At 47.8% G+C, this 57,671-nt stretch carries 45 protein-coding genes and 1 tRNA gene (1 of these 46 running past the window's edge); 8 read left to right on the top strand and 38 right to left on the bottom strand.

The window, feature by feature from the left end:
• Together HPT30_RS05635 and HPT30_RS05630 are read left to right on the top strand one after the other, a co-directional pair.
• Window positions 1-403 carry the 3' portion of a response regulator transcription factor gene (locus HPT30_RS05635; RefSeq protein ID WP_175370459.1) on the top strand. 308 nt of this gene lie to the left of the window's left edge, so 403 of the gene's 711 nt are visible here — the last part of the coding sequence; the start codon falls outside the window, past its left edge; it ends in the stop codon at window positions 401-403.
• A 4-nt stretch (window positions 404-407) separates the two neighbouring features.
• The gene (locus HPT30_RS05630; protein ID WP_175370458.1) at window positions 408-1,790 is read left to right on the top strand and encodes a sensor histidine kinase; all 1,383 of its coding nucleotides are present in this window, start codon (window positions 408-410) and stop codon (window positions 1,788-1,790) included.
• 84 nt (window positions 1,791-1,874) lie between these two features.
• Here the strand turns inward: HPT30_RS05630 and HPT30_RS05625 are convergent, their stop codons facing one another.
• Window positions 1,875-2,324, bottom strand: coding sequence for a MerR family transcriptional regulator (locus HPT30_RS05625; RefSeq protein ID WP_246316944.1), 450 nt, complete (start codon window positions 2,322-2,324; stop codon window positions 1,875-1,877).
• 195 nt (window positions 2,325-2,519) lie between these two features.
• Here HPT30_RS05625 and HPT30_RS05620 point away from each other — a divergent pair, with 195 nt between their 5' ends.
• Window positions 2,520-3,440, top strand: a complete 921-nt coding sequence (locus HPT30_RS05620; protein ID WP_175370457.1) for an aldo/keto reductase — start codon at window positions 2,520-2,522, stop codon at window positions 3,438-3,440.
• 1,562 nt (window positions 3,441-5,002) lie between these two features.
• On the opposite strand, the gene HPT30_RS05615 is transcribed toward HPT30_RS05620, so the two are convergent.
• From HPT30_RS05615 to HPT30_RS05595, 5 genes are read right to left on the bottom strand one after another with little or no spacing between them, the layout of a single operon-like run.
• On the bottom strand, window positions 5,003-6,391 hold the full coding sequence (locus HPT30_RS05615; RefSeq protein ID WP_175370456.1) for a hypothetical protein: 1,389 nt from the start codon (window positions 6,389-6,391) through the stop codon (window positions 5,003-5,005).
• A 29-nt stretch (window positions 6,392-6,420) separates the two neighbouring features.
• Window positions 6,421-7,272, bottom strand: coding sequence for a carbohydrate ABC transporter permease (locus HPT30_RS05610; RefSeq protein WP_312876298.1), 852 nt, complete (start codon window positions 7,270-7,272; stop codon window positions 6,421-6,423).
• Window positions 7,250-8,308 carry a carbohydrate ABC transporter permease gene (locus HPT30_RS05605; protein ID WP_175370455.1) on the bottom strand — a complete coding sequence of 353 codons (1,059 nt, stop codon included), beginning with the start codon at window positions 8,306-8,308 and terminating at the stop codon, window positions 7,250-7,252. Before HPT30_RS05605 ends, HPT30_RS05610 begins: the two co-directional genes overlap by 23 nt.
• A gap of 13 nt (window positions 8,309-8,321) precedes the next feature.
• Window positions 8,322-9,584 carry an ABC transporter substrate-binding protein gene (locus HPT30_RS05600; RefSeq protein ID WP_175370454.1) on the bottom strand — a complete coding sequence of 421 codons (1,263 nt, stop codon included), beginning with the start codon at window positions 9,582-9,584 and terminating at the stop codon, window positions 8,322-8,324.
• A 19-nt stretch (window positions 9,585-9,603) separates the two neighbouring features.
• Window positions 9,604-10,650 carry a LacI family DNA-binding transcriptional regulator gene (locus HPT30_RS05595; RefSeq protein ID WP_175370453.1) on the bottom strand — a complete coding sequence of 349 codons (1,047 nt, stop codon included), beginning with the start codon at window positions 10,648-10,650 and terminating at the stop codon, window positions 9,604-9,606.
• A 317-nt stretch (window positions 10,651-10,967) separates the two neighbouring features.
• On the opposite strand from HPT30_RS05595, the gene HPT30_RS05590 reads away from it, so the two are divergent.
• Complete coding sequence (locus tag HPT30_RS05590; RefSeq protein ID WP_175370452.1) at window positions 10,968-12,746, top strand: glycoside hydrolase family 36 protein; 1,779 nt, start codon at window positions 10,968-10,970, stop codon at window positions 12,744-12,746.
• A 297-nt stretch (window positions 12,747-13,043) separates the two neighbouring features.
• On the opposite strand, the gene HPT30_RS05585 is transcribed toward HPT30_RS05590, so the two are convergent.
• The 13 genes from HPT30_RS05585 to HPT30_RS05525 all read right to left on the bottom strand — a co-directional run bounded on the left by HPT30_RS05585 (window position 13,044) and on the right by HPT30_RS05525 (window position 25,382).
• The gene (locus tag HPT30_RS05585) at window positions 13,044-13,652 is read right to left on the bottom strand and encodes a methyltransferase (protein ID WP_246316940.1); all 609 of its coding nucleotides are present in this window, start codon (window positions 13,650-13,652) and stop codon (window positions 13,044-13,046) included.
• Between the two features lie 751 nt (window positions 13,653-14,403).
• Window positions 14,404-15,027, bottom strand: a complete 624-nt coding sequence (locus tag HPT30_RS05580; RefSeq protein WP_175370450.1) for an FMN-dependent NADH-azoreductase — start codon at window positions 15,025-15,027, stop codon at window positions 14,404-14,406.
• A 126-nt stretch (window positions 15,028-15,153) separates the two neighbouring features.
• Window positions 15,154-15,609, bottom strand: coding sequence for a MarR family winged helix-turn-helix transcriptional regulator (locus tag HPT30_RS05575; RefSeq protein WP_246316939.1), 456 nt, complete (start codon window positions 15,607-15,609; stop codon window positions 15,154-15,156).
• 47 nt (window positions 15,610-15,656) lie between these two features.
• Entirely contained in the window at window positions 15,657-16,013 is a 357-nt protein-coding gene (locus tag HPT30_RS05570) for a DoxX family protein (protein WP_175370449.1), read from the bottom strand.
• Between the two features lie 177 nt (window positions 16,014-16,190).
• Window positions 16,191-17,240, bottom strand: a complete 1,050-nt coding sequence (locus tag HPT30_RS05565) for an LCP family protein (protein WP_175370448.1) — start codon at window positions 17,238-17,240, stop codon at window positions 16,191-16,193.
• Between the two features lie 65 nt (window positions 17,241-17,305).
• Window positions 17,306-18,442, bottom strand: coding sequence for an FtsW/RodA/SpoVE family cell cycle protein (locus HPT30_RS05560; RefSeq protein ID WP_175370447.1), 1,137 nt, complete (start codon window positions 18,440-18,442; stop codon window positions 17,306-17,308).
• 10 nt (window positions 18,443-18,452) lie between these two features.
• Window positions 18,453-19,583, bottom strand: coding sequence for a putative lipid II flippase FtsW (ftsW, locus tag HPT30_RS05555; protein ID WP_175370446.1), 1,131 nt, complete (start codon window positions 19,581-19,583; stop codon window positions 18,453-18,455).
• A gap of 43 nt (window positions 19,584-19,626) precedes the next feature.
• Window positions 19,627-20,160 (bottom strand): hypothetical protein, encoded by a 534-nt coding sequence (locus HPT30_RS05550; protein ID WP_175370445.1) that lies wholly within the window; start codon window positions 20,158-20,160, stop codon window positions 19,627-19,629.
• Window positions 20,161-20,253: 93 nt separating this feature from the next.
• Entirely contained in the window at window positions 20,254-21,630 is a 1,377-nt protein-coding gene (locus HPT30_RS05545) for a sensor histidine kinase (protein ID WP_175370444.1), read from the bottom strand.
• Window positions 21,631-21,634: 4 nt separating this feature from the next.
• On the bottom strand, window positions 21,635-22,339 hold the full coding sequence (locus HPT30_RS05540) for a response regulator transcription factor (RefSeq protein WP_175370443.1): 705 nt from the start codon (window positions 22,337-22,339) through the stop codon (window positions 21,635-21,637).
• Window positions 22,340-22,481: 142 nt separating this feature from the next.
• Entirely contained in the window at window positions 22,482-23,804 is a 1,323-nt protein-coding gene (locus HPT30_RS05535) for an LLM class flavin-dependent oxidoreductase (protein ID WP_175370442.1), read from the bottom strand.
• A gap of 60 nt (window positions 23,805-23,864) precedes the next feature.
• Window positions 23,865-25,100 (bottom strand): MFS transporter, encoded by a 1,236-nt coding sequence (locus tag HPT30_RS05530; protein ID WP_246316938.1) that lies wholly within the window; start codon window positions 25,098-25,100, stop codon window positions 23,865-23,867.
• Between the two features lie 198 nt (window positions 25,101-25,298).
• Window positions 25,299-25,382, bottom strand: a tRNA-Leu gene (locus HPT30_RS05525).
• Between the two features lie 246 nt (window positions 25,383-25,628).
• Here HPT30_RS05525 and HPT30_RS05520 point away from each other — a divergent pair.
• Window positions 25,629-26,387, top strand: a complete 759-nt coding sequence (locus HPT30_RS05520) for a class I SAM-dependent methyltransferase (RefSeq protein WP_175370441.1) — start codon at window positions 25,629-25,631, stop codon at window positions 26,385-26,387.
• Window positions 26,388-26,596: 209 nt separating this feature from the next.
• On the opposite strand, the gene HPT30_RS05515 is transcribed toward HPT30_RS05520, so the two are convergent.
• Window positions 26,597-27,787, bottom strand: a complete 1,191-nt coding sequence (locus tag HPT30_RS05515) for a CynX/NimT family MFS transporter (RefSeq protein WP_246316941.1) — start codon at window positions 27,785-27,787, stop codon at window positions 26,597-26,599.
• Between the two features lie 492 nt (window positions 27,788-28,279).
• Here HPT30_RS05515 and HPT30_RS05510 point away from each other — a divergent pair, with 492 nt between their 5' ends.
• Entirely contained in the window at window positions 28,280-29,995 is a 1,716-nt protein-coding gene (locus HPT30_RS05510; protein WP_175370439.1) for an ABC transporter ATP-binding protein, read from the top strand.
• A 239-nt stretch (window positions 29,996-30,234) separates the two neighbouring features.
• On the opposite strand, the gene HPT30_RS05505 is transcribed toward HPT30_RS05510, so the two are convergent.
• On the bottom strand, window positions 30,235-31,680 hold the full coding sequence (locus HPT30_RS05505; protein WP_175370438.1) for a DEAD/DEAH box helicase: 1,446 nt from the start codon (window positions 31,678-31,680) through the stop codon (window positions 30,235-30,237).
• Between the two features lie 30 nt (window positions 31,681-31,710).
• Complete coding sequence (locus HPT30_RS05500; RefSeq protein WP_175370437.1) at window positions 31,711-32,361, bottom strand: HD domain-containing protein; 651 nt, start codon at window positions 32,359-32,361, stop codon at window positions 31,711-31,713.
• A 445-nt stretch (window positions 32,362-32,806) separates the two neighbouring features.
• Between HPT30_RS05500 and HPT30_RS05495 the strand changes: the two genes are divergently transcribed.
• On the top strand, window positions 32,807-34,084 hold the full coding sequence (locus HPT30_RS05495; protein ID WP_175370436.1) for a histidine--tRNA ligase: 1,278 nt from the start codon (window positions 32,807-32,809) through the stop codon (window positions 34,082-34,084).
• Window positions 34,085-34,255: 171 nt separating this feature from the next.
• Here HPT30_RS05495 and HPT30_RS05490 read toward each other — a convergent pair whose 3' ends face one another.
• The 10 genes from HPT30_RS05490 to HPT30_RS05445 form a co-directional block, all read right to left on the bottom strand.
• The gene (locus HPT30_RS05490; protein WP_175370435.1) at window positions 34,256-35,884 is read right to left on the bottom strand and encodes a response regulator transcription factor; all 1,629 of its coding nucleotides are present in this window, start codon (window positions 35,882-35,884) and stop codon (window positions 34,256-34,258) included.
• Window positions 35,885-36,280: 396 nt separating this feature from the next.
• Complete coding sequence (locus HPT30_RS05485; RefSeq protein ID WP_175370434.1) at window positions 36,281-36,433, bottom strand: hypothetical protein; 153 nt, start codon at window positions 36,431-36,433, stop codon at window positions 36,281-36,283.
• A gap of 210 nt (window positions 36,434-36,643) precedes the next feature.
• Window positions 36,644-38,677 carry a methyl-accepting chemotaxis protein gene (locus tag HPT30_RS05480; protein WP_175370433.1) on the bottom strand — a complete coding sequence of 678 codons (2,034 nt, stop codon included), beginning with the start codon at window positions 38,675-38,677 and terminating at the stop codon, window positions 36,644-36,646.
• A gap of 251 nt (window positions 38,678-38,928) precedes the next feature.
• On the bottom strand, window positions 38,929-39,876 hold the full coding sequence (locus HPT30_RS05475; protein ID WP_175370432.1) for a radical SAM protein: 948 nt from the start codon (window positions 39,874-39,876) through the stop codon (window positions 38,929-38,931).
• Between the two features lie 283 nt (window positions 39,877-40,159).
• A complete protein-coding gene (locus tag HPT30_RS05470; protein WP_175370431.1) occupies window positions 40,160-41,011 on the bottom strand; it encodes an MBL fold metallo-hydrolase in 852 nt (283 codons plus the stop codon).
• A gap of 72 nt (window positions 41,012-41,083) precedes the next feature.
• On the bottom strand, window positions 41,084-42,334 hold the full coding sequence (locus HPT30_RS05465; RefSeq protein WP_175370430.1) for a stalk domain-containing protein: 1,251 nt from the start codon (window positions 42,332-42,334) through the stop codon (window positions 41,084-41,086).
• A 112-nt stretch (window positions 42,335-42,446) separates the two neighbouring features.
• Window positions 42,447-43,397 carry a nucleoside hydrolase gene (locus HPT30_RS05460; RefSeq protein ID WP_175370429.1) on the bottom strand — a complete coding sequence of 317 codons (951 nt, stop codon included), beginning with the start codon at window positions 43,395-43,397 and terminating at the stop codon, window positions 42,447-42,449.
• A gap of 30 nt (window positions 43,398-43,427) precedes the next feature.
• Window positions 43,428-44,609 carry a MalY/PatB family protein gene (locus HPT30_RS05455; RefSeq protein ID WP_175370428.1) on the bottom strand — a complete coding sequence of 394 codons (1,182 nt, stop codon included), beginning with the start codon at window positions 44,607-44,609 and terminating at the stop codon, window positions 43,428-43,430.
• Between the two features lie 119 nt (window positions 44,610-44,728).
• Entirely contained in the window at window positions 44,729-45,382 is a 654-nt protein-coding gene (locus tag HPT30_RS05450) for a deoxynucleoside kinase (protein WP_175370427.1), read from the bottom strand.
• Window positions 45,379-46,002, bottom strand: a complete 624-nt coding sequence (locus HPT30_RS05445; protein ID WP_175370426.1) for a deoxynucleoside kinase — start codon at window positions 46,000-46,002, stop codon at window positions 45,379-45,381. The genes HPT30_RS05450 and HPT30_RS05445 overlap by 4 nt, the downstream gene beginning before the upstream one ends.
• A gap of 256 nt (window positions 46,003-46,258) precedes the next feature.
• On the opposite strand from HPT30_RS05445, the gene HPT30_RS05440 reads away from it, so the two are divergent.
• Window positions 46,259-47,740 (top strand): stalk domain-containing protein, encoded by a 1,482-nt coding sequence (locus tag HPT30_RS05440; RefSeq protein ID WP_175370425.1) that lies wholly within the window; start codon window positions 46,259-46,261, stop codon window positions 47,738-47,740.
• A gap of 198 nt (window positions 47,741-47,938) precedes the next feature.
• Here HPT30_RS05440 and nspC read toward each other — a convergent pair whose 3' ends face one another.
• The 6 genes from nspC to HPT30_RS05410 all read right to left on the bottom strand — a co-directional run bounded on the left by nspC (window position 47,939) and on the right by HPT30_RS05410 (window position 57,071).
• A complete protein-coding gene (gene nspC / locus HPT30_RS05435; RefSeq protein WP_175370468.1) occupies window positions 47,939-49,075 on the bottom strand; it encodes a carboxynorspermidine decarboxylase in 1,137 nt (378 codons plus the stop codon).
• A 14-nt stretch (window positions 49,076-49,089) separates the two neighbouring features.
• Entirely contained in the window at window positions 49,090-50,289 is a 1,200-nt protein-coding gene (locus HPT30_RS05430; protein ID WP_175370424.1) for a saccharopine dehydrogenase family protein, read from the bottom strand.
• Between the two features lie 292 nt (window positions 50,290-50,581).
• A complete protein-coding gene (locus HPT30_RS05425; protein WP_175370423.1) occupies window positions 50,582-51,955 on the bottom strand; it encodes a DUF5808 domain-containing protein in 1,374 nt (457 codons plus the stop codon).
• Between the two features lie 10 nt (window positions 51,956-51,965).
• Window positions 51,966-52,361 carry a GntR family transcriptional regulator gene (locus HPT30_RS05420; protein ID WP_175370422.1) on the bottom strand — a complete coding sequence of 132 codons (396 nt, stop codon included), beginning with the start codon at window positions 52,359-52,361 and terminating at the stop codon, window positions 51,966-51,968.
• 491 nt (window positions 52,362-52,852) lie between these two features.
• Complete coding sequence (locus tag HPT30_RS05415) at window positions 52,853-56,431, bottom strand: M14 family metallopeptidase (protein ID WP_175370421.1); 3,579 nt, start codon at window positions 56,429-56,431, stop codon at window positions 52,853-52,855.
• 367 nt (window positions 56,432-56,798) lie between these two features.
• Window positions 56,799-57,071 carry a hypothetical protein gene (locus tag HPT30_RS05410; RefSeq protein WP_175370420.1) on the bottom strand — a complete coding sequence of 91 codons (273 nt, stop codon included), beginning with the start codon at window positions 57,069-57,071 and terminating at the stop codon, window positions 56,799-56,801.
• Window positions 57,072-57,671: the final 600 nt, after the last annotated feature.

The following is a 57,671-nucleotide window of genomic DNA, read 5'->3' as shown; positions in this document are numbered from 1 at the left end:
TTACATAGTCAAACCGTTTCTGCCCCGGGAATTGCTGCTCCGCCTGATTGCCGTGCTGCGACGGATCTATGCGCCGCCCAAGGAAGAAATGCGACCTGTCTTTACGCTGGGGAACCGGATTATTGATCTGGAAAGCGGCATGGTTAAAAGCGCCAGCGGAGAGCAGGCTCTGACTGCGAAGGAACATGCCCTGCTAACCAAGCTGCACGCCCAGCAGGGTGGCATCGTCACCAGTGACATGCTGTGCCAGGCCGCTTGGGGGGATGACTACTACGGCTACGAGAATACGTTGATGGTCCATATCCGCAGAATTCGCGAGAAGATTGAAGCAGACCCATCCGCGCCCACTTCCCTGTTGACTGTCAGAGGCCTGGGATACAAGCTGATGGTCAAGGGGGAATAACCTCATGGATGGCACTATCACCATCTTGAAGCGTTTTATCAGTACCACCATGCTGATCTCCATCCTGCTGCTCGTGCTGAATCTGCTTCTGCTTGGGCTATGGATCTTTAAAGGAATGAATGAGGGGAATTCGCCGAACACCGTAGTCCGGCAAGTGGCGGAAAATCTCAAGGTCTCCGGGCAATCTTACTCCCTGGCCCCTGAAGCGGCCCAACTGCTGGATCAGCACCGCGCATGGGCTATGCTGCTCGATCAGAGCGGCCAGTTGGTCTGGAGCCACAAACTTCCAGAAGAACTCCCCGCAAGCTACTCCATCACGGATGTAGCCAAGTTCTCACGAAGCTTCCTGATGGACTACCCTGTCTTTGTCTGGGAGGTTGGTGAAGGGCTGGTGGTGGCGGGATATCCGAAGCACAGCTTGGCGAAATACCAGAATATCTATCCTGTGGGGTGGGTAGAAGAGCTGCCGACGAAAACCGCGCTCCTTCTCATTGCCAACATCGTTCTGGTCCTGTTGCTGTCACTATTCATCGGTTCAAGACTGATCCGCTCTATTCGTCCACTAACCCGGGGAATTCAGGCCCTTGCAGATGATACAGAAGTACACGTGGAGCCTGTTGGCGTATTGAGAGAACTGGCCAAGCGCATTAATGGTGTATCCGAATTATTGAAGCAGAAGCGTTCCGCGCTGATCTCCAGGGACGAGGCACGATCCAATTGGATTGCCGGTATTTCCCATGATATACGTACCCCGCTATCGCTGGTGCTGGGCTATGCAAGCGTGCTTGAAGAGAACGCCGAACTTCCGGAGGAATCCAGGCATCAGGCAGGAATGATTACCCGGCAAGGCGAGAAGCTGCGCACACTGATCAGCGATCTGAACTTGGTTTCCATGCTGGAGTATGAGATGCAGCCGTTGCAAATAAAGTTGCTGCGCTTATCAGCGCTGGCACGGAATGCGGCCTCCGAGTACCTGAACAACGGTCTGGCGGAGCAGTTCGTGCTGGAGGTCGATATCGCCGATGAAGGCGTTCAGGTACAGGGCGATGAGAAATTGCTGCTGCGCGCAATTGCCAACCTGATCCAGAACTGCATTAACCATAACCCCGGCGGCTGCCGCATTGTTCTTCAGACCTTAACAGGCACGGATAAGAATATCGGCCGCCTCATTGTGGCAGACGATGGAAGAGGCATTCCGCCAGATAGGATACCAGACTTATTAGAGCTGCCCTACTCGGCCAAAAGACAACGCCCCCTCCAGGATGGCCACGGCCTGGGACTGCCCATGGTAGCCCGAATTGCCAAAGCCCACCACGGCAGATTGATTCTGAGCAGTGGATCAGATAGCGGGCTGACAGCCGAACTTGAACTGCCCCGTCACAAATAGAGTGTAAAAAAAACAGCTCCCGAGGAATACTCTCCAGTGTAAAAAAACAGCTCCCGAGGAATACTCTCCTCGGGAGCTATTTATTCAATTCGCTTCTTCCTCTGCCTGCTGCTGGGGCTGGGAGGACGTTTCATTTTCCAAGGAAGAGAAGTAGGCAATCTTGTGATCGATCTTTTTGGAAAACTGTTGGAAAAACTCAATTTTGCGGTCAATCTCCTGCTTGTGCTCCATCAGCAGCTTCCGCCGTTCCGGCAGAGTCCCGCCGCCTTCCTTGGACAAAGCAACAAACTGTTTGATTTCCGCGATCGGCATTCCTGTATCCTTCAAGCAACAAATCAGAGAGATCAAGTCAATATCTTCGTCGTGAAAGCAGCGGTTGCCATTCTCGTCTCTGGCGACCAGAGGCAATACGCCTTCTTTCTCATAGTAACGCAGGGTATATGGACTTAATCCGCTTTTTTGCGAGATGGTTTTGATACTGTATCCCATGGGTTGACTCCATTTCTGCCGCTTGCTCCGGCACCGCTTAATCATCAAAAGAAAAAACTCTACTACTATATAGGTTTCAAACACAATACTAGTGGTTAACGCTAAATTAGGTCGCTACAAGTTCGAAGGGTTGTACCGATGACCCAATGACAATAATATAACATAAAACTATTGCCTTCTAGTAACCTCTAAGGTTTACAATTTATCATGAAGCTATCAAATGAAGGAGTGAATGTTGAAATGGCAGCGAAAATTAATGTAGGCAACGGTACACTTGAAGTCTCCCAGATTTCCCTGGGCTGTATGCGGATTGCGGATTTGTCCCCGAAGGAAGCGGAGGCGCACATCCTTACCTCACTGGAAGTGGGTATTGATTTCTTTGACCATGCCGATATTTATGCCGGCGGCAAAGCTGAGGAAGTATTCGGAGATGTGCTCGTCAATAACCCTGGCTTGCGTGACAAAGTCCTGATCCAGAGCAAATGCGGCATCCGTAAAGGTTTGTTCGACTTTTCCAAGGAGCATATCCTGAGTTCCGTAGAAGGCAGCTTGAAGCGCCTGAAAACCGATTATTTGGATGTTCTGCTGCTGCATCGCCCGGACACCCTTTTCGAACCGGAAGAAGTAGCTGAAGCTTTCGATATTCTGGAGCAAAAAGGCCTGGTCAAACACTTCGGTGTCAGCAACCAGAAGCCGCTGCAAATTGAATTGCTCAAGAAAAATGTTAAGCAAAAGCTGCTGTTCAACCAACTGCAACTAAGCATTACCAATACAGGTATGATCGACACTGGCTTCAATGTCAATATGGCGAATCCAGCTTCCATCGACCATGACGGCAGCATTCTGGAATACAGCCGTCTGCATGACATGACCATTCAGCCATGGTCCCCGTTCCAATACGGCTTCTTCGAAGGTGTATTCCTGGGTAGCGACAAGTATCCTGAGCTGAATCAGGTCGTTAACCGTCTGGCTGACGAAAAAGGCGTGGCCGATACAGCTATTGCTATCGCCTGGCTGCTGAGACATCCGGCTAAAATGCAGCCGATTGTTGGCACGACCAACACTCAGCGTCTGCGCGATATCGCCAAAGCTACAGACATCACTCTGTCCAAAGAAGAATGGTACGAGATCTACCGCGCTGCTGGTAACGTGTTGCCATAAAAAATTGGGCAGCGCCTCTGCTGCACATTTTGCCGAAGGTATGTTTACGACTGCATGTTCATGAATGCGTGTTTACGACTGCGTGTTTACGACTGCATGTCTACGACTGCTCGTTCACGACTGCTCGTTCACGACTACACGTTCACGACTGCTCGTTCACGACTGCTCGTTCACGACTGCTCGTTCACGACTGCTAGTTCACGACTGCTCGTTCACGACTGCTCGTTCACGACTACACGTTCACGACTGTTCGTTCACGACTGCTCGTTCACGACTGCTCGTTCACGACTGCTCGTTCACGACTGCTCGTTCACGACTGCTCGTTCACGACTGCATGTCTGCTACTGTATGGTGACATTCTGGTCTCCCTGGCCTGCTTGGACCAGTAACATCCACATGTGTCCACGTACCAGCAAAAGCCTCAAATCCACATTCATGTGGCATTTGAGGCTTTTTTCTCACTGCTATACAGTTAATCCCAGACGCAGGAGTTCGGCAGTATCAGGAAGTTAGGTGCGATTAGAAAATAGAGGAAATTATGTACCTTAATTCATATAGCCAAATGAAACAAGAAACGAAGATGAGGAAACGGGGAAGTTTGAAACTGCAGGTGCAAAGCTCTCTTTCTATAGGTGAGTTAGCATTCGCTCAGAGACTATTTTTCGACAGATTTCAACCAATAGAGCGGTATAGTCCCCTTCACCAGTCGTCTTAACAGTGAAAAAGCAGACCCTCTCCCCAACTAACGGCATTTTTGTACCTTATTTTTCTTCAAAATAGGCGAAAGAGGGAAATAAGGGCATTATTGTATCTTATTTTTCGAAAAATCACACTCGATGGGGTATTCTGGAATATTTAAGGTACAAAATTGCACTTAATCCCCACTATTTCCTAGCCGCAGAGGAATTAAGGTACAAAAATGCCGTTAATTACACTTCTTATACAAGTTCTCTCTCCCATTGGTTATACTTGTTACTTTATTTCGTTCTATATAGTAGCAGTAATGCATGCTGATTCATCATTTTAGCCTGAAATGAGGCCTCCCGCTCCCCTCCCCCTCTTCACCCGCTCATGTAGAAAGGCTGGCTCAGAGAGCCAGCCTTAAATTATGTTCTAGTCAGTCTGCGACAGACCTGAGCTATATTCTCGCTTGTCTGAGACAGACCGAACTATGTTCTCGCTTGTCTGAGACAGACCCAAACTATGTTCTCGCAAACCTGGGCCAGCCTTGAGCTATGTTCTCACTAGTCTGTGACAGTCTGAGCTACGTTCTCACTAGTCTGCGACAGACCTGAGCTTTGTTCTCACTAGCCTAGGCCAGCCTTGAGCTTTGTTCTCGCTTGTCTGAGACAGACCGAACTATTTTCTCACTAGTCTGTGACAACCCCAAACTTGTTCTCGCAAACCTGGGCCAGCCTTGAGCTATGTCCTCTCTAGTCTGCGACAGACCCGAACTATGTTCTTGCTAGCCTTGACCAGCCCTGTACGAAGTGTATCTGACCAGCTAGCCGTGCTTTGAATCCAACCAGCTCTAACCCAGCACCTGTAGATTTGTATAAATATTAGCCTTGTGACTTAGCAGACACCACATGCGTCTCGCCTTCTGCGATGTCTACTGTAATATAGCTGACCTGTTCTCCGCCTACTGTGGTTTCCTGCTTTGCAGCTACGCCCTTACCGTTATAGTAGAGTGTATCCACATGACCAGGGAAAGCCGCTTTCCAGACAAAAGGCTTCCCGGCTTGCAGCGTCACCGCACTCTCGGTGTTGCCCTTATGTTTTACTGTAATCGTGCGGTCGAGGATGGGGACATCTCCCAGCTCTGCCCATTCTAGTGATTGCGCCAATCTAGGCAGGGTGCTGATTACGGATGCTCCGTCACCGGCAATCCCCATCAGTCCGGCAGCTACAGAACCAACCACACAATAGGACACTTCCGGGTAATCCCGGCGGTCCAGGGACGGGTCCACCAATTCCTTTAATTCCTTGAAGGCTTCTTCGTTCTCTCCGTACCGGTAGAAAATATCCGGCAGGTAGGTTTTACCTTCGACATTGGCCACACGGTTGATTTTGACATCCTCCAGCGCCTTGTTCAGCTTCTCCCGATTCCCGATGGAACCATAATAGAGCGGGAGGAAATTGCCCTCAGCATGGTAGACCTTCACGAATGACCGATCCTGCAGCATCGCACCATAGAAACGGTCTTTCCCTTCGTTCCACCAGTCCTTCTCATAACGCTGTTCCAGCTCATCCGCCTTATTATCATACTGCTGGGCAACTTCAGCTAGACCTCTGAGACGGGCCAACTGAGCGAACGACCGGTATCCCGCAACCTGTGATCCAATCATGTCCCCGCCAAGCAGCGGGTGAAGTCCAGCCTCGTTAAAGGTAGCCAGACCTCTACGGCCGTACTCAGGGTAATATTCTAAAATCCCGTCGCCGTCTTTGTCCCAAGTCTTTGTATATTCATTTAATGTTAGTTCGAAAAATTTCTGCAGCTGACTGTCATTCAAATAGCAGTCATCGCCTGTCCACTCATATTGACGCCAGCTGGTATGAATAATATCGAAGTTCGCCGGAAGATTGTACCAGAAATCAGCGTCATTCTCGTAATCCACCGGGGCAGGCACGTTGTCCTTGGTAATCTCCCAGTACGTACACCAGTCCCGTGATTCGGCAATGTTCTCGGCAAAACGCATGATCATATTTTTGGTATGATATCGAAGCCCCAGTACCGCAGCTCCAGTGCTATGATGCATTACATCACGGATACAAAATGCCTCGCGTTCAGGCAATGCAGCCTCGTACCACAGCCCGACGGCATCTTCACCGAAATGAGCGTATTCAAGTGCCTGGCGTTTGGCCCAGACAAAACCTTCATTCAGATCTTTATCGGAGGATTGAAAAGTTACTGCACCAGCTTTGGCTTTAATCTCTCTCTCATAGGTCATGCTAAGGTCACTCCTGTCCGTTGTCTATATTAGCTTTCCTTGGAACCTGAGAAGGTCAGACCTTCCATAAATGCTTTTTGCGCTGAGAAGAACAGTAGGATACATGGCAATGTAATGACGACAGCCGCAGCCATCAGCAGGTTGGTATCCGTGGCATAAGTACCTTGGAATCCGGCCAACCCCAGCGTAAGCGTCTTCCATTTATCACTATTGATATAAATCAGCGGTCCCATGAAGTTGTTCCAGGAGCCCATGAAGACCATAACACCGACAGCCATCAAGGCTGGCTTAGACAATGGAAGGAAGATCGTACGCCAGATTTTAAAATAACCACAACCGTCGATAATTGCTGCCTCTTCGAGACCAACAGGCAATCGGGAGTAGAATTGGCGCATTAAGAAAATATAGAACGCCGAGCCAAAGAAGGCAGGAACGATCAGCGGGTACAGTGTATCCAGCATACCCAGCTTTTTAAATAGAATAAATTGCGGAATCATTGTGACTTCACCAGGCAGCAGCATCGTCGATAGAACCAGCACGAACAGGAACCCGCTTCCTTTCACCTTAAACCGGGCGAAAGCGTAGCCGACAAGCGAACAGGAAAGAACCGTACCGATAATCGGCAAGATTGTTGTAATCACGGTGTTAAGCAGATATTGCGGGAACGGAAAGGCAGTCAGTGCCTTGGCATAGTTGCCCCAGCGCCAGTGTTCCGGCCAAATGCTCATCCCGGAGGCTGCAAGCTCCTCCAGACTCCGCAGTGAGGCAGAGACCATCCAGATAAAGGGATATAGAAATACTACGCTCCCGATTAAAAGCAGGAGATAGGCCAGCCAATGCACCTTTTTCTTGGTAGAATTACGCTCTTTTTTGACGGACACGACGCTTCCTCCCTCCGTTTTGCTCTGTTTCGTAGTACACCCATAAAGCACTGCTGCGGAAGACAATCGCGGTGAATATCAGGATAATCACGAAGAGTACCCAGGCCAGCGCTGATCCGTAGCCCATTTTGAACCACATAAAAGCATTTTGATACAGATAATAAGCATAGAACAGCAAGGAGTTATCCGGCCCCCCGTTGATCATGAAGCCTTGGGTAAAGGTCTGGAATGCCCCGATCATACTTGTTACCGCGTTGAAGAACAGGATCGGCGAAATCTGTGGCAGGGTCACGTGCCATACCTTTCTCGCAGCAGTGGCGCCGTCAATCTCGGCCGCTTCATACAAGCTTTGCGGAATATCCGACAAGCCAGCCAAATAGATGATCATGTTGCCACCGACCGTCCAGAGGCTCATAATAATGACCGCAGGCATCGACCAGTCCGGACTGGAGAACCAGCCGGGTCCTTCAATACCTACCAGACGCAGCAGTGAATTGACGAGGCCGACATTGGGATTGAAGATCCAGATGAACAGCACCATCTGTGCAACACCCTGAACCAGGGTAGGAAGATAATAAATCGTACGGAAAATATAAATGCCGCGCAGCTTCAGATTCATCAGAATCGCAATCGCAAACGACAGAATGACCTGCAGCGGTACACTTACCAGCGTGTAATAGAACGTTACGGATAACGATTTATAGAACAATGTATCTTTGAACAGCATTTTGTAATTGCCCAGTCCTATCCACTGCGGATCGCTGACAACTTCCCATTTGGTGAAGCTGATATAGAAGGAGAAAATCATCGGACCTACCGTAAACAGCAGGAAGCCGATCACCCAGACTGAGACGAACATGTAGAAGCTCGCCGTTTTGGTATGCATGATTCTCTTCTTCACAAGCAGCCTTGTAATGGCAAAAATAATAGCGAACACCAGCGCGATAACGGTCAGAAAAGGGAGAAGCGGCAGCAAAGCTGCCGGCATCCCGATTCCTTCATAGAAATTGTAGATCCCTTCTATTATTCCATTCATAAGTATGCTCCCGTTAGTTTTGTTGTAAAATATTGTTGATCTTCTCAGCTACCTGCGGGAATACTTCCTTGACATCCTTAGTGCCGATTCCGATCGGCGTCGTATCGTCGATGGCTTTCATCTCATTGTTAATCTCGTTGGTACTCTTCTGAGCTTCTTGTGTATGCTGCTTCTCGGCGGCAAGCACGAACGCTTGCATGTTCTTGTTAGGAGCAACAGCTTCGAATGCACTTGTAGCACTAGGGATAACCGGCACCCCGTAAGCATTTTTATTGCCACCGATGATTTTTTGTGCCTCTTCGTTTTGCGTCATATGGTTAATGAAAAGCTTGGCGGCTTCTGCATTCTTGCTATTCTTGCTGAGCGCCAATCCGTTAACTTCTTTGGAACCGCCGTTGCCAGGGAATGGCACGAGATCCCATTTAAAGTTCTGTACATCTGCCATTTGCGGCAGGTACCAAGGACCAAAGTCGGTAAACATGCCGATTCTTCCGCCCAGATACCAGTTCATCATGTTCTGACCCTGTTTCTCACTATCATTAGGTACGATGCCCTCTTGTTTGGTGGAGACAATATACTCGGCAGCTGCAATCGCTTCCGGTGAATCAAGTGTGGACTTACTCAGATCATCCGTGTAGAACTGGCCGCCGAACGAATAGATCCAGTTGCCGAGCCACAGCGGCTCCGAACCGAAAATTTTGCTCGCCCCTTCACCAGAAGTAAGCTTTTGGGAAATCTCCTTGAATTCTTCAGTAGTCATCGGCACGGTTTGACTTGGAAGCGGAATATTATTCTTCTGGAAAAGATCCACATTAATCGCCATTACCTTTGGTTTGATAATGAAAGGCTCTGCATACACCTTGCCATCGACACTCATTGAATCCACAAAGGATGGCGAGCTGAACAGCGACTTATCAATTTGTAATTCCTGGAAAGCGTTCGCAAAACCCGGTAAATCCCCTCCGGAGATCAACATGACATCGGGGGTGGTTCCTCCGGCAATCATCGTCTGTAGTTTGGTCAGATAGTCCTTTTGAATCCATTGACTTTCTACCTTGATATCAGGATAAGTCTTCTGGAAGTTGTCAATGGCTTGCTTGATCGCATCAGCTTCGCTCTGAGCGCCCCAGAAAGCAAACGTGATCTTCCCTTTGGCAGCCCCGCTGTTTCCGCCGGAATTCGCAGAGCCGCTATCGCTCTCTGAATTTCCGGAACAGGCAGATAAAGCGATTACAACAAGCAGAGATAAAACAATCAAAGACCACTTTTTCATCATGTATTCCCCCTAAGAATGTTTAACTAGTTGATGACCGAATTTCCGCACCACAGCTGCTTCTGATCATCAGCTTGGACGGCAGCACGATCTTTAACGGTACTTCTCTGCCCCCGATACGTTCGAGCAGCATTTTCACTGCGCTCTGTCCCATTTGCTCGGTATAGATCTTCACCGTGGTCAATGGCGGGTTGGCATAAGAGGCCATTTCAATATCATCAATGCCAACTAATGCGATATCTCTAGGTACCTTCAAGCCAGCTTCCTTCAGTGCTCTACCGGCGGCAATCGCCATAGGATCAGAACCGATCAGGAACGCTTCCGGCAAATTCTGCTTCTCAATCACTTCCTGCATGAGCTGATATCCGGTGGACATGGAGAAATCTTTGCCGATGTGGACATGCTCTGGCAGGTACAAATTCTTTTGCTTCATATATGCTTCAAAGCTGCTTTGCCGTTGGTCCACAGAATCCGTACCGGAGTTGGAACCAAAACGGTTAATGAAATCGCGAGAACTGATCAGACCGATCCTAGTATAGCCAAGTCCGGTAAGATGATCCAAAGCCGTTCGTGTAACTTTATCAAAATCAACCACAACGGAATCAAAGCGATTCTCATCCGGCGAGTAATCGACAAAAACGACATTCTGAATCCGGCTAAAGAATAGATTATAAGGATCAAACTCAAACTTCCCGATGACGATCAAACCATCTAATCCTGAAAGACTTTCATAAGAATCATGGTTCACCCAGCGGATCGTCCGCGTAATGTGCAGGCCCAATTGATTGAATTCCTTCTCAATTTGCAGTCTGATGGACAGATAATACGGGTCCTCCGATTCAAATTGTTCCGAACAGAAGGTCACTAGTCCAATCTTGTAATCCTTCAACTGTGCCGCCTGATTATTCTGACGTCGTTGACTTCCTTTATATTGCAGCTGTTCTGCAGCGGAAATAATCTTTCTTCTTGTCTCTTCCAATACCGAAAGGGAAGGATCTCCGTTCAGCACACGGGAAACTGTGGATGCAGATACACCAGCCAGACTTGCGATATCACGAATAGTTGCCACGACTAATCACCTTTTCACTTCATATTTGGGAAACACCCCTTATGTTCATTTTATAATTCCGCCAAGCTTTTGCCAATCAAAATGTATTTTGTTTACTAAACATTAGTGAACTAATGCGTGAATTCAATATAACAGAGATCAAAACGTTTGACAATACCTAATTGTCTCCGCTTACATATTACCATAGGCTCTGATAATACGGTTAATCTATTCAATAATGACTAATCCAAAGTTTTTGTTTACTATACGTTTCGTAAATAATATACTCTAAACAGTAAACATTAGCCCATTATCTATTTTTGCAAGCAGGAGGCATTATGAAAACTTTAATCAACAACACTTGTCCCACTATCACTGTCGTCAGCGACAGCCCCTCATTCAACAGTACAACTGAAATCGAGACGATCACTGAAAATCTGTTCCTGGTTCATATCAAGCTCAAGGCAGCTCAGAAAGAATATCCGCCAGTGTGTGCTGTAGAATGGTCCATTCCTGCCGTAGACGTTCATTCCTTATGGCATCCAGGAACAGATCGTAATAAAGCGTTTCAGGTGGATTGGGGCGACGGCTTCCAGTCGAAGAGCACTTCCCTGGCACCCGTGGCTTCCCTGTACAATCTGGATGGGCGTAACCGTATGACCTTCGCTTTTACCGATGCCTTGAACAACGTATCGATTAAAGCGGGGATCCATGAAGAAGACTCGACCTTCCTGTGCTCTGTTACGTTATTTGAGGAAGCCATGCCGAAGATAGATCAATATGAAGCCACTCTGCGGATCGACCTCAGAGATATCTCTTACAATAAAGCGTTGGAGGAAGTAACCGCTTGGTGGGAAACCCTTCCTGGCTACAAGCCTTCCGCGGTCCCTGATGTGGCTCTCCGTCCGATGTACTCCACTTGGTATTCCTATCACCAGGAGCTGACCGCAATCGAATTAGAGGAGCAGTCCAAGCTAGCCAAGGAACTTGGCTGTGACACTATCATTGTCGATGATGGATGGCAGACAGACGATAACAATCGGGGTTATGCCTTTACTGGTGACTGGGAAGTGTATGAGGGCAAGATTCCAGACATGAAGTCACATGTCGATACCGTTCATAAGCTCGGCCTGAAATACATGTTATGGTACTCCGTGCCATTCGTGGGCAAGTCCAGTAAAGTGTGGAGCCAGTTCGAGAACAAGCTCCTGCGGATTGACGAGAAGCTGAACGCGGGCGTGCTGGACCCACGATACCCCGATGTGCGGGAATATCTGATCAATACCTACGAACAAGCGATCATCGGGTGGGATATCGACGGTCTGAAGCTTGATTTCGTGGATAGCTTCAGATTGAGCCCGGATCAGCAGGAAGGTACAGCAGAAGGTCGGGATCATGAATCGGTGCCTGAAGCAGTGGATCGTTTACTCTCTGATGTCATGGAACGTCTAAGAGCTATCAAGCCGGATATTCTCATCGAATTCCGCCAGACCTATATCGGCCCGCTGATGCGAAAATACGGCAACATGTTCCGCGCAAATGATTGCCCTAACGATTCCATCCAGAACCGGGTTCGCACACTAGATCTGCGGCTCCTGTCCGGAAATACAGCTGTTCATTCCGATATGATCATGTTCAATCCCAATGAACCTGTAGAGAGCGCGGCAATGCAATTGGTCAATGTGATCTTCTCTGTACCGCAAATATCTTTACGACTTAACGAGATTGGCCAGGAATATTTGTCTATGCTGCGCTTCTGGCTGGCATTCAGCAGAGAGCACGGAGATGTCCTGCTGCGGGGCGAGTTGTCTCCGCAACAACCGGAGCTGTTGTACCCGCTCGTGACTGCACGCAAGGACGACACTCAGATCATCGCCATTTATGCTGATGTTATTGTGCCTGTAGAGCAGGACTTTACTCAATTATTTATCGTGAACGGCACCTATAGCGAACGGGTAGTAATCAGAAGCACCCTTTCCCCTGCTCGCTATGAGATCCAGGTCAAGGACTGCTGCGGACAAATTATCAGCTCGGAGATCGCGGAAATGGGTAGAGGCTTACTTGAAGTAGCAGTTCCTAAAGCGGGGCTGGTTAGCTTTAAGCGAGTGGACGCGTAGTAATAGTCTGAACAGACTGCCTTTCTGACTACTCAAAGAGGCTCCTACTCAAAGAGGCTTCTGCTCAAAGTGATCAAATATCAGACGTACCCCAAAAAACCGCTGGCTTCTTTTAATCCAGCGGTTTTTTATAGTGTTATCCTCTGCAGTAATGAGAAAAGGCATTACCATCTGTATCCTGTAAAGGAACGCCCGCTGATAATGCCTCTATCGAATGGATTCATTTCACATTAGAGCTTGAGCCGTAAGCTATTATCCCACTCTTAAGAAAGAACGAAGTACTGGCGGATCAGCTGTTTATGCAATTGCGCTTTTTCTGCGTAAAATGACAAAGCTGGCAGAGGAGTGATCAGGGTACACCTGCGGGATGCGCTCTACAATTTGAAAATCGCTGAACTGTGCGAGTCTGCTCAGTAAGTCCCGGTCTTTGATCGTATAAATGACCTGTTCATCCTCACCGGTATCGAGTTTGGAATAAATAACGACGACATCACGTGACGTATTAAGCACATGGGACAGTGTAGCCTGGAAATGGCTTTCATCAATAATATGGTAAAGTACATCCAAACAGACTGTCATATCGGCTTGCATCCCTTGTTGATCACCCGTCCAAGTCAGCGGATGGTACGTAGCAAAAGCTTTAGTCTGGTCATCGCCGTATTTTTCCTGACATATGCGTACGGATTCGGATGAAATATCAAGTCCAATGTATTGCGGATAGTTGATCAATCCCAGCTGATGCCCGTCGCCGCAGCCAAATTCAATCACCTCGTTGACGTTATAGCGCTCAATGTAGGCGTTGACAACCGCGGCTTTGAACTCTGCCAGCACCCCGTAAGATCCAGATCCCGAGTTTCCGCCTGTCTTATACGTTTGTTCCCAGTAGTTAATGTAATCAAAGGTCATTTGCATCCTCCGTTTGCTTAATTAGTTGTAAGCTCAGGTCCCAGTAATTCAAGAGCCCTTGTATGGAATTGGACCAATGGAAGGCGAGCCCCTTCTATAATGGGAGTTGTTAGAAGCATATGCGGGGATTGATGCAATGTGACATTAAAAAGCAAAAACCATATGCTTGCCGGTGAAATGACGCACCTGGGAGTGAGACGCGAGCCGGATGGCATTTATATACGCCTAACAAAAGAAAATAACAAAAGAGCGAAGATGAGCGAACGGGGAAGTTTGAAACTTTAGACGCAAAGGTTTCGCCTGAAAGCTTTCCATAAGAAAGCAAGCACCAGGACATAGACTGTCGACAGATTTGAACCACTAAAAGCGGTATAATCCCCTTCACCAGTCGTCTTAACAGTGAAAAAGAGGGGTCCCCCCAATTAACAGCATTTTTGTACCTTAATTTTCTTTAAAATAAGCAAATCAGGGAACTAGGGGCATTTTTGTATCTTATTTTTCGAAAAAGCGCGCTGGACGGGGTGTTCTGGAAGATTTAAGGTACAATATTGCACTTAATCTTCATTCCCCCTTAACTACGGAGAATTCAAGGTACGAAAATGCCGTTAATTACACGTCTACACTTCTTATGTAAGCTCCCCTTTTCTGGGCTGTGCTTGTTTTGTTTATTTTCCTGCCGATTGTCCTGGCCAACCTAGTAAATGAAACAAGCCCCCTGGCAAAAAGCCAGGGAGCTTGTTATGTCATTCTATTAGAATGTTGTAGCCACTTTAGCTACTTGCTCCAGTCCCTCAGCAATAATAGCTTCCGAACGATCTTGGATTTGGTTATGACCTTCAATAATAATCTCTTCAGCTTGAATTCCGAACATACCCAGTGCAGTCTTCACTGGCTTCACAGCAGATTCCAAAGCAGACATCGGCTCACTTGAATATACTCCGCCACGGGCATTCAGCAATACAACTTTCTTGTCGCCTGCCAGTCCAACCGGACCCTCGGAAGTATATTTGAATGTCTTCCCTGCTTGTGCAAGATAGGAAATATACGTGATGAGCGGTGCAGGTGCCATGAAATTCCAAAGTGGAAACGCAATGACAACTTTATCAGCAGCAAGGAATTGGTCCAAATAACCGTTCACTGTTGCAGTCAAGGATGCTTCTTCCGGCGTCAGCTCCCAGCCTTGGCTAATTTTATATAATCCAGTAATGGCAGTGTTGCCATAGTAGGGTAGGTTAGCTTCGTATAGATCCAGCTCTGTCACGGCATCCTGTGGATGTGACTCTTTGTACGCTCCCAAGAACGCTTCATACATTTTCACACTTACCGCTTGTTCTGCCGGACGATCATTTACCTTCACGAATAATACATTTGCCATTTTAATTTCTCTCCCTTTGTCTATTATATTTATAAAGTGCAGCTTCTAAAAATAAGCTTGTTTCTAATGACCTGTACTTCCTGCGCTCCTTGCAGGTACTGAATCACCTCCTTATCAGAATTTCCATCAGAACTTTAACTTGCTCTGAGCAGACAAGCCCAGCTTCTTTAACAATTCCGTCAGTTGATGCTTATCCTCATCCGTCAATACAGAGAACATATCGGCTATAGTCTGCGTATGTTTGGGGAAAATATCATCGAATAGAGCTTGTCCCTCATCTGTCAGCTTGATTATCACCAATCTGCGGTCCTCCGTGCTCACTTCCCTTTGAACAAGCCCCTTCTTTTCTAGCTTATCCACGACGTAGGTGACGCTCCCGCTTGGGATCGAGAATTTCTCGCCGATCTTTTGAATAGCATGGGGACCTTTATTGTATAGAAACTCCAGAATATGAAAGGCCCCGATATCCACTCCGTACCTGCTGATATCCTTCTTCATAAACTCGGATACAGATTGCGCGGATTTCATATATACCCTGAGCAAACGCAGGTCAAGCTGGTGTTGATCATTATCCAAATTCATTTCAATTACCACCTTCATTGACAACTAAAGGGGGATTTTCGAACGTTTTAGCCGATTAACGCCCCCCAATTTATAAATAATACCACAAGCCCGAGAATCAATAATACGAAAGGCATTCCCAGCTTGGAGGCAGGATCCTTCACGCGGACATGTGTAGCAACAGCCCCGATCATGGTCACCACAACGACTATTCCACCGATAGCCGCAAATTGCTCTTTCCAGATCCCGATAGCCATGAATACGCCCCCCGCCAGTTCAACCAGACCTGTGAAAATACGGAACGCTGCCGGAAGCCCGTAACGCTTGAATTCTTCCACCATCTGCTTCGAACCAAACTTCGTGAACCCGAACATAAGGAAGCCCAACGCCAGGATGGACTGCAATACAATCGATAAAATACTCATAAATAATATCCCCCATCACTTATAATATAATTATTTATCTTGAAGATATTTATAATAATATTAGGATAATTATCGTAAGTCAATTACTTTTTTTCACCAACGAAAAAAAGAAACCCAAAATCATCAAAATGATCGGGTTTCTCAACACGTTAAAGGCCGTAAAGCACCAACTTGATATCAATCCATCGTCCCCACTGTTTTCAGGTTGAAGGAACTGCTTGTACTAATGCCGGCTTCATCTCGCAGGGTAGCGAGCGCCGCTTGTAAATCCTCTTTTTTCACATAAACATAAGGGCTTTTCCAAAGGGTCTCCATATGTAATGAACGAATATGCTCCGGTTTGATCTTAGGGAAATTGAACACCCATTGCTGGAGCTCCTCTCCAGGAATATCTGACTTTACATTATTGCCGATAATGTCGAGCACTCTTCCCCATTGCGAAATCCCTTGAAAAGCACCCAGCTTGTCAACGATCTGCTTGATAACTTGCTGCTGCCGATCATTACGTGCAAAGTCGGAGGATTCGCCGGTGCCTTGATTCGATTTGCGATACCGGACAAAGTCCAGGACCTGTTTGCCATTTAGTTTCTGCAAACCTTTTTTCAAATCGATATTCGTCCCATCCGCAGTATCAATGTATTTCATATCCATGTCGACATCAATGTTCAGTCCGCCCAGCAGGTCTACCGTCTGCCTTAACACATCAAAATTCACCACGACCATATGGTCGATTGGAATGCTTAGTAGATCGCTAAAAAATTGCTTCGTATTAGGAATGGCCTGCGACTTATCTTTAATATAGTGGTAAGCATAATAGTAATTGGCTTTGCGGGAAGGCAAAGATTTCGGTTTAAGCAGTAAATCACGCGGCAGCGATAACAGACTGGTGGACCTGGTTTGCGGATTATAGCTGACGAGCATCAGCACATCCGTATTCATCACCCCGCCGCCCCCATCCCGGCTATCCACACCGGCGAGCAGAAAGATCATCGGCTCAATGTTCTCCTTTTTATTATCGCTATCGGTCTCCATTGGAAGTGCCAATGGTTGAACGACTGCCGCCGGAGCCGCCATGCGCTGAATGGCCGTGTCTGTCTTTTGATACAAGTACCCCACATACAGCCCCACTCCAACTAAGAGAGCAGCGATGACAAGACTTATACCCGTCACAACTTTGCGGGTCGTGCTCCACTTACTTTTACTCTTACTTTTGCTCTTTCTAGACATGATTCTCTCCACTCCACTTCGTTAGCGTTCAATACTGTATATCTCCAATGTCCATAACCTGCCTTCTACTTCTCAGATGGTTCAATGAAGATTTCATCCTTATGAACTTTAACACTTAGCACCAAACCAATCGCCAGGATATTACTGAGCAGTGAACTGCCTCCATAGCTGATGAATGGTAATGAAATGCCCGTCAGGGGCAGCAAACCGATATGCATTCCGATATTTACGGAAACCTGAAAGATTAACATGGCGATAAAACCGACAACCAAATAGGACCCTGCACGTTCTCTACTGTCCATAGCGATAAAAATCATCCGATACACGAGCAGCAAATAGAGGAGCAGCAGCACAGCAGAACCTATAAAACCATAATTCTCCCCGATCACGACATAAATTGAATCAGAATATGCATAAGGAATAAATCCTCTACGAACATAAACCCCCTCACTTCCGGACAAGCCTCCGGCTCCTATTGCTGTCATTGCATTTTTAACATGCCAAGATTTATCAGGATCACTGGTTGGATCTAGAAAGACTTGAATTCTGGACATTTGATGAGGCTTTACAATTTTCGATAACAATTCGAAGTCGGCATTAAATAACCATAATATAGTACCAATCGAAGCGATTACTGTGCCAAGAATCAGAATCATATAAATTGCCCGAATATTGCCAACCCAAAGCATGCTAAGTAGTATCCCTACAAAAACTAGCGCCGTACCCAAATCCGGTTGTTGCAAGATTAAGACGAACGGGAGAACAAAAATTCCGCAGACCGGTAATAAATCTTGAATGAAGCGGAGCTCTCTCCCCTCTCGTTTTCCGAGCACATGGGCAATTAGCAGCACTGTGGAGATTTTCGCCAACTCCGAGGGCTGAAGCTGAAAGCTTCCGAGACTAAGCCACCGGGAGGCACCATTAATGTGTTCTCCAACAAACTTGACCAACACGAGCATCCCTATACTCATTCCATAGAGAAGGTAAGCCAGCTTGCCCAATAGAACTTTGTAATCAATCAACGCGATCATTAACATCGGAATGCAAAATGCACCGAATAGATATAGATAATTAATTTGAAGTCCCGCTAGATGTGTATCTGCTGTTGCTCCATGAATAGCGAGGGTTCCAATGGAAACGAGACACGTCACAAGAATAAGTGTGGATAGATCCAGTTTTGCAAACTTGCTGGTGATAAACATATGACTACCTCTATTTTGTTGAATTTCTGGAGTTTTCTTGACGTCTTCTATGGTTATCTCGTGAAATGCTAAGAAGAATCCCGGTACTGGCCAAACATAGAATGAGCGATGATCCACCATAGCTAATAAAAGGGAGCGGTACTCCCGTAATCGGCAGACTGCCAATTACAGATCCAACATTCAGCAGGAATTGAATAAATACCATCATCACAATACCCATTCCCAGCATGAGACCGAATGGATCACTACTCCTTATTGCAGTAATAAACCCTCGCCAGATGAACAGAAAAAATACGACGAAGAGCATAAATGTACCGACAAACCCCAATTCTTCGCCAACCACAGCAAAGATAAAATCGGTATGAGCTTCCGGCAAATAAAACAGCTTCTGCACACCTTGGCCAATCCCGGTTCCAGTGAGGCCTCCATTGCCCAAAGCATATAATGACTGTGTAAGCTGATAGCCCGAGCCTTGCAGATCATCCAGCGGATTCAGAAAAGCGCTGATGCGATCAAGACGATAACTTTTACTAACCGCAAGATAAACAAACATAGGCACGAGAGCCATGCTAAGCAACAACATATGGCGGAGGTCAACATCACCGACCCAGAGGATCGTTACTGCAATAAAGAATAGAATCAACACGGTTCCGAAATCCGGTTGTCTCATGATCAGCAGCAGGATCGTGCCAATGACCAGGATAATCGGCAGTAAGCCATTCCGGAAATTGCGGATTCGCTCCCCTTTTCTGCTAATGATGGCCGACAAATATACGATAACGGTTAACTTACTAAACTCGGACGGCTGCAAATTAAAACCACCCAGAACAAACCATCGTCTTGCACCATTAATGTCCGCTCCTCCTATTAAGACGAGAACGAGCATGACTAAGGAAAACGTGAGCAGAATCGGCGAAGCCTTTTTCCATACAGAAAAAGGTATACACATAAAAATGAGCATCACAAATAATCCGGTGAGCGCAAATACGCCTTGTTTCATGACGTAGTGCCACGGACTATCATGTTTTATGAAAGCAGCAGGATAACTGGCGCTAAAAATCATAATCAAACCAAATCCGACCAGTAACAGCGTCAAGAAAAACAGGGAAAAATCGGGGCGACCTCTTATTTTAAGTTTCAAATCATAGATCACCTCCACCATGCCAGCACCATTCACGAAAGGATTACTTCAGATTGAGTTCCCCGTGATAAGCCTTCTTAGAAAATAGCTTTAACTTATCCTGACTTAACTTATAAACGTCCAGACCATTGCCAGCCTCACCCAATGACCAGCCTAGGGCAAGCTCGTTAAAGCCGTCATGATCTAAATCCAGAAATCCGGCATACTCCAGACCATATCCAAACCCCTGGATCTCTGAAACCACTTTCCATTCTTCGTTTTGTTGCTTGAAAAGTGCGGCTTTTAACGGCTTCCCCGCCTCTTTGTTGTCTTCATAGACAACGACAGCTTCATCAATTCCGTCTCCATCCATATCTCCGAAAGAGATATCATGACCCTCTTGTCCCTGTAAAGGGGCGACCAGTTGCGCCTTATCCGGCAACAGCTTGATCAGCTCCTGACTGGTATCATAGCGCTGTTTACTCGCTTCGGATAAGGGAGGCTTTATCATATCTATAGGTGTTGCCGGAACCCGGCATCCGCCAAGCAACCATAACGTTGTCAGCATGACACCTATTTTTATGAATTTGCTGGACATTGGGATCATCGACTCCTCGCTTATCCGCTCTTTACATATTTTATCTGCGGAAGGGATTAAAGTGGTTATGAAATAGTTAAATTTACGGATCACTTATACTGGAAGATCTATTTGAACCCGTGTTCCCTCTCCTGGCACACTGTCTATTCTCAATACGCCATGATGCAGCTTAATGATCTGATCCGATATGGACAGACCGAGTCCGCTGCCAGAAGCATGTGGATCACCTTTATAAAATTTGTGCAGTACATTCTCTAAATCAGCCTCTGCGATCCCTGAGCCGGTATCTTCTACCGTAATCACTACTTTTCCCGGAACGGTGTGGGCTTCAATCAGAATATGGCCTGAAGGTGGAGTGAATTTGAGTGAATTATCAATAAGATTAATCATGATTTGCTTGAGACGATTCTCATCTGCTTGAATGAATGGCAGGGGTTCCTTGACACTTACTTCGAGTGAGATACCTTGCCGGACCGCTCTTGGGGCCAGTTGCCTCCCGATATGCTGCAGCAATTCCGTCAGATCCACTGGTGCGGGGTGAATGGCTATTCTACCGTTATCCAGCTTGGAGAAATCGAGCAGCTCGTCCACCATATGGGTTAATCTGTCACTTTCTGATTCAATAATTTCAAGTCCATCTTGAAGCAGAGGCCGGTTCTCGCCCCCATTGGCCTTCAATGTGATGGCCCAGCCTTTTATGGAGGTTAATGGCGTGCGCAGTTCATGGGATACCGATGAGATAAAATCATTCTTAAGCTGTTCACTCTTGGAAATTCGACTCGCCATCATATTCAAAGTATCCGCCAAGGAACCCAGCTCATCCTGGTAGCGCTTGTGCACTCTTATGCTGAAATCCCCTTCAGTCATTTTATCTGCGGCTTGTTTAAGATCTTTGATGGATCTGGTAATAGTCCAAGATAGCAATAAACCAAGAATCGTCACAATCACAATTACGAGTAATCCGACACCGATTAGTAAAATTGTAATTTGATCCACTGTATGTATGGTCTCTGTTAAGGATGTGATGAACCTGACTTCCCCGACGATGACCTCATTTGCTTGTAACGGATAGGCGACAGCTAAAATGGACTCCCCGGTCACAGGGTCCTTCCCTCTCCAGGTGCCAGGCTGACCATGAATCGCTGACTGCACATCCGCAGTTATAACCTTATCGCCTTGAAGTCCATTCGAATCCTGCAAAAGCCGACCGGATGAACTAATAATCTGCACCTGCGCGTCGGAATGGTTAGCAAATCCTTTCAACAGGCGCTCCGATTCCTTCTCCAAATCTTCTTCGGCAAAATACTGCTGAAAAAAAGAAGCGGATAGCTCCGCTTGATTCATTAGGATTCGCTCTATATTGTGAAAATAATAATATCTCACGGATACATTAAGAAAAATCTCCAGTATGAGAACTGTCAGGCAAATGACTACCAGATAACTGCCTACTAATCTTTTCTGAATTCCCATCCCTTTAGCCGTCCTTCCTAAAACGATAACCTACTCCCCATACAGTCTCGATCCAATACGGATTAGAGTCGTCATCTTCGATCTTCTCCCGCAATTTGCGCACATGAACATCTACCGTTTTAGGATCGCCAATATAATCCTCACCCCATACGAGATTCATCAATTCATTCCTTGAGAGTGCAGTATCGGGATGTTCCAGGAACGTTCTGATCATTTGGAATTCCTTCGGCGTTAATTCAATTAAGACATCATGTTTAAAAACCTTATTGGCATTAAGGTCCATCCGGATCGGTCCGGCTTGCAGGACAAGCCTCTGCGGTTTTGCAACGGCTTCTGTACGGCGTAAGATGGCCTTGATACGTGCCACCAGCTCTAATGGATTAAAGGGCTTGACGATATAATCATCGGCACCGATTTCAAGTCCTTTGATTTTATCCAGATCCTGTCCACGTGCGGTTAAAAAAACAATAATGACCCCAGGGTCCTGCGCTCTTAGCTTCTGGCAGATTTCAAAGCCGTTACCATCCGGCAGCATAATATCCAGAACGATAACATCGGGATGATTCGTAGTGAAGCTCTGTAAAGCTTCTCCTTGATTTGCCGCCTCACTCACCACAAAGCCGTTATTGATTAAATTAATCGATATAAAACGTCTAATATTATCATCATCTTCAACAATCAGTACATGATTACGAACAGCAGTATCCACGATTTCCACCCCTATTAACCGGTTTCCTGATAAGTAAATACAAAAAAGCTCTCCCTGTAAAGAGAGAGTCTTGGGTGCAGAGGCATATTAAATCACATGTGGATATTACTCTATATTGAGGGGCTTGTCAAAAATAGCTGATTTATTGTACCGTCTCCAGTGTATAGCGGTTGGCCGGAACCTTAAGCCCCAGATTGCCCCTCAGCGTGTCATCCTCGTATTCTGTACGGAAAAGACCCCGCTGCTGCAGGACCGGAACGACCAGATCCACGAAGTCCGCCAGTCCGCCCGGTACAACGGTACGAATATTGAAGCCATCTGCAGCCCCGCCTTCAAACCACTCCTGTATCTGATCAGCGATCTGATCCGGTGTACCAATGAACGAGGTTCTTGGCGTCGAGGCCTGTAATGCTACCTGGCGCAAGGTTAGCCCTTGTTCTCTGGCCTGCTGTTTGATCTTGTCCGTTGTACTCCGGAAACTGTTGCTGCCAAGGTCACCGATCTCAGGAAAGGGCTCATCCAACGGGAATTGGGTGAAATCGAAATGTTCAAAGTAACGGCCCAAATAATTTAGCGCCTGATCGATACTGACTAATTCAGCGATTTCCTGATATTTTTGCTCGGCTTCTTCTTCTGTTCTGCCAACGATTGGACCGATACCCGGAAAAATCAGAATATCCTCTGCTTTGCGTCCATACGCTATCGCTTTTTCTTTAACGTCACTATAAAACTCTCTTGCTTCTTCCAGTGTCTCATGGCCCGTATAGACGGCATCGGCTGATCTTGCCGCCAAATCCTTGCCGGATTCGGAAGAGCCTGCCTGAAATATGACCGGATACCCCTGCTTGGAACGCGCTACATTAAGCGGCCCCTGCACAGAAAAGTGTGTTCCTTTATGATTCAGCGTGTGCAGCTTGGTCCGATCAAAGAAAACGTCGTTCTCCTTATCTCCGGTAAATGCATCGTCCTCCCATGAATCCCACAAGCCTTTGACTACCTCCAGATGCTCTTCCGCAATTTCGTAGCGCAAAGAATGGTTCGGATGCTCACCTTTACCAAAATTCAGCGCCGATCCTTCCAGTGGTGAAGTCACCACATTCCATCCGCTTCTTCCGCCGTTTATTTGGTCCAGAGAAGCGAATTGTCTTGCAACCGTGAACGGTTCACTATATGAAGTAGATAATGTAGCAACCAGTCCGATGTTCGAAGTGAAGCCCGCCAACGCAGATAGTATAGTCAATGGCTCAAAACGATTGAGAAAATGAGGATTGGACTTCTCGTTGATAAAAAGACCGTCGGCGATGAACAGCAGGTCAAACTTCCCTTCCTCTGCCTTGAGCGCCTGCTCTTTGTAGAAATCCAGACTCACGCTCGCGTTGATCGGAATATTAGGGTGGCGCCAAAAGGAGATACTGTTGCCCACCCCGTTCAAGCTTGCTCCTAACTTCAATTGTCTTTTCGCCATGTTAAATCCTCCTCATATTGTGATATCTATATTGATCATCCTTGATGACAGATAACGTTCTCATTTGTTCAAGCTGCTGTGACCGGGCTCTCCCGCAATGCCCAGCTTCGTTCGATCCACCTGCTTAAATTCCTTCACCCTAACAGCCCATGCCGCTCCCAGCAGCGTAATACCCGTAAGGAGAAAAACAACAGGGATTCCAACCCAACCGCCCAGAAAACCGCCAATTAACGGCCCAAGCACAATTCCGAATTGATTTGCGGTCTGGCTCAGACTGACCGCTCTGCCCCGAAAATCGTTGTCGGCATATTTGATAATCAGTGCATTCATAGCCGGGTACACGGCGGCGAAGAACAACCCATAAATAAATCGCAGACTTCCAAAATAAATCAGGTTAAAGGCTGTCAGTTGCAGGAGACTGCCAATCCCGCCGCCCAGCAGACCGATAAACAATGTTTTCTCGTATCCGATCCGACCACCAATTCTACCCCAACGAGGTCCCATAATCACCGTAGCAACACCGATCGCTGAGAAGACGATTCCTGCGCTGAGTGTGGCACTACTGATATCTCCGCCAATCTGAACGACGTAAAGGGTTAGCACAGGTTCGATAATCAGCACAGAAGTCGAGACGAGTAGAATCAGACCATAAATCCGCATTAAACCAGGGTTGGACGCCGCTTTCTTCAAATCACCCAGGATGCTTGATTGCACTACAGTGCGGTGCTCGCGCGATTCTTTTACCCATAGAACCATAAGAGCAGACAAAAGTGTAATCACTCCTGATGCAATGAAACAGCCCCGTAGTCCGATCCAATGACTCAGAACACCACCCACAAGCGGCCCAAGAATCCCCCCGGCAGCGGTTGAGGTCGAGATGACACCCAGGGCATACCCCACATGTTTTTCAGGCGTATTCGTACCGACCAAAGTGATGGATGCGGGAGTAAAGCCGGCCATAAGTCCCTGAAAAATCCGCACCGCAATGAACATATAGGGATCATGGACAAAGTAATTCGCCATATGGGCGATAGCCAGTCCCGCGCCTGAACGGATCAGCATCGACTTGCTGCCGTATTTGTCAGCCAGTGATCCCCAAAAGGGGGCACATAAACCGCTGATCAGAAAGCTGATGGAAATCGAAACGCCAGACCAGACCTCCAGTCCATTTTGAATGCCCAGATCTTCTTGCAGAAACAGAGGAAAAAATGGAACAGACAGGGTATACGCCATATGATTGAAGAAAAGTCCCAGCCACAAAATATACAGATTTCGCTTCCAGTGCAGCATCATCATTCCTCATATTATATAATTCCTATAAAATAAGTAGGTATTATCCATATTAGAATACCCCAGAGAGAATGTATAATTGAAAAGTTCAATAGGTTCATTCAAGAATTGAATCACTTCAATCCCCTCAGTTCTCCCCAATGCAAAAAAAGGTTCGTAAATTGCTATAAGAGCAATTCACGAACCTTTCTTGTTAAATCGCAATGCGGTCGAGAGGACTCGAACCTCCACAGTATTGCTACCACACGGACCTGAACCGTGCGCGTCTGCCAATTCCGCCACGACCGCATATTATGTATAGTTTTGATTCACATCTGGTTTATTTCAACCAGCGAATCAATCACCGTAATTAAGAATATACTCCTTTTCCGAATGAATTGCAAGTTTTATTTCAAAAAAATCTGTTTCGTCTTTTAGATTCATAGAATGGATATAGGCAAAACCAATCACCTCTATCCATACTATATATTTTACTTATAAGACTTCCGTATGTTACAACATAAGAAAGAGTTCACAACGAAGGGAGCATTACTTATGAATCAGTTATGGCATACCGGTACCTATGATAAAGATATGGCGTTTGTCTCACAGTTTGGAGAGTCACTGATTGACCTGCTTCAGCCCCGGCCCGGCGAGCAGATTATCGACTGGGGCTGCGGCACTGGTGATCTCGCCGCGACGATCGCTTCCCATGGCGCAGTCGTCACTGGCATCGATGCTTCTGCCGAAATGATCAGAACGGCACGCAGCAAGCATCCTGAGCTGACTTTTATTGAAGCAGATGGTCAGAACTACGTGGCGGAGCCGGCGGCAGATGCCATTTTCAGCAACGCAGCCCTTCACTGGCTGCTGGATGCTGATGGAGCGGCGGCTTCCATGGCCGCCAGCCTCAGACCAGGCGGACGTCTGGTCGCAGAATTCGGCGCGCTGGGCAATATTGCGTCCATTGTCGCCGGGCTGCCCCGCGCCTTTGCCGCAATTGGCCAGAGCGACAACCTGCGCCTGCCCTGGTATTTTCCCAGCACGGGGCAGTATGCCTCCCTGCTGGAGCGCCACGGGTTCACCGTGGACTTCGCCCTGTGCTTCGACCGCCCGACACCGCTGGAGGGCGCGGAGCAGGGCTTTGCGACATGGCTGAATATTTTTGCCAATGGAATACTGACGGCCCTCTCCCCTGCTGAACGTGCAGAGGTAACTTCTTGGATGGAAGAGGAGCTTAAACCGACATTGTTCCAAGAAGGGCGCTGGGTTATGGATTACCGGAGAATTCGGGTCGCGGCTTACAAACGGTAGACAAAACTCTTTTATACAATCATTACCTTGCTCTTGCCGATGCTTTGCCCCACAATAGAGATTGAACGGAAACGGACCGGTCCAAGGAATGCTACAATACTGGGATTACGATGAAGCATGCTGCCTGTAATAGAGCGCTTCTGATATCACTATACGTACAGCAAAGCCGCCGGTAGTTCCGGCGGCTTTACCTGTCTATAGATGAGGCATTAGGACTGCTTGTCCACGACGCGCAGTCTCTGATCTTCAACATATCTGTTGCTTCCCGCGCCAAGTCCCACGAGAAGCAACACTACGCTGGCGCCAAGCAGCAGGATCAGCGGCAGTGTCCAGCTGCCGGTCAGGTCATGCAATAACCCGAACAAAGCAGGTCCCGCTGCCGCCAGCATATAGCCGATGGATTGGGCCATGCCTGACAGTTCAGCGGCTTGCTGTGTGCTCCGTGTCCGCAGGCTGAAGAACATCATCACCAGTCCGAAGGAAGAACCGCCGGCGATCCCGATAGAACAAGCCCACAGCAGCATCCATGACGTACTGCCGAGCCATACGCCTCCAATGCCTACTATATAGAGCACGACGATGCCGATAACGAAATTGCGCTGATTTTTCATCCGTCCGGCCAGAAGAGGGATAAAAAAGGTGAACGGAAGCTGTGCAAGCTGCATAATGGACAGAATCCAGCCCGCATGACTCAGTGTCATCCCCCGTTCCACCAGAATAACGGAAAACCAGGCGATCATTACATAGTAAAGCAGCGATTGCAGGCCCATAAAAATTGTAACCTGCCACGCCAATCTGGAACGCCACAGATTCCCTCCGGTAGCGCGAGCGGCTCCCGGGGAACGCTGCTCGAGATTGCGGATTTGCGGAATCCAGAGCAGTGTGGACAGGGCGGCAATGATAAACCAGATGGCCAGCGTCCCTTTCCAGCCGAGTCCGGTCTGGGTAGCCAGAGGGACACTGATGCCTGAAGCGACAGCGGCGCACAGATTCATGGATACAGAGTAGATCCCGGTCATCAGGCCGGTATTCTGCGGGAATTTCCCTTTGATAAGCCCGGGCAGCAGCACATTACAGACCGCGATGGAAAGCCCAAGAATAGCCGTGCCAAGAAACAGCATCCCCGTCCCCGCAGCAGAGCGGATCAGGATGCCTATCGAGAGCAGCAACATAGATGCAACTAGTACATTAGCCAGGCCGAACCGGCGGGCCAGCTTAGGGGCGAACGGGGACAGCAGCGCGAAGGCTAGCAGCGGCAGCGTAGTGATCGCCCCTGCCGCTGTATTGGATAAGCCCAGATCATCGCGGATCGTCTTGACCAGCGGTCCAACGGAAGTAAACGGAGCCCGCAGGGCCGCCGCTACAATTATAATTCCCAGAATAAGCAGCCAGTTGTCCATTCTGGACCGGGATGTGGATTTTTCACCGCCTGTGGCTACTTGTCCTTGTCTTGTGTTCATGATGTTATTTCCTCCTTGGGACCAAAAAAATACCCGCAGGCCAAATACCTGACAGGAATTGAACATGCTATAACCCAACCTATTATACGCTTTGTGCACGGCAAACACAGCATTGACAAATCAAAGATGCCTCTTTAGTATCCTAATAATGGAGATTATACCTGTTTGTCCAGTTATAAGCCCACCTATATAAGATGAATAAAAGATAAAGAACAAAAAGCGAGAAGGAACGAAGGGGGAAGTTTGGAACTGGAGGAGCGAAGCGCTCGCCTTTATCGCCAGATTTCAACCGCTAGAGGCGGTTATAAAGAAGAAATCTGGGGATAACAGCGACCGGAAGTCCAAACATTCCACCGTAGTGACGACCGAGCCATACGTTCAAATCTTAAGTTCGTCTTATATATATTAAATAAAAGAAATGAGTGAAGTAAGATGATCCGTCGGTTTGCATCCTATTACCGGCCTTACAGAAAGCTGTTTATCATCGACTTCTCCTGCGCAGTCGGCGCGGGGCTGCTCGAGCTTGCGTTTCCAGTGGCCGTTAACAAATTTATAGACGACCTGCTCCCAGGCCAGGATTGGCCGCTCATCCTCATTGCCTGTGTTGCGCTGCTGGCGATCTACGCCCTCAATACTGTGATGCAGTATATCGTGACCTACTGGGGCCACATGCTGGGAATTAACATCGAGACGGATATGCGCAAAAAAATGTTCGACCACATTCAGAAATTATCGTTCCGTTTCTTCGATAATAACAAAACCGGCCATCTGATCGGCCGGATTACCAACGACCTGAATGATATCGGCGAAATGGCGCACCATGGGCCGGAAGATATTTTCATCGCGGTCATGACCTTGGTCGGTGCCTTTATCCTAATGGCAGACATCAATCTCAAGCTCGCCATCATCACCTTCGTCATCGTCCCTATCATGGCATGGGTCATTATTTACTTCGGACGCAATATGACCACGACCTATCGCCAGCTCTTCGGCAACGTCGGCAACTTCAATGCCCGTATTGAAGACAATGTGGGTGGTATCCGTGTGGTACAATCCTTTGCCAATGAAGATCATGAAAAAGAGCTGTTCGCAGTAGATAACCAAATGTTCCGTCGCACGAAGCTGCTGGCCTATAAAATCATGGCAAAAAGCTTGTCCGTCACCTATATGATGACCCGCCTCATTACCGTCCTGGTGATGATCAGCGGCGCATGGTTCTTTATCCAGGGCGAGCTCGCCATTGGTGAGTTTGTTGCTTTTATCCTGTTGTCCAATGTCTTCTTCCGCCCAATTGAGAAGATCAACGCCGTAATCGAGAGCTATCCTAAAGGCATCGCCGGTTTCAGACGATACCTGGAAATCATAGACACCGAACCTGAGATCAGCGACAAACCGGACGCCGTAGACGTCAATGCATTACGCGGCGACATCGCCTTCCAGAACGTCACCTTCGGCTATGATCAGCAGCGGCCGGTGCTGAAGGGCATCAGCCTGAACGTCAAGGCCGGTGAGACTGTTGCCTTCGTCGGTCCTTCCGGTGCAGGGAAGACAACTATCTGCAGCCTGCTGCCCCGCTTCTATGATGTCACCGGAGGAGCGATTACTGTCGACGGTATCGATATCCGTGACTTGAAGCTGACTTCGCTGCGCAAGCAGATCGGTATTGTACAGCAGGATGTGTTCCTGTTCTCCGGCACGATCCGTGAGAACATTGCATACGGTAAGCTGGATGCCCAGCTGCCCGAGATCTGGGAAGCAGCCCGGCGGGCCCATCTGGAAGAATTGATCCAGAACCTGCCGGAGGGGATGGAGACTGTAATCGGCGAGCGTGGCGTGAAGCTGTCCGGCGGTCAGAAGCAACGGCTGGCTATCGCGAGAATGTTCTTGAAGAATCCACCGATTCTGATTCTCGACGAAGCGACCTCGGCGCTTGATACGGAGACAGAAGCCGCGATCCAGCAGTCACTGAGCGAGTTGTCCGTGGGCCGGACCACCCTGGTCATCGCCCACCGCCTGACGACCATCAAGAATGCCGACCGGATTATCGTTGTTAACGAAGATGGTATTGCTGAGCAAGGACGCCATGATGAACTGGTCAATGCCGGTGGAATTTACAGCCGTCTGCATCAGGTGCAGTTCAACGCCTAACGTTCAATAACTCAGTAGATGTAACAGAGTATTAACTTTTACTCAAAAGAAAAGCTGTCCCAGCGTTATCTTCATGAACGCGGGACAGCTTCGGTTTAATAGGTTAACCAGAGCTTTCTGGTTGGCCTATTTTTTTGTGTACAATGACCTGGAAACAGACAGCCTCCGCAGATGTCAAATTACGATGTCCTGGCTATTGCCCAGGACCAGCTTGACCTTATGGAATACCAGTACAGCGCTTATTTTTTCGCGATATGCACTTTCAGCAGCTTGCCCTTCACGGTAGTCTCCCGCATCGCCTGAAGCACCTGTGGGCCTTTGCCGTTCAGAATATCCACATAGGATACATTATCCTGTATCGTGATGATTCCGATATCTTCTGCCGTCACCCCATCGAGCTTCGCCAGCGTACCGACAAAATCCACCGCCCGGAGCTTCTTCTTCTTGCCGCCGTTAAAGTACAGCTTCATGATATCCTTGCTCAGCCCTTCGCTCCGGTCCTTCTTGCGCACTGGCTGTCTGTTGATCTTCTGCCCGAACGCTTCCTGCGCCGCCGCCACGTCATTATCAGAAGGAACCGGCATCACAGGGATACTGAAGCCAATATAATCTTCAATTTCCTTGACCCATTTATGCTCATTCGGTGTCACAAAAGTGATGGCTTTACCGGATTTGCCCCCGCGTGCGGTTCTCCCCGTCCGGTGAACATAACTTTCTTTCTCCAGCGGGATATCGTAGTTGATTACATGGGTGATATTGTCGATATCGATCCCTCGCGCGGCTACGTCAGTAGCAATCAAATAACGGAACTGCCCTCTTTTAAAAGCATTCATGACCTCAAACCGTTCGTCCTGCATCATGCCGCCGTGGATCTTGTCGCAGGGGTATTCCAGATCGGCCAGACCGCGGAACAGATCATTCACCTGCTCTTGCGTCCGGCAAAAGATGATACAGCTGTCCGGATTCTCCACCGTGAGAAGATTGCTAAGCAGCGAAAATTTGGCTGCCTGTCTCACTTCAATAAGCGCATGATCGATAGTCGCCGTGGTGATACCGCTGGCCTGGATCTCAATATCCACAGGGTCATTCATGTACTTGCGGCAGAGATTCTTGACCTTGTCCGGCAACGTTGCGGAGAATAACAGGGTCACCCGATCACTCGGCAGCTTCTTGATAATTGCCTCCACTTGCTCAATGAAGCCCATGTTAAGCATTTCATCCGCTTCGTCAATAATGAGATATTTCAGCCGGTTCAGCGGCAATGTGTCTCGTTCGATATGGTCAAACACGCGTCCGGGTGTCCCCACCACGACATGTGTTTTTTGTGTAAGCTCTATCTTCTGCGGGGCAAAAGGCGATTTGCCGACCAAGGCTACCGCTTTGATCCGCTTAAGGCGCCCGATGTTGGTAATATCACTCTGCACCTGCGCAGCAAGCTCACGTGTTGGGGTCAGGATCAGCGCCTGCGGCTTATTCTCTGCCCAATCCACCAGCTGACAGACCGGAATCCCGAAGGCCGCTGTTTTTCCGCTGCCGGTTTGTGATTTTACGATCAGATCCTGCCCTGTCAGCGCCGTGGGAATCACCTTACTCTGTACTTCTGTAGGTGTTGCATAAGAGAGTGCCTCCAATGCTTTTAAAATATCTTCTTGTAGTCCATAATCCTTAAATTGTAATCCGCTCATTATTCAACCTCTTCTTTACCCAAGTAGCAGCTAGCTGCCCGCATTCCATTCCTTGTAGAACTCCTCTAGAAAATGAAGCATAAACCCATGACGTTCCTCGGCCAGCTTACGCCCGTAAGACGTATTCATCAGATCTTTCAGCTTCAGCAGCTTTTCATAAAAATGATTAACCGCCGTTCCTTTACTGTAATCCCGGTATTCCGCTTTCAGTGACTCCTCGCGCGGCGGCAGGCCGGGATCATGCATTGGGCGTCCTTTCGCTCCCGAGAATACGAACGTGCGGGCAATACCGACCGCACCAAGTGCATCCAGACGGTCTGCATCCTGCACTACCTGTCCTTCCAGCGTCTTCATCGGTTGCCCACCACCACCGCTGTAAGACATAGTGTCAATGATCTCGAGGATATGATCAATCTGACTATGATCCTCCAGACAGGACAGAAGCCAATTGCGGACCTTCCCCATTCCGGCTTCCTTGGAGGGATTCAATTTCTCGTCGGCGACATCATGCAGCAGCGCCGCCATGGCACAGATGAAGGGGTCCGCCTGTTCCTGCGCCGCAATGGCACAGGCGGTATTTCTGACTCTATCGGAATGCCACCAGTCATGGCCCGTCGTATCCTGGCCCAGTTGCTCCTGTACAAAATCCTCTGTGCGGGAAATAATGTGTGAGGTGTTCATGGGTTTGCTCCCTTTTCGCGATAAATAATAGTACAATGAATCCATTTCACAAATCCATAAGTGTGCCTTCGGATTGAAATCCGCATTATGAAGTGGATTCACATGGACGTCTCATTATAGCCTACACACAGCCATTCGCCTACCTTATTTGAGACCACATGAAAAGTATTGACTTGCAAGACATAACATTATCCGTTATAATCTGCTGTAATCATGAAGAAAAAGGAGCTGATTCACCATGTGTCTTACTACAACGACCCTTATATTGAATCAACTCCATCATTACTACAAACAGCGTTAGCACCCCTGTAACTATTCAGGGTGGGCTAACGCTTTCGCGTTTGGCCTCCCTGCGGCATATGAGAACGCGCAGGACCAAGAGGTCCTGCGCGTTTTTTTGTTCTTTTTTATCTACTACCATGCCAATTTAAAGGAGCTGCCAACCATGCAAAATGTTAAAGGAACCTATGATTACTTTGGAAAAGAGCAACGTCTACGGAAAAAGGTTCAAACCCTCCTCGAAGAACAATTCGCGCTATATGATTATGAATCTATGGAGACCACATTGCTGAACGAATTGGAACTACTGACCTCAAAGTATGCCGGAGGCGATGAGATCCTGAAGGAGATGTACCAGCTCAGTGATCAGGGAGAACGCAGATTGGGACTTCGTTATGATCTAACCATCCCCTTCGCCAAGGTGATTGCTCTGAATCCGGGGATTGAGCTGCCGTTCAAGCGTTATGAGATCGGAAAAGTGTTCCGTGACGGTCCGGTCAAGCGGGGACGGCTGCGGGAATTCCTGCAATGTGATGCCGATGTCGTCGGCATTTCCGGCCCGGAGGCAGAAGCCGAGCTGATGCAGCTCGCAGACGAAGTCTTCCGCAGACTGGAGATCCCTGTCGTGATGAAATGGAACAACCGGCGTTTTCTGGGCGAAATTCTCGAAGCTCTTGGCGTCCCAGCCGCCGACAGCTTATCGGTAATGCTAACTCTGGATAAGCTGCAAAAAGTCGGTGTCGCTGGCGTGAAAAGTGAGCTGACGGCTAAGGGACTTAACGGAGATACGACCGCCGCCATTCTCGAACTGATCGGGCTGGAGAATCCCGGCTTTGAACAACTGTGTAGTAAGTACAACCTGACCGGACAACCTGGGGCTGTGGAGGTACTGGCCCTTCAGACCCTGATCTCAAAAATCGGGCTGCAGGAGATCTGTCAATTCGATCCGTTCCTGTCACGGGGCCTCTCCTTCTACACCGGTACGGTATATGAGATTTTCGATGCCTCCGGCACTTTCACCTCCAGTCTCGGCGGCGGCGGAAGATATGACGCCATCATTGGGAAGCTCGTTGAACGGGAGGATATGGCTTACCCGACGGTTGGATTGTCTTTTGGTATGGAATCGATTATGGCACTGCTTGGTGAACGTCCAATGGATGAGAATAACGCTTCCGTCATGATTGTCCCAATAGGCGACAATACACTAGCGCAGGCTCTGATGACCGCCGCCCAGCTTCGTAAGGAAGGTATCCGTACCTCTATTGAGACCGGGAAGCGGAAGCTCAAAAAAGTGTTGGCCTCTGCCTCCACCAAGGGCATCCGATATGTGGTCCTGATCGGTGAGAATGAAGCTAGTGAAGGGATTGTACGGCTGAAGGATATGCGGGAGCAATGCGAATATGCAGTATTGCCAGATGAAGCTATCTACCTGATCACCAAGTAGCTATTCGTTAGTGGATCAAAAAGTGAGCTGGCGCCTCAAGAAATCCCTGTGGATCATCTTCCGGTATAAGATGGGCGCGCGGCAGCCCCCATAACGTGAGACAAATCAAAACACCTTCAAGAGAATGGAAGCTTGTCTTTATGGTAGAAAGACATCCTTGGAGGTGTTTTCCTATGCCTCTGAACGCATCTTATTATAGCGCTCCCGATACTCTTTGGGGGTCTTGCCGTAGTGCTTCTTGAAAGCAGCGCTGAACTCATCTGGTCCTGCATAACCGACGACCACAGCAATATCGGAGAGCTTCAGTATGTTCTCCTGAAGGAATGGCTCAGCTTTTGCTGCCCTCACACCACCCAAATAGCCACTCAAACTGGAACCGACATGCTGCTTGAACAACCGCGACAAGTCTGCTTCATTCATATGGTATTTGTTCGCCAGGATTGGAAGCCTCAATTCGTAACCATAATTGACCTCTACGTACTTTCTGACCGCCTCGACCAGCAGCACTCCATCCCGATTTTCAGTCTTCTTCACTTCCTCTATCACAAGCTGAGCCCTTTCGCTGAGATCTTCCAGCAACCATTCACGGGAGCGATGACCGGAAAGCAGCGACTGTCCATTCCATAGATACTTCTGAAGCGAGGAACCGCCAGAAGCATACTTCCCGGCCAGAGCCACCAAGAGCAGTTGGCTTCGCAGCGCCAGAAAGTTGTACTCAGCGTCAGAATGATCTTCTACACGCTCATTTGTAAAAATACCCTCCAGTTGTTCACGGACAGCCTGCATCTCGCAAAGCTCAATGCTATTTGCCAGCTTTCGTTCCGTACCTGGAGAGAATGCGGGCAGGGTCTTAAGGTCCGTCCCATTATCGGCATCGCCCTCCCTGCTGCGGCTCCAATTCCACAGCGCAGAAGCAAATCCGCTCTTCAAGTTCTTAAGACCTCTGAATTCCATCCCGACTCCTGCTACACTGTTCAGGGTCAGCTTGGATCCAGCAGCCTTTTGTAGTTCCTGTAAGAACCGGGTGCTTTTGTTCTCTTGTGCGGCCTCCTTCTTAAAAGAGATCAGGAAATACATCATTGTCGGGTTCCCGAAATCGCTGAACGGATAAACGCCTTTCCACATGGCTGCCGTCTCACGGCATAACCCTTGAAAACCTTGATACAGCAATTCGCGCCGTTCCTGCCGCTCAGTCGCCCATGCAGGCGGCAGATGCATCTCCACTGCCGCAAACTGCCCCTGCAGGTCATTCCCGGCAAGTGGAGCCAATCCCAGCTTCGCAAGCCGTTCTCTCACAGCTCTGGTGCTGTACCACTCCCCCTTCACCAGTTGCAGCAGATAATCCTCCTGTAGAAGCCACAGCTGCTCGCTTCGTACAGCCGTTTTCGCTTTTAGCCTAGAAGGCTGAGCAGTGGCCTGTCCTTCGCGAAGATCAGCGGCAAGTTTGGCCAGCAGTGCATTCAGTTCGTCGCGCGCAACAGGCTTCAGCAAGTAATCCTTCACGCCAAGTCTGACGGCTTCGCGGAGATCCTCGAAGTCAGAGTATCCCGACAGCGCCACTGTCCGCAGACCGGGATACTTTTCCTTGCAGATCCGGATGAATTCGATTCCTTCCATCTGCGGCATCCGCATATCCGAGATAATTACCTGGGGCAAGGGCTTTCGCTTCAATAGCTTCAACGCCTCGCTTCCGCTCCCCGCCTCTAACACAATCTCGAACCCCGCAGCCTTCCAGTCAATCTTGGACTTGATGCTGCTGCGGACACTCTTCTCATCATCAACTAGCATTACCCCGTACATTCTTTCAGCCCCTTGTTCAGAACGACTACACGTTATCTGCCGTTCAGGAAGGCAGCCCACGTGCTCATTTATAATTAACAGTATGTTCCAAACAACCGGAAACCAGACGAGCACAGGCATCTTCATTAAAAAGGGTTGTCCCAAAAGTGCACGGTCCCCTTCATGTAGAAAGAAATAATCATAAACCCTGCTACGAGAGAGGGGCTTTATCATACTAATTCAAAAACGTGATGTGGTAGAGCTAGCTTGCTTCTTGTTCTGTCTGGTAACGGACCCCAGAGACGTTATCTCCGAATAACCCGACCATTTCAGAAATTAACGGACTCCAAGGACGTTATGAGCAGAAATCCTGTTTAAAACGCACTGTTTGAGAGGAAATAGCGTCCCCTGAGTCCGTTACATGTTCCAGATGCTGCTTGATGTGCAAATAACGACAATAGGGTCCGTTAGCCCCCATGCATGAGCTTCAACTTTCTGAAGCAATTCGTTAGCAATCGTTAGCAATTCGTTAGCAATCGTTAGCCTTTCGTTAGCCCATCCTTTGCTCAAGGGGCGTCGACCACAAAAAGAACATGGCGGGTTCAGGAATCCTCCTAAGACCGCCATGTTCTTTTTAAGCATTATTTTTTAAGCAAATGGGCCTTATCTCAACAAAGAATATACCAGGTTGTGGGACCGCCCCAACACATGCTATAAGAACAACGTTCGCTCCTTGTCGCTATCTGTTACCTTCTTGCATTCGCCTAATAACAGCTTGTTCTAAATTTTAAATTTCTCCACAAGTGCCAGCATTTCCTTGGCACTCTGTGTGTTAGCATCTGCCATCGCGGCTTCTTCAAAGCTCTTTTCCACAATATCCGCCGTTTTTACTGCAATATCCTGCACGCCAACGGCGCCTTCATTCACTGTTGCTGCCACTTGATTTACAGCAACGGTAATGCTCGTTACACCCTCACTCAAGTGATCCGCAGCGGATTCGAATTGATGCATCAGTGCATTGACCATCTGAGCATCCGTATTATAGCGCTCACTGACCTCAACCAGTCGCCCGTAGTCCCCTAGAACATTTTGGTCGATAAAAGCAAGGATCGCCTCGGAGTTGTCTTTCATTTGTTCAACAGAAGAATACACATTCTGCACAACGCCCTGAATACCCGCAGCTGTCGCAGAGGATTTCTCTGCCAGCTTGCGAATCTCCCCGGCAACTACCGCGAATCCCCTGCCTGCTTCCCCCGCCCGCGCAGCCTCGATCGCCGCATTCAAGGCCAAAAGATTCGTCTGACTCGTAATCGAGAGAATCGTATCGGTCAGTACATTGATCTCCGCAATGGCATGTGAGCGCTCGATCGCTTTTTCCATATCGGTACGTACAGATTCATAGATCGCTTTGGCCTTATCCGTAGATGACATCGCATCATGCTGGAGTGCCAGCGCCCGCTGCGTAATCTGGCTGGACACTTCTGCACCCTCCCTGGCTCTACCGGAAATCATATGTACATGGGTCTCAATCTCATGGATGGCTGCTGTCATTTCCTCAGTTGAAGCCGCCGTCTCCTCCATACCCGCTGACAGCTGCTCTGCTGTGGTCGAGTTGTCATGCGCATTTTCGCGTACCTCACTTGATAGCTTTTCCAGCGTTTCAGCATTGCCCAGCACCTTGGTCGAGATCGCAAGCAGGCTGCCAGCCATCTCCCTAAGCACTACTCGTGTCTCGAACATTGCCTTGGCAATGGTGCCTGTCTCATCCCTATTCTTTTTCAAATACTCGTACTGTGCATCATACTTCAGGTCCAGCTTGGCCGTCCGATTAATCATCTCCGTCAGCTTAACAATCGGAGACGAGATTCTACCTGCCAGCCATAATCCGGTGATTAAAGTAACCAACAGAATCCCCAGACCCAACAACAAAATAAACTTCGTCATCTCTTCAGCCGGTTTCTTGATTTCGTGAATATCGCCGGTCAATACCAGTGTCCATTTCGTATCAGAAAGCACCGTGTAAGAGGCTTTCTTCTCCGAACCTTTATAAACATATTCCACAGAAGCGTCCTTTGGCATAACCCCAGCTTTAACCTGCTCTACGACAGACTTGATTTGTGCGTTCTCCACAGCGGTTCCTACTTTACTTTCATCGGGATGATAGAGAATAATTCCTGTCTCATCCACAAGGTAAGCATAGGAAGATGGGGCATTAACTGCTTTGGTATTATCCAAATATTGTGTGATACTATTGGCCGTTACGGCAGAGGCTATGAATCCGACCATTTTGCCGTCACTCTTCACCGGGTGAACAAAAGCAATGATGAACGCACCCGTCGATTTTGACTTCAGGGTCTCGCTGATCACCGGCGCACCGGAGGCCAGTACGCTTTTCGTATAGGCTCTATCCCCTACGCTAACTCCCAGCAATTTCGTGTCGCTGTCTCCGACGATCGTCCCATCCATATCAACCACGAACATATGCTCCAGATTGCCGGCGTCTTTCACCAGGCCCTGCAGCTTATTGTTCACCTCATTTTGCAAAGGGTCTCCGGCCTGAATTGCTCCTTTTCCCGCTTTTTGGAGCAGTTCGGCGATCTCCGTCTGTCCGGCAACCAATGCAATACTTCTCTTTTCCTTGTCGATCATGGCTTCAATATTCTCTGCTTTGTTGTCCGTAACTTGCTCCATTGAAGATTCTGTGAGATTGAGTATCGTGTGGGTTGACTTGTTGTAGGTAAATATACCCATTACTGCAGTGGAAAACAGTGTTACTACAATCAGCATAACCGATAATTTCATTCGAATCTTCATCGTACTCGACACCCTTCCGGCATGATCTAATCTTGTCAGGAATTCAATTATTGCAATCAATTTTATTACCATTACTATCGGATGTGGGCCCGGGTTAATGAATATAAAAAGTCGAAAAACAATAAAATAGATCATATTTTGTCGAAATGTAAATTTTAATGTTTTAAAAGTTTAAATGAATGAAAAAAAGGCGGTTTTCCCACCGCCCTGCCTGGTCTTTCATCCTACTTTATGGGGTAGTATCCGGTCCTTTAGACCTTTTGCGGAAACAAAGCATCCCTCGCTGGACAAGGCTGCTTATCCAGAAATTGAGCCAGTGGTCCTGGCATACTGCTGTAGAGATTCTTCAGGGAAGTTCCATTATAAATGTTGCCGATGATAACAGGATGACACAGTTCGGAGATCAGGATATCGCCGTTGCCATGCAGATGGAGCTGTTTCTTGCCCTCGATGCAGTGCGGGAAATACACTCCCGGCTGTTCCTGGAAGCCCATCTCCTCCATAAAGCGGTCCATACAAGTAAAGTAGAGTGTGGTATCGTCTTTTTTACGGGAGATCAAATCGTTAACAGCCTGTTTGAGCTGCTCCCGGGCGGCTATAGCTTTCCAGCCAGTATGTCCCATAATGATGCTGTTCTGAATCTCATGCGTACGTACACCCATATCATAAACGTGATCACTAATTTCCTTCATGTTATCCTGGGTTTCGCTGAACAGCAGCGTCTCCAGTACGGTGTCCACCGGGGTCGCCGCAAAGAGGCTGATATTTTCTCTAATCTTCTTGTAGATACTTGGGTGGATATTATAATACTTGGAGAAGGCCTCTGCCGTAGTGAAGTTGAAGGAAATATGTATAGTGGTCAATCCAGCTTCCACCAATTTATCGATTCGTTCAGCGCTAAGCAGACTGCCATTGGAGTTCAGCTGCGTCTGAATACCACGTGAGGCACAGTAAGCTACAATCTCTACGCAATCCTGATATTTCAATGTTACTTCACCGCCGGACAGACGTACTCTTTTGAGCCCGGGCAGTTCTTCCAGAATACGAATCACTTCCTTGCCATCGATACTTTGCCCATCATTCCGGTTGTAGGCACAGCAGTAATCGCAGCGGAAATTACAATTAGAGGTGACCCCAACTTCCAGCCCCTCCAGTTCGTATGTTAACGGTTTATCCAGCTCCAGAGATTTATATTTCATGTTCACAAGTCCTCCTGCAAAATAGTAAGTATGGTAAATGAATTCAACCTTAGTGATTATAAAGGTTTGCAGCGCAGGATTATGTGACTTTTATTCTATGTAAACCGAAACCAAATTAGATAGCGCTCCTACAGTTCCAATCTTCTCCCCACTCCTTCTCCCCTTTCCGTTTCTTTCTTTAGTTCAAGATATATATGTACAAACATCCACAACCACAGCAAAAACCCCCTCACAACTTCGAGGGGGTTCCACTTAATTATCTTATCTATTACAGATGATCATTCTATTTGCTGTTCAAAAAAGCCTTAGGCGACACATAGATGAACCGTTCCGCCCGGGCCATCACATGGAATTTCTGCTCCGGGAAATGACGGTACAGATAATCCACAAAGTAACCCGGATTCTCGGCATTTCCAGCAAAAATATCATAGTGCAGCGGGATAACCGTCTCGAATCCCGCTACAGCCGCGAACTCGGCAGCCTCCCGGTAATCCATATTGCCGGCAATGTCGCGCTGGTTGCGGAAATAATCACGCCCGTTAATCGGCAGCATCGCCAAATCAATGTGCTGACGGCTGACTGTCTCAATTAACTCGGGGAACAACACGGTGTCCCCGGCATGATAGAGCGTAACCCCATTCAACTCAAGAATGTATCCAACATAATGCGGGAGTCCTTCGCTGTCTTTATCCAACTGCTCATGTGCGGCGGTTACAGGCAGTACCTTGAGCTTAGGTCCCATCTCTATCCAGTTCTCCGGTTTCGCGGTCAGCAGTTGAGCTTCCTTCACACCCAGTTCGTGCAGCGGTGCTGCGCATACGGCCGGAGCCATAAAGCGGACATCAGCATTGTTCTTCACGATGGAAGGAATCGAACCCGTATCCAGATGGTCAAGATGATCATGTGTAATCAAGCAAATATCAGCGTTCGTGATATCTTCAGGCCCGATTGGAGCGGGATAAGTACGATCAGGATTCTCGGATACATACGGATCGATGTAGACGGTGAGGCCGTCCCCTTTGATAATGACACTTTCCTGCCCAAGAAACCATACCGCCAGAGTACCATAAGGAACCTCTGTTTCATTTACTTCCTCGATAATGGTTTGACCTTTACGCGAGTTCTGTGTATTCATAGCTGTCTCCTGCCTTTCTGCTTGAAGTCTGCGGCTATCCTGTTCAACAGACGTTTTTTCGGATGTATGTCCCTAGAATTCCACGGACTTGCTCATTTCAGCCAAAGCCGGTTGCCCGATAATGCCGATCCGCCAGATAGCAATGCCTTTGAGACCATATCGCTTAGCCAACCCGATCTTGGCATTAACTGAGCTCTCATTCTCGCTATATACGGAAATACCGAGAATCAGCTTGTCCTTGTTGACCTGCTGCAGGGCTAGCCGGATCCCCTCATCGACCTTGTTAATCGGCTCAGGCCGGGATTCATCCTCATAGGCATAAGCCATAATGATCAGGTCATCCGCTAAGCTTCCGAGTGTCTTGTAATCATAACCCTTATAAGAGCTATTAAGCGGGTGAAGAATAACGGTAAGCTTCAAACCTGCTGCCTTGGCTTTGGCGGACAGATTCTTCACAAAAGCATTGTACTCTCCCTGCACCTTGGCCTTGTCCCCCGTAAGTCCGAGACCCTCTAAATCGAGTGCAATACCTTTAAACCCTTTTTGGGACGCAGTATCCACAATACTGGTTATAGTCTGCTCCTGAAGAACCTTGTCCTCCAGGTTCTTAGTCAGCTCAAGCTTCCCATCCACTGAATAGACCATCAGGTAAGGATCCGTTCCTCCGGCAGCCGCGTCCAGAACAAGAGATTCCGGTGTCACATCTCCCGCTGGCTTCGGCCATCTGAATTCATCACCTGTGGTTGTAAAATTCCCGCTGCGGTCAATCCGGCTCCAGCCGAAAGCAACGGCGTCGAAGCTCGGGATCAGCGAGACCTCGCCGTAAGCTCCCTGCGCGTAGAAGCCGAGCTTATACATGTCCGTCTTCGGCGAAGTGATAGAAACAGTCTTGGTAGCCTGATCCCAGGTCACCGCCGCACCGAACTGCCCGCTGAAGAAGCTCAGCGGAATCATCGTGGTACCACGCACATTTTGCGGAGCGACGGTTAGCTTGACCGTCCCGCCATTAACGGTGGCATCCTTGCTGCCGAGTGTAAGCACAACTACCTTGGCGTCAGCAGCATCCACCTTGGTGGCTGTGATCTGCTTGGCACCCTGATTCCACTCTACCTTAATGCCAAGTGCTTCAGAGATCGCCCGGAAGGGCACCATGGTCGTTCCATTCATCATAGCTGGTTCTACCGGGAAGGGTAATGGATATCCGTCCAGGATGATCTTTACCCCATCAGATGCTCCGGCGGCCTCGGTAGTACTTGCCTGCAGGGCTGAGGCACTGCCCAAGGTGATAGCGAGGCATAATAAGAGTTTGCTGAACCGTTTCATAAGGAGTCTCCAATCTAAGAGAATATGATTTTCAGTTTGCTATTCTATTTTTCTCACTATCATTTTACCAAATATGATATATATAGCAAATTAAAGAAGACAAAGTGCAATTTTATATGAAGGCACTGAGGAACACACCCACCGCACGCTCCGTATCTACCTCAACTGCTACCTCTATGAATTCTCCAACTTTAGGCTGAGGACGCAGATCTGCAACGACCATACCAGCTGTATGTTCTCCCTTGCACTCCACCCGTACTTTCATCTGCCGGGTTGTGACCAGGTCTGGCTGCAGAGCCACCATCAATGCCAGGGGATCATGCAGCGGTGCGCTTTCGATGAAATAGTTCACTTCTTGATAGAACTTGAAATAGTGAGATAGCGACTCTTCCATGAACGCGATGATCTCGCGATTCTCTTCCCGTCCCTGACGCTGTAGGAGATTCAGGTGCTCCCGCGTAATCACCGTCTTCTGGGTAACATCCAGTCCTACCATCGTCAGTGGCAGACCCGAAGTGAATACATGGTCGGCGGCCTCCGGGTCCCCCCAGATATTGGCTTCCGCCACTGGCGTTTTGTTCCCCGGTCTGAAGACTGTGCCGCCCATCACAACAACCTTCTTCAACAGATTCTTCAGATTCGGTTCCAGCTCCAGAGCCTGCGACAAGTTAGTCAAATGGGCCAGCGTGACCAGTACGATCTCGCCCGGGTTCTCCTTGGCGATGCGAACGATAAACTCTGCTGCTGTTTCTTGAACCGGTTGCTGGTTGGAGGATGCCAGTTCCACCCCGCCGATCCCGTTCTCGCCATGAACGCCGGTAGCATATCCTGCGGTCTTTTTCGCTAATGCTGTGCCTGCACCAACGGCAACCGGAATCTCATACCCAGGCTGTGCCAGTGACAACAATCGGAGCGTATTCTCCGTGGCTTGCTCCACATCCACATTTCCAAAAATCGTCGTAATCCCCTCGATCACCACATTCGGTGCCTTCAAGGCATATAAAATCGCCAATGCATCGTCTATCCCTGTGTCTACATCTAAAATAAGTCTGGTTGGGTTCATCGCTGTTGCCTCCTTGTTATATACATAATGTTATTGTGCGTTTATGGTCCCGACAGCTCTGACAAAGCGCTCCAGCGCTTCCTGCAGCGTGGAACGGGGACAGGCGAGATTGATCCGCAGATAACCTTCGCCTTCGGTGCCAAATATCGAACCTTCTTGGAAGGCAATCTGGGCTTCCTTGTACATTAGCTTCTTGAGGCCCGGAACATCAAGTCCAAGCGCCCTGCAATCGATCCATAGCAGGTAGGTCCCATCCGGGCGGGTAATGCCAATCTGCGGCAGATAGCGCTCTAAATAATCGGTAGCATATTTCACGTTGCCAGCAATGTATTGAATTAGCTCTTCCAGCCAATCTTCACTTTCATTGTAAGCAGCCTTGACGACCTCTGCGGCAAAATACCCGATATTGTGAAGTCCAAGCGCATCCAGTCTACGCTTGAATTTTCGCCGCAGCACGGGGTTGGAGGCCACGATAAAGGAGGTTTGCAGGCCCGGTGAATTAAAGGTCTTCGTCACAGACAATGCTGTCACCGTAATGTCCGCCAGTTCCGGAGACAATCCGGCAAACGAGACGTACTTATGACCTTCGAACTCCATATCGCAATGAATGCCGTCCGAAATAACCGTCACTCCATACTGCAGGCATAGCTCGCCCAGACGCAGCAATTCATCACGTTCCCATATCCGGCCGACAGGATTATGCGGACTGCACAGAATCATCAGTTTTGCTCCGTCCTGCATTAGTCTCTCCAGTCCTTCATAATCCATCTCATAACGGCCACCCTGCTGCAAAAGCGGATTCTTGACCAGCGTCCGGCCATTCATTTCAATCACATCATAGAATGGACGATAGACAGGAGTCTGAATAATCACTCCATCCCCCGGCGCGCTAAACAGCTCCACACACAATCCCAGGCTGACTACGACACCAGGCGAATTAACAATCCACTCCCGCTTCAACTCCCAGTCGTGCCTTCTCTCAAACCAGGAGATAATTGACCCCTGATAAGAGTCATCACTGATACTATATCCATAAAGCCCCAGCTCCGCACGGCGAAGCAGCGCCTCCTTCACAGCTGGCGGGCTTTCAAAGTCCATATCTGCTACCCACAAAGGCAGAATATTCTCGTTCCCAAATAGCTTTCCGCATTCATCCCATTTGACGGAACCCGTATTGCGGCGGTTAATTACACGGTCAAAATCATACTTCAACTATCGTCACCTCGTCATCTTGTTGTTCAAATATTGTAACATGGGCCGGGCAAATTAAACATGCATCCCTCTGCTGACAGCAAAAAGACGGCATCTAAGCGTGCCGCCTTTTCCAGGAATTATATTTTAGCTCCCGAGCCCGCAATGGTCCGACCCACCTGCTCCAGGATATCGGAGAGGGACGCCGGATCATGCACGTCATAGTCATCAATGTTCAGGCGCAGCACCGGGCAAGCCTTGAATTCATCGATCCATATCGAATACCGGCGGTGCATCTGCTCCCAGTAAGAAACATCCGTCTGAATCTCCATCTCGCGGCCACGTTCATTAATCCGGGTTAGGATCGATGGCAGACTGCCCTCAATGTAGATCAGCACATCCGGGTGCGGGAAGTACGGGGTCATTACCATGGCTTCATAAAGACTGGTGTAGGTCTCATAATCCGTCTTAGACATCGTCCCTTGATCTGCATGCATTTTGGCAAAAATACCGGTGTCCTCATAAATGGAACGGTCCTGCACGAACCCTCCACCCATCTCGAACATCTTCTTCTGCTCCTTGAAGCGTTCAGCCAGGAAATAAATTTGCAGGTGGAAGCTCCACCGTTCAAAATCATGATAGAACTTCTCCAGGTAAGGGTTATGATCCACCTGCTCCAGTGAGGTCTGGAAGCCGAGCCGGCTCGCCAGCGCACCTGTCAGTGTCGATTTTCCTACACCCACGGTTCCGGCCACCGTTATGATTGCGTTCTCCGGGATTTGATATTGGTTCATTCCATAAGCTCCTTTACTTTTGCAGCAATTTCTTCATAATGCATCCGATTCTCCACAAAATCGACCGTATTGCCATCTATGGTCATAATAATAGTGGACGGCTCACGGGCAGCCAGAGAGCTCATCGCATCATCGTAATCCTCGATCAGCTGCTGCAGATAGGCCTTGTCCATCCCTTCTTCAAAAGAGCGGCCGCGCTTAGCAATTCTAGCCAGCAGGGTATCGAGATCTGCTCTTATATATAGAATGATATCCGGCTTCGGCAGATCATCAGTAAGCACATGATAGATTTGGCGGTACTTGTCCCGCTTCGTCCCCTTCAAGGTCCGCTCGCTAAAAATCAGATTCTTATAAATATGGTAATCCGAAATCACCGGCTTGCCCTTCTCTATGTACTGGGTAATCGTATCCTCCAACTGCTTATACCGATTGCAGAGAAAGAACATCTCCAGTTGAAAGCTCCAATCGTCCATGTTCTGATAGAACTTGTCTAGGAACGGATTCTCTTCAACAATTTCCTTAATAATAGGAAGGTGTAATGTCTCGGCAAGCATCGAAGACAGCGTTGTTTTCCCTGCTCCGATCGGACCTTCCACGGCAATAAATGGCGCTTGTCTCATTGATGCTGAATTCCTCCTCCAAATGCGGACCCCTGCTCTAAAAACAGACTGATTTATTGTATCACAGCAGCATCTATTTTCGCATAATAAAAATTTAAAATGATAGCTTCAGACCGTAATCTTCCCTGCATGGCCTTCTGAGATACGTATGAGTTTCTAGCTGTCCAGAAGGAAACTTTTTGAGCAAAAATGCGTCTAACTGTAGGAGAAAAACATCCTATATTTTCCCAATTATAATTTTCGAGGTGCAAAACAAATGAATAAAAAAACATTGTTTCTCAGTGTCATGTTGGGCCTTACGCTGGCCGCAAGCGCTTCTATCGTCAGTGCTGAATCTGCTCCCGCCAGTAAAATCACTTCCTACAGTCAAGATTCCCTGATCAAAAGTGATGGCAGTCTGTGGGTATGGAGCTACAATCAGCCTGTGCCCACCCAAATCTCTGGTTTATCCGATGTGCAGGCTATCTTTGACGACGGATATGTACTGAAGAAGGATGGCTCCGTCTGGCTGTGGGAACGGAAAGGCCGTGATCTGATCATTGAACTGGTCCCTGTCAAAGGATTGGAACGGATTATTGATGTCTTCCGCTATGGACACACCACACTGGCCCTGAATGAGCAGGGCGACGTATTCGCCTCCATTCCAAATCAGGAGGAATGGGAACCCGCAACCTTTATTCCAGTAACTGGCATCGATAATGTCGCGGATATACAAGGCTATTATGCTTTTGAAGAGGAACAGTACATCTTTTTGAAGAAAGACGGGTCTGTCTGGAAGGATAATAACCGATTACAGACCTTTGAGCCGGTTCAGGGGCTGAACAACGTGGTGCAGATTGTGCATAATATGGCCCTTAAGGCAGACGGCACCGTCTGGACCTGGCCCGCCACCTTTGAACGAAAGAGTGCAAAACCAAAGGCTATGACCCCGGTGCAGCTTCAACCGCTAGCCAACATTAAAGCCATCAGGCATAATAGCTACTCCAACATTGCGATTGACGGCGAATCCCGTCTTTGGTTCTGGGGGGCGACCATCACGGGAGTCTCGGATGGAACTACATGGAATGATAATCCGGTACCTGTCCTCCTGAGCGGGATCAAGCATGTGCAGGATGCTTTTGTCGTGGAGAACTCTCTTCTTGCCCTGACCACGGACGGCAAGCTCTTCGCCGCCTCCACCTACCGCACCTCCATGCCTGCGGATGCCGAATTTGAACAAATTTTCTCGGATGTACAATCCATCCGCAGCGGTCCGCGCCATAGTATTATGCAGAAGAACGACGGCACACTCTGGGGCTGGGGTGTGAACAAGCATGCTGAATTGGGTTATGGAGACTATGAATTCAGCCATACTAAGCCCGTACCTGTACAGAAGCCGATCTCTGTCTCACTGAATGGTGAGAATGTAGCTCTGACCAGTGGTGTCATTACAAGGAATGGTCAGAATTTCATTCCTCTTCGTTCTGTGTTTGAGAAGCTAGGCGCCAAAGTGACCTTTGATCAGATGAACAAGTTAGCAACTGTGGCCCGCACCGAAGACGGCAAGCCTGCCATTACGATCAACGTCAGTGCCGCGAGTGGACAGACCAGGGTTAATAATGAGCTAGTTACACTCCAGAACAAACCGTTCAATGTGAATGGCATCCTATATCTGCCGCTGCGGTTTATCAGCGAGAAGCTGGGTGCAACCGTAGAATGGCTACCGCAGGAGGACAGGATTGCCATCACTATGAAGTAAGCTGAGCGACAAATACTAGCTGAACTTAAGTTTAAGCATCCCGAACTGACAATACCCTGTCTATTAAAGCTTTATCGCTTCATAGCATTGGATTCTTAAGTTCACTCCATAAGGCAATCACTTAAGCCACAGGACAACAAAGGAGCTTCCTCAAGCCGTAAACCGGCTATCGGAAGCTCCCTTTAATTACGTATAGGATTAGGACAGACGGCCGCTGAAATCCTCGAATTGGAATTCGCGGATAACCTTGATGCCCTCTTCTTCGTTATAGGAAGCAATGGCCGGCAAATTCACACCGTTGAACATGTGATTCTTCACCATGGAGTAGTGTGCCATATCCAGGAACACCAGCTTATCACCGTACTTCAGAGGCTCCTTGAAGGAGTAGTCGCCAATGACATCTCCTGCGAGACAGGTCATGCCGCCCAATCTGTACGTATACGGATGCTCACCCGGCTCACCAGCTCCAATAATACCAGGACGGTAAGGCATAGCCAGAACGTCTGGCATATGACACTCTGCGGAGGTATCCAGAATGGCAATATCCATTCCATTGTGCATCACGTCGAGAACAGTAGCCACCAGATATCCGGTGTTCAGAGCAACTGCTTCGCCCGGCTCCAGATAAATCTCGAGATCATACTTCTCTTTCATGTACACAATACAGCGAACTAGGGTATCCAGATCATAATCCGGACGGGTAATATGATGTCCGCCGCCGAAGTTCAGCCATTTCATACCATGCAGGTATTCACCGAACTTCTCTTCAACGACCTTCAGGGTCCGCTCCAAGGTATCGGAGTTTTGCTCACACATCGTGTGGAAATGCAGTCCATCAATACCTTCCAGCTCTTCCGGACGGAAGTTCGGCAGGGTTACACCCATTCTCGAGAAGTTGTAGCACGGATCATATAGCGGAATTTCAAGCTCCGAATATTCCGGATTGACGCGAATACCGCAGCTGATCTTCTTCGGTGCATTTTGTACCCGGTCCTTGAACCGGTTCCATTGATCGAAGGAGTTAAACACAATATGATCGCTGTAGCTCATGATTTCGTCGAACTCACGGTCCATGTAGGCCGGAGCGTAGACATGAACTTCTTTGCCCATTTTCTCATAGCCAAGTCTGGCCTCGAACAAGGAGCTGGAAGTCACGCCATGCAGGTACTTGCCGACGAGCGGATACATGGAGTGCATAGAGAAACCCTTCTGGGCCAAGAGGATCTTGGCGCCAGAGCGTTCCTGCACAGAATTCAAAACTTCAAGGTTGCGTACCAGCAATCTCTCATCCACAAGATAGCTGGGCGACGGCAGGCTGCTGATGTCGATACCGATTTCCTTCATTGGCCTTAGTCAAGCAGCGTTGGCGAGAAATCTTCTTGCCAAGGCAATCCTTGTTTGTTCAGTTGCTCCATGAATGGGTCTGGATCGAACTCTTCAACGTTGTATACGCCTGGTTTGTTCCAGATGCCTTTCAGGATCATCATTGCACCGATCATCGCCGGTACGCCTGTTGTGTAGGAGATCGCTTGGGAGCCTACTTCTGCGTAGCACTCTTGGTGATCGCATACGTTGTATACATAGTAAGTCTTAGGCTGGCCGTCTTTAGTACCTTGGATGATACAGCCAATGTTTGTTTTACCCTTAGTTCTTGGTCCCAGGGAAGCCGGGTCTGGCAGAATCGCCTTCAGGAACTGCAAAGGAATGATTTCTTTGCCTTCATATACAATCGGCTCGATGGAAGTCATACCTACATTCTCAAGCACCTTCAGGTGGTTCAGGTAGTTCTGCGAGAAGGTCATCCAGAAACGGATCTTCTTCACGCCCTTGATGTTAACGGCGAGGGATTCCAATTCCTCATGGTACAACAGGTAAATGTCCTTTGGACCGATTTCCGGAAGGTCATATACTTTTTTCTCAGACAACGGTGGCGTTTCGATCCATTTGCCATCCTCGAAGTAACGTCCGTTTGCGGTAATTTCACGAATATTTATTTCAGGATTGAAGTTGGTTGCGAACGGGTAACCGTGATCACCTGCATTGGCATCCACAATATCAATCGTATGAATTTCATCAAAGTAGTGCTTTTGCGCGTAGGCTGTGAACACGCCTGTCACGCCTGGGTCAAAGCCGCTGCCCAGCAGTGCAGTAAGTCCCGCTTTCTCAAATCTTTCCTTGTAAGCCCATTGCCAGGAGTACTCGAACTTCGCAGTATCCTGTGGTTCGTAGTTTGCAGTATCCACATAGTGAACACCGGTTGCCAGGCAGGCATCCATAATGGTCAGGTCCTGATAAGGGAGAGCCACATTAATGACAACATCCGGCCCGAAGCTCTTGATGAGCTCGATAACTTCCTCCGTATTGTCCGCATCAACTTGTGCCGTCTGAATCTTCGTACGGCCACCATCTAATTTATCTTTCAGCGCGTCGCACTTCGCAACCGTTCTGCTTGCAATACAAATCTCTTCGAACACATCCGGATTCTGGCAGCATTTATGAACAACAACACTGGAAACACCGCCAGCGCCAATAATTAACGCTTTTCCCAAATTAATAACCTCCTAAATTCCATATGCAAAATCAACAAGGCTGATTATACAGAATAGTTCCCAAATAATCAATAAAAACCGACAAAAAATGATATCTTTTGAGTAAAATCTTTGAGTTTCGCCGTTAATACTCTGCAATTCACCGAAATACACTGAAATGCTCTGTTTTCCTGCGAATTATTCTTTTAATTTCAAAAAATCCATACGGCGAGAACTAAAATTAGACAACTAGACTATTCTATCACAGTAACGCACCAGTGGATACGAATTTTTCATAATTCAATGATATAACTCACCTATCCTGCAGATCGGCAAAAATCTTCTTCGTCTGGGAAGGATCTTTGGCATTGTACACCACATAGATATCCGGCAATTTGATCACAATATACGGCGGAGAATTTCTATACGTGTACAGTTTAGTTTTCCCGTAGGTGTCAAGCTTGAAGTTGCCTATAGCTACTGTATCCACCCAGATCCCATTTGTGCGTCGTGCGCGCGGCAAAGCGTCCACAAGTGTTATCTCTTCAACATCCTTTAGATTGAAGCTATAGTTGTACAGCGGATACTCAATACTCACCTGTCGGTTCTCGCCCAACGCAAAGTGTGGAGTTGAAAATTCTGCCTGAAAAGTCATCCAGCCCGTCCCGATAAGGACAACTGGCAAAAATACAAACAGACTGCGATATATGCTTTTACCCACTTTTGTCCCCGTGTTAATCGTTGTGCCGATCCCTATCCGCTTTGGTACCATAAGTGAGCTGTCGTTCGGGTTATTATATGTAGTCCCATTAATCCAATACTCATCATCATCGGTAACAAAGACCGCGCCTTCTCCCTGCCCAGCGATGTCCGCCGATAACGTCTGCACTTTGTGGTGTACCAGCAAAATACCGGCCACAGGCAGAACGCTAATGATCAGAGCGCCCGCTATCCATATTGTATTCCCCGGGGAGACCTCCCTCTGAAGAGCATAGGCAAGCGAAACAGCGCTGACACTGTTTAAAACAGCGAGGCCAAGCCACAGCAGTGACCAGTACCTCAGGACGATCCTGTTGAGTTTCACATTAAGTTCATTGTCCACGCTGAACACCTTTGGTTTCATTTTGCCAAAAGCCCGAAATACGATAAGCATCAGCGCCACCGTCGCCAATGCAACCGCTCCGATCACCCGGTTATCGCCGTCTCCCTGCCCCCCTATAATAAATGGAACAGCACCAATGAGCGCAGGCACTATAAACCAAAAAGGGGAAATCATCATCCGCTCCTTAAGCAGCGAGAGCTTGGTATCCACACGGACAACCCTTTTCTCTCCGACAAACCATCCGTTTCTCACTTTGATCTCCTTGGCTGCCCGGTGCGCTTTCAGAAAGGGAATCCGAAGTACATACATCATGACAGCTCCCCAGACCATCGTGTAGATATAAGCCAGTGAGACGTACTTAGTCAGGAACAGGAGCGGCAGCAAAGCAAGCAATAGCCATACACTATAGGCAGCGAACCTTTTTTTACTTGTCACCTGCAGACGCGTCAGTTCTTCATCCTCCATCGCTTCAGCCGGCAGGCTCACACCAAACCACAGGCTTTCTCTGGGCTTAAGTTGACTTGCATAAGTGACCAGAATAATCGTGAAGATTAAAAGTCCTATGAACAAAAAGAGAATCTGCATGGAAGTCCCCCTATTCTGAAATAGAATTTGGTTTAAACGTCACCGCACTAAATATGGAAGTACACATCTGCATAAACTCGTCGCGGGGGATTCCCTTCAAGCTTGCTTCTGAGATGACCAGCCGCAGCTCATTCTCAAGCTTCGCTTTAAATTCCGCCTGTCCCGCCGCCAGCGGCATGACCGTAGCCCCGTGCCTGCGATCAATGGAGATAAATCCTTCATTCTTCAAAATGGCATAGGCCTTGTTCACCGTCATCGCGTTCACACCAAGGTCTTGGGCCATTTGCCTGACGGTTGGCAATTTTTCGCCGTAAGCCAGTGCTCCCGAACCTATCCCGATTACGATTTCGTTGCGGAGTTGGACATAGATCGGAAGCTCGCTTTTAAAATCCAGAGTAATGATCATAGAGCCTCCTGTTATAGCTGTTGTAGCTGTTAATTGGGTATTTGTATCATATACTCTAATACAAATAATACTTAAAGTAAAATTTTTCTATTATATTAAGTGAAATTAAGATTCAAACAGAAGATCAGGCGTTATTCTGGTGAAGTTCGGGCTTTAGCTTTTAGACGCAACACTCCGATGCCCCGCAGCAGTCTTCTTAACAATGGAAAATGACTCTAGCTCCCCAACTAAGAGCATTTTTGTACCTTAAATTTCTTTAAAAGAGGTAAAAAAGGAAAATAAGGGCATTATTGTATCTTATTCTCCTAAAATAACCTTAAAAGGACTATTCAAGGGAAATTAACGTACAATATTGTCCTTAATTCCCACTAATCCTTAGCTGCAGAGTATTTAGGGTACAAAAATGCTGTTAATTACACTTATACAAAGAAGGATGCCCCTAAAGCCATAACCGGCTTTGGGACATCCTTCATTCTTATCTGTTGATTCTATTACTTCAGGTTAATCAGATTGCTAATGATAACCGCAGCCTGGGCACGGTTGGCAACACCTTTTGGTCCGAACGTGTCGGCTGTCAAACCTTTAACGATACCTTCTTGGGCAAGCAGCGCTACCGCTTCTTTACCGTAAGAAGCAATGCTTCCTTTATCTTTAAAGGTTGCCAGGGTCGCGTCAGCGTCGTTTACAGACTTGCCTTTGAATTTCTTCAGGGCATTGGCGGCAATGATCGCCATTTCTTCACGTGTAATCGCACGCTTCGGATCGAACTTGCCTCCACCTACACCGTTAATCAGGCCGTTGTTGACCCCGGAAGCGATGTAGCTGTAAGACCAATCCGTTGCTTTAACATCACTGAAGGAAGCAGCGGCATTCTCATCCAGCAGGTCGAAGGCACGCACGATCATGGTGATGAATTCAGCACGTGTAACTTCTTTCAGTGGTGCGAATGAATTGTCGCTTACACCTTTGATAATACCTTTTTCCGTCAGTTCCTTAATGGCGTCTGTTGCCCAAACCACTTTACTAAGGTCAGTGAAGCTTGGCGTTGCTGCAGGCGCAGACGGTTGAACTGTTGGAGCTGGTGTTGCGGTTGGTGCAGGCGTTGCTGATGGTGCAGGTGTTGCAACAGGTCCGTTGCCACCCGATGACACTGGCGGCGGTGTCTCCAAACCACCATTGTCCATACCGTCTGCTTCAGTCGCAGCCGGAGAAGAAGCATAGATCGCATTAGCCAGCAAACGGAACTGGTTCTGCGGGTGATATTTGTTCAGTAGGTCGTTAGCAAACAATGTTACATTCAGGTTGTTCTGCTTGTAGCTCAGAGCCAATACTTGGTCCTTAGCAGCACTGCTGTTCGGCCACCAGCCGGCTTTGAAGAAATCATCGCCGTTGCCGTATTTAGCCAGCACTTCTGCACCCTCTGGAACGGCAGTGATGTAAGCCGCCGACACAGTGTACAGGTATTCAGAAGCTGCGTAAGGCGCTGTAATTACGTTATCTTGGGAGATAACCGCCTTAAACAATCCTTCATGAGCGTCAGCTCTGCCAGCTGCGTTGACTGGGTTAGAATAATCCAGACCAGGCAGAACCTTAAGATTTTTGACTGTGCTCAGAATACTTCTACCATAACCGATAAACGGTTTACCGGAAGCAATCAGATTGGTTCCCGAGTTCACAAGAACGTCGGCTGCTGCTGTATCTGTTGTTACTTTAAATCCAAGATCAGCCACAATGAAGCCAGGTGCACCGCCAATGGCGACACTTGGAGCCTTCAAGAGCTTACCTGTCTTATCTGCATTTGGATTGAATGGCACAAGATCCAGCAGATATTTGGAAGCAACGGTTCTTAAGTTCGATCTGGAGACAAGGAAGCTTCCTTTTTCATATCCATATCCATCTTTTTCGAGCAAAGTTACAGCTTTTTTGTTCGCCAGCAGCTCATTTACTGCTTTGATTGCATCATTGTTACTGTTACGGATTACGTAGTTTTGCTCGAATGGATAGCTATCCAGGTTGGTGCTAGGAATTGCAATACTTGTAACTTGCTTTGTTATTCCCTTAAAAGCACCAGCAGTGCGGATAATGTGACGGTCGAAACCGCGCATGTCCGCGAAATTCTGTACAGTATCGGAATACATTTCATTGAAGTCGGATACGTTGAGTCCATCATACAGTACCAGGTTCGCAAATCCGCGTTTGGCCTGATGCATGTTCACGACATAGGTTCCTGCTGGGTAAGTGACAGAACCCACAGTAACACTAGTGGTGGTCTGCTCTACCTTGATGTTGTTACGAAGCAGGTATTGTACCATTTTGTACGTTTCCAGCTCATTTTTTTGCAGGTTCTTGTCAACTGGCAACACGTAATACTCAGGGAAGAAGTTTGCATTCTCGCCCCGCGGACGGCCGATCGGCTCGTATTTCGCATTGATCAAGTTTTTATCAACTGCTCTGTTATCTTCATTATTGATGCCGCGTTTGAAAATCTCCAGCTGATTCAGGAACAGCTTCTCCTTGTTGTCCACTACATAGCTTGTTGCTCCAAGAGTAGCGTAGTAGAAAGCATCCAGTGAATCTTCGTTCAGCTCAGGAACTTCAAGCGTGTGTCCCATTGCACCTTGTTGCATTGCATATACTGCTGTATACGCTGGGGAAGCATCATCCCAACCTGTTACATAGGTACCGGAAGCACCTTTATAGTTCGGATCTTCCCTTAATTTCTCACTTTCTTCGTAAGGAACATGATAGGAATCATATTTGGTATTCGCAATCGCAGCATTCCCCATAGCATGTGCCTGATCAACCATGTTGTCCAATACCAGGTCATACTCGATGTTTGGATCATGTGGCGGAGTGCAAGGCTCGATCAAGAAACCACTGACAAATCCGTGCATATCCAGAAAGCTAAGTGGCGTCCATTTAGCGATTTGAGCCGTTACTGCTTTTGTTTCCGGTTGAGTCTGGTAAGAGTTATCGCGGTTCGGGTCTAGCAATGTAGATGTTGCGCGTGTGTTCAACGCACGGCCATCCGGATTTTCTACATAATCCAGAAGGAAGATTACGTTATCTAATGCCGTATCAATATCCAATGATACTTTTTTGGCATTGCCTTTATCGTCAGTTGTGTCATACGATACTACTTTTTGTGTCATCAGGGTGTCGAGGAACTTGATGATCACGTCTACCCCGTTAGCTTCATCAGCATGAATGTTGTTCAGCCAGATAGGTACTTTATAGTCTTTCAGTTCACCGCTTCTGATCTTCGCCTGCAATGCGGCAGGGTCATTCATCATCAGTGGCAAGGTTTCATTCAAATATTGGTCCACAGAAGCCTTGTCTTTGCCCACGATGGAGAAGTGGATCGCACGGCCTTGGGTTGAGGTACCAATTTGTTGATACTCTACGTAGCGGTTATATTTATTGTTGCTCGGCGCAGTGATACGGTCAATCGCCGGTTTAATCTCATCGTATGTATGATAGGTATCATACGGGTTCAGCTTCACTTGCTGCACTGCCACAACATGTCCGGACGGGATGGAGGCTTCCAGGTTGTAAATACCTGCACGCTTCACATACTCTGCACGGATCCCGGAGAGCGACAAATTGACACCATACAAAAGGTCAAAATGAACCAGTGCTTTGACAGTAGAACCAGAGACAGGCTCATAAGTCACCTTAATGAATGGGTCTCCCGTATAATCTCTAACTTTAGAGTCATTATTCCATTTCTTCCAAGCAGCCAGCGGCTTCATCTCTTCTGCATTTCTGCCGAAGTTCCAGATGATTTGGTCAGTGGTTGTACCTTGCGGAAGATCGAACGTGATTTCCAGTGTTCTGGCTTCCGTCATGGAAGCTTGGTATACCTCAGTGGATATTGTAGGTGGCGCATAGACTTCCGATGTTACTGATGGCTGGGATGTCCCTTCGGAAGATCCTGCTGCGTCAGCTGCAGGTGCTGTTACAGATTGCGGTGCAATCTCACTTACTTCTGGTGCGGCATAGGCTGCAGGAAGCAGTCCGGACATTACCAGGGTAAACGCAATTAATAAGGATAATAATCTTTTAGACATGGTAAACCCCCTGTATATTCGTGTTGATAGATTTCTGGCCGAAGTATCATCTCGGCTCTATGAAGCTATGATCCTTGCATTCCTCCATTCCGGCATATCTTCTAAACCATCCGGAAAACTGACACTCCCATGTAAGAACCGGATTAATATGCAGAATAAACTATTATTATTCATATGAGATACTATAATATAGCATTTGTTTCAATTTCGGAAGCACTTTTATTAAAATATATTAAAAAAATTTAATATATTTTCTTCAGCTGAGCTAAAATAATATAATCTCTATGCGGACACACCCTCAAAAAATAGCCCTCCATTGAATGGAAGACTATTTTCCAGATTTAAATAATTACATTTTCGTAATATTTTATACTCTATTTCTCTTGGCTTTGTTCCAACTGAAAAGGATACGCCCAATACCGATAACTGACGCAATTACAAGTATTGTTGTATTCCAAGTCCAAGCCCCAGCACCATATATTAATGCCTGAGTCACTACCATAACGATAGCTACGCTAAACCCTAAAATTATAACCACATCCGGTGCTTTACTGCCTTCTCTTTGTTTTTTCTTGTAGATGTTAAAAAATAAGCTGAACAAAATAATAAAGATCAGAATCGCAACTAGATAAACATTCATTTAAATCCCCCTCTTATATCAGCCTAACATGTCATATCCAAAATCCGTATGAGTCATTAATTCTAAATTTTCGACTATATTCGACATAACAAGTCGCAAGAAACGAGAAAGAATGAAGGGGAGGGTTGAACTGTAAGAGAGAAAGTATTCGCCTGAAAGCTTTTCGCTGGAAAGCTCACCCCCGTAAGCCTAAGCTGTTACCTGATTTCAATCGCTAATTTTGAAGTGAAATTAAAATCCAAACTGAAGAGCAGGCGTAAAGACTGGTGAAGTTAGGGGCAGGACGCAAATTCTCCCTCCAACTCCCCTTCCCCTTCCCCGTCTCAACAGTGAAACAATGCTTCTCCTCCCCAACTAACGGCATTTTTGCACCTTATTTTTCTTCAATATAGATAAATAAGTTAAATAAGAGCATTATTGTTAGACCTGTTGATTGGCCAAATTATGAGTTTAAATCCAGAATTTATTTAAATAAATCCTCCACTCTAACGACAATGTTTGTAAACTTAATAATCGTGCGAAATCGGCAAATGTTAATTTTGCGCTCCAATGCACGACCTTTTGACCTTCGTCAAACAGGAGTTTAAGCAAAACATAAAC

It is taken from the genome of Paenibacillus agri, from assembly GCF_013359945.1.
In the GTDB taxonomy this organism is placed as follows: domain Bacteria; phylum Bacillota; class Bacilli; order Paenibacillales; family Paenibacillaceae; genus Paenibacillus_AQ; species Paenibacillus_AQ agri.
Note: the sequence above shows the minus strand (reverse complement) of the source record. Positions and strands in the feature narration are given on the sequence as shown.

Coding starts and splice junctions, on each gene's coding strand:
- HPT30_RS05600 (WP_175370454.1), bottom strand. CDS start 9,584: ATGATGAAAAAGTGGTCTTTGATTGTTTTATCTCTGCTTGTTGTAATC.
- HPT30_RS05450 (WP_175370427.1), bottom strand. CDS start 45,382: ATGAACCAATATCAAATCCCGGAGAACGCAATCATAACGGTGGCCGGA.
- HPT30_RS05570 (WP_175370449.1), bottom strand. CDS start 16,013: ATGAGTATTTTATCGATTGTATTGCAGTCCATCCTGGCGTTGGGCTTC.
- HPT30_RS05415 (WP_175370421.1), bottom strand. CDS start 56,431: ATGTCTAAAAGATTATTATCCTTATTAATTGCGTTTACCCTGGTAATG.
- HPT30_RS05535 (WP_175370442.1), bottom strand. CDS start 23,804: ATGGCGAAAAGACAATTGAAGTTAGGAGCAAGCTTGAACGGGGTGGGC.
- HPT30_RS05530 (WP_246316938.1), bottom strand. CDS start 25,100: ATGATGATGCTGCACTGGAAGCGAAATCTGTATATTTTGTGGCTGGGA.
- HPT30_RS05615 (WP_175370456.1), bottom strand. CDS start 6,391: ATGACCTATGAGAGAGAGATTAAAGCCAAAGCTGGTGCAGTAACTTTT.
- HPT30_RS05480 (WP_175370433.1), bottom strand. CDS start 38,677: ATGAAGATTCGAATGAAATTATCGGTTATGCTGATTGTAGTAACACTG.
- HPT30_RS05475 (WP_175370432.1), bottom strand. CDS start 39,876: ATGAAATATAAATCTCTGGAGCTGGATAAACCGTTAACATACGAACTG.
- HPT30_RS05620 (WP_175370457.1), top strand. CDS start 2,520: ATGGCAGCGAAAATTAATGTAGGCAACGGTACACTTGAAGTCTCCCAG.
- HPT30_RS05590 (WP_175370452.1), top strand. CDS start 10,968: ATGAAAACTTTAATCAACAACACTTGTCCCACTATCACTGTCGTCAGC.
- HPT30_RS05605 (WP_175370455.1), bottom strand. CDS start 8,308: ATGAATGGAATAATAGAAGGGATCTACAATTTCTATGAAGGAATCGGG.
- HPT30_RS05440 (WP_175370425.1), top strand. CDS start 46,259: ATGAATAAAAAAACATTGTTTCTCAGTGTCATGTTGGGCCTTACGCTG.
- HPT30_RS05500 (WP_175370437.1), bottom strand. CDS start 32,361: ATGAACACCTCACACATTATTTCCCGCACAGAGGATTTTGTACAGGAG.
- HPT30_RS05520 (WP_175370441.1), top strand. CDS start 25,629: ATGAATCAGTTATGGCATACCGGTACCTATGATAAAGATATGGCGTTT.
- HPT30_RS05575 (WP_246316939.1), bottom strand. CDS start 15,609: ATGAATTTGGATAATGATCAACACCAGCTTGACCTGCGTTTGCTCAGG.
- HPT30_RS05470 (WP_175370431.1), bottom strand. CDS start 41,011: ATGAATACACAGAACTCGCGTAAAGGTCAAACCATTATCGAGGAAGTA.
- HPT30_RS05515 (WP_246316941.1), bottom strand. CDS start 27,787: ATGGACAACTGGCTGCTTATTCTGGGAATTATAATTGTAGCGGCGGCC.
- HPT30_RS05510 (WP_175370439.1), top strand. CDS start 28,280: ATGATCCGTCGGTTTGCATCCTATTACCGGCCTTACAGAAAGCTGTTT.
- HPT30_RS05445 (WP_175370426.1), bottom strand. CDS start 46,002: ATGAGACAAGCGCCATTTATTGCCGTGGAAGGTCCGATCGGAGCAGGG.
- HPT30_RS05545 (WP_175370444.1), bottom strand. CDS start 21,630: ATGGGAATTCAGAAAAGATTAGTAGGCAGTTATCTGGTAGTCATTTGC.
- HPT30_RS05420 (WP_175370422.1), bottom strand. CDS start 52,361: ATGATCATTACTCTGGATTTTAAAAGCGAGCTTCCGATCTATGTCCAA.
- HPT30_RS05565 (WP_175370448.1), bottom strand. CDS start 17,240: ATGTCTAGAAAGAGCAAAAGTAAGAGTAAAAGTAAGTGGAGCACGACC.
- HPT30_RS05625 (WP_246316944.1), bottom strand. CDS start 2,324: ATGATTAAGCGGTGCCGGAGCAAGCGGCAGAAATGGAGTCAACCCATG.
- HPT30_RS05460 (WP_175370429.1), bottom strand. CDS start 43,397: ATGAACCCAACCAGACTTATTTTAGATGTAGACACAGGGATAGACGAT.
- HPT30_RS05425 (WP_175370423.1), bottom strand. CDS start 51,955: ATGCAGATTCTCTTTTTGTTCATAGGACTTTTAATCTTCACGATTATT.
- HPT30_RS05495 (WP_175370436.1), top strand. CDS start 32,807: ATGCAAAATGTTAAAGGAACCTATGATTACTTTGGAAAAGAGCAACGT.
- HPT30_RS05580 (WP_175370450.1), bottom strand. CDS start 15,027: ATGGCAAATGTATTATTCGTGAAGGTAAATGATCGTCCGGCAGAACAA.
- HPT30_RS05505 (WP_175370438.1), bottom strand. CDS start 31,680: ATGAGCGGATTACAATTTAAGGATTATGGACTACAAGAAGATATTTTA.
- HPT30_RS05550 (WP_175370445.1), bottom strand. CDS start 20,160: ATGTCCAGCAAATTCATAAAAATAGGTGTCATGCTGACAACGTTATGG.
- HPT30_RS05585 (WP_246316940.1), bottom strand. CDS start 13,652: ATGACCTTTGATTACATTAACTACTGGGAACAAACGTATAAGACAGGC.
- HPT30_RS05410 (WP_175370420.1), bottom strand. CDS start 57,071: ATGAATGTTTATCTAGTTGCGATTCTGATCTTTATTATTTTGTTCAGC.
- HPT30_RS05490 (WP_175370435.1), bottom strand. CDS start 35,884: ATGTACGGGGTAATGCTAGTTGATGATGAGAAGAGTGTCCGCAGCAGC.
- HPT30_RS05465 (WP_175370430.1), bottom strand. CDS start 42,334: ATGAAACGGTTCAGCAAACTCTTATTATGCCTCGCTATCACCTTGGGC.
- HPT30_RS05560 (WP_175370447.1), bottom strand. CDS start 18,442: ATGTTTATCACCAGCAAGTTTGCAAAACTGGATCTATCCACACTTATT.
- HPT30_RS05630 (WP_175370458.1), top strand. CDS start 408: ATGGATGGCACTATCACCATCTTGAAGCGTTTTATCAGTACCACCATG.